Origin of the sequence: Variovorax sp. N23 (assembly GCF_025486315.1) — a bacterium.
GTDB lineage: Bacteria > Pseudomonadota > Gammaproteobacteria > Burkholderiales > Burkholderiaceae_C > Variovorax.
Genome location: NZ_JAOOPY010000018.1, coordinates 1 through 55,785 on the forward strand (window position 1 = coordinate 1; position 55,785 = coordinate 55,785).

Here is a 55,785-nt window from a genome sequence, read left to right on the forward strand (position 1 = left end):
ATCGGGCGTCCTTGGCCGGGTAGCTCCGGCAGTGTTCCTATCGTCCTGAGGTGTCAACGCTATTCAGGACGGGTCACTGCCTTCTCCTGCCTCCGGCGTTCGGCGCTGTCTCAGCCCTGGGCCTGCGCAGCCTTCGTGATCGCGCTCAGCGTGCCGCGCGTGGTGATCACTTCGGGGTCGAGGGGAATCTCGATCAGGGTGCCCGTGTCGGCTGCCAGCGCGCGCAGCAACGCGGCTTCGACTTGCTCGGTGGCCGTGACCTTCTCCGCGGCGTAGCCATAGGCACGCGCCAGCGCGCAGAAGTCCGGGTTTGCCAACGCGGTGCCGCTCACGTTCAGCGGGTACTCGCGCTCCTGGTGCATGCGGATGGTGCCGAACATGCCGTTGTTGAGCAGCACGACGATGCTCTTGCCGCCATGCTGCACGGCCGTCGCCAGTTCCTGCCCGTTCATCAGGAAATCACCGTCGCCCGCGATCGTGAAAGCCGTGCGGCCTGTCGTGAGATTGCACGCGATGCCCGCCGGCACGCCGTAGCCCATCGCGCCGCTGGTGGGCGCGAGCTGCGTCTTGTGGCCCTTCGCGAGGCCGTGGTAGCGGAAGAAGCGGTGCACCCAGCTCGCGAAGTTACCAGCCCCGTTGGTGATGGCCGCATCGGCGGGCAGGTGCTTCTGCAGCAGCATCACCACCGCGGCCATGTCGACGGCGCCGCGCGGCGCATCGACAGGCAACCCCGGCAAAGGCTGCGGCTCGAGGTTCGCGCGGTAGTCCGCATTCGCCGCGGCGGTCCACGCCTCCCACGGCAACTCGGGCGGCGCGCTGAGCACCTCGAGGCTGCGCGCCGCCGCGCTCATGCCGGCGTTGATCGCGAGATCGGCCTGGTACACGCGGTTGAGTTCTTCCGCACTGGCGTGGATGTGCACCAGCGTCTGCTTCGCTTTCGGCGCTTCGAGCAGCGTGTAGCCGTTGGTCGTCATCTCGCCCAGACGCGGGCCGATGGCGATGATCAGGTCGGCCGCCTTCACGCGCGCCGCGAGCTTCGGATTGATCGCGATGCCGACATCACCGGCGTAGAGCGGGTGGTGGTTGTCGAAGATGTCCTGGTAGCGGAAGGCGTTGCCGACCGGCAACCGCCAGTTCTCCGCGAAGCGTTGCAGCGCCTGCGCCGACTGCGGCGTCCAGCCGCCGCCGCCGGCGATCACGAAGGGCCGCTGCGCCTTCATCAGCAACTGACGCAAGGTGCGCAGCGCACCCGGGTCACTCCAGGGTTCGACGGCCTCGACCCGCGCCAGCGGCCGCGCACTCGTCATGCTGCGCAGCATGTCTTCGGGCAGCACCAGCACGACCGGCCCGGGCCGGCCGTTCATCGCGGTGGCGAAGGCGCGCGCGATGTATTCGGGGATGCGGTCGGCATCGTCGATGCGCTCCACGCGCTTGGCGAAGCCCTTGGTGCTGGGGCCGAAGAAGCTGCCGTAGTCGACCTCCTGGAACGCTTCGCGGTCGCGGAAGTCGCTGCCGACGTCGCCGACGAACAGGACCATCGGCGTCGAGTCCTGGAAGGCGTTGTGCACACCGATCGACGCATTGGTCGCGCCCGGTCCGCGCGTCACGAAGCAGATGCCCGGCCGGCCCGTGAGCTTGCCGTGCGCCTCGGCCATGAAGGCGGCACCGCCCTCCTGGCGGTTCACGATGAAGCGGATGCGGTCGCGATGCGCATGAAAGCCGTCGAGCACGGCCAGATAGCTTTCGCCCGGCACGCCGAAGGCGCATTCGACGCCCTGCGCGATGAGACATTCGACGATCAGGCGGCCCGCTTGTTGTGCGCTCATGGAAGGATGCGATGCGTGTTGAGAGGAAGCCGGATTATCGTGACGTGCCTGCCGCCCTCGCCGAAGGGCGCCTCCATAATTCCCGTCCCGGTTAGTCAGCACCAGAACCATGGCCTCCCCACCCTCGCCCCCGCGCCTGCGCGACGCCGACAAGTCGCAGCTCACCATCCTCGGCGCGGCCCTCGGCGAATTCGCGCAGTGCGGCTTCGCAGGCGCACGCGTCGACCGCATCGCCGAGCAGGCCGGCGTGAACAAGCGGCTCATCTACTACTACTTCGGCAACAAGGACGACCTGTTCCTCGCGGTGCTCGAACGCACCTATGCCGACATCCGCGCGGCCGAACAGGCGCTGCATCTCGACGCCATGGACCCGGTCGAAGCGGTGCGGCAACTCGTGTCCTTCACCTGGCACTACTACCTCGAGCACCCGGAATTCATCACGCTGCTCAACAGCGAGAACCTGCACCAGGCGGTGCATCTGAAGCAGTCCGCGCGTATCCAGGAAATGAACTCGCCGCTGGTGCAACTGCTGGCCGACGTGCTCGAACGCGGCCGGCGGCAAGGGCTGTTCCGCGACGGCGTCGACCCGATCCAGCTCTACATCTCGATCGCCTCGATCTGCTACTTCTACCTGTCGAACAACGCCACGCTGTCGGCCATCTTCGGGCGTGACCTGCGCAGCCCCAAGGCGCTGGCCACGCGCCTGTCGCACATGACGGAGCTCGTGCTCGGCTACGTGCTGCGCTGACGCGCACCGGCCCCGTGCTTTCCCTAGGTGTCGTTGACACCGCATCGGCCGCGCTCCAACAATTCACCAATTGGTGATTTAAGCGCGCAGTCGACGTGACGCGCGCGTCCCCCGGAGACAACGCTCGATGCTTCGCAGACTTCTGCTGCAACCGGCCCTGCGCCCGTTCTTTCTCATCGTCGTGCTCCTGGTGCTCTGGGACCTCGCCATCCGCCTGTTCAAGATTCCGGCCTACCTGATCCCGCCGCCGCTCGAGGTCGTGAAGCAGCTCATCGCCGAATGGCCGCGGCTGCTGAGCGAGAGCTGGAAGACCACGCTCGCCACGCTCGGTGGTTTCGGGCTCACGATCGTCATCGGCATTCCGATCGCGATGGTCATCGCCTACTCGCGCCTCGTCGAGTCGTATGTCTATCCGCTGCTGGTGTTCTCGCAGAGCATCCCGAAGGTCGCGATCGCGCCGCTGTTCGTCGTGTGGTTCGGCTTCGGCATCTTCCCGAAGGTGATCTCGGCCTTCCTGCTGGGCTTCTTCCCGGTGGTGGTCTCCACCGTGATGGGCTTCAAGTCGGTCGAGCCCGACATGCTCGACCTGGCCCGCTCGATGGGCGCGAGCCGCCTGCAGACCTTCTTCAAGATCAGCCTGCCGCAGGCGATGCCCGCCATCTTCAGCGGCCTGAAGGTGTCGGTCACGCTGGCCGTCGTCGGCGCGGTGGTGGGTGAGTTCGTCGGCTCCAACTCGGGTATCGGCTATGTGCTGCAGGTGGCCAACGGCAACTTCGACCTGCCGCTGATGTTCGCCGCGCTCGTCGTGCTGTCGAGCATCGGCGTGGTTCTGTTCGTCGCCGTCGACCTGGCCGAACGGCTGATGATTCCCTGGCACGCCTCGCAACGGCAGGTGCAGTAAGGCTCGCCCTTCTTCATTCCTACACACAGACAACCGGAGACAACACCATGAAGAGACTGCTCCCCACACTGATCGCCGCCGCCACCACCGCGGTGGTCATGGCCGTGGCACCGGCCCACGCGCAAACCAAGGCGCCCGAGAAGGTCACGCTGATGCTCAACTGGTACCTCTACAGCGAGCACGCCCCCTTCTTCCTGGGCAAGGAGCGCGGCTTCTATGCCGAGGAAGGCATCGACCTCGACATTCAGGAAGGCCGCGGCTCGGCGGTCACGGCGCAGGCCGTGGCGGCGAAGTCGGCGACCTTCGGCTACATCGACGTGACGACCATGATCAAGGCCGCCGCCAAGGGGGCGCCGCTGAAGTCGACGGGCGTGCTGTTCCAGGTGAGCCCGATGTCGGTGATGGGCTTCACCGAGAAGAACATTAGGACGCCCAAAGACATCATCGGCAAGACGGTGGCGACCACGCCGGGCGACTCGATGTCGCAGATGTGGCCGCTCTTCCTCAAGGTCAACGACATCAAGCCCGACCAGGTGAAGATCGTCTCGGGCGACGGGCAGACCAAGCTCAACGCCGTGATGAACGGCCAGGCCGATCTGCTGCTGGGCTACGTGATGGACCAGGCCATCAAGCTGCAGGACGCCACCGGCAAGCCGGTGACGCCGATCCGCTTCGCCGACTCGGGCGTCAACCAGATCAGCTCCGGGATCATCACCAACAAAAACCTGCTGACAGAGAACCCCGACCTGGTGAAGCGCTTCATGCGCGCGTCGACCAGGGCCGCGGAAGCCGCCGAGAAGAGCCCCGAGGCCGCGGTCGACGCGATGCTCAAGGCCAACCCCAAGGCCGGCGTGCGCGACACGCTCATCGTCGGCATGAAGCAGAGCGTGGCGCTGTACCACACCAAGGAAACCGCCAACCAGCGCCCGTTCCGCGTGAGCATGAAGAACGTGAACGACTCGCTCGACCTGCTGGTGCAGTACGGCGGCATGGACGCCGCCACGCGCGGCAAGCCCGAGGACTACGTGACCCTCGATTTCCTGCCCACGAACTGATCCTCGAGCCGCACACTGCCCATGTCCGACGATGTCCTGATCCAAGCCCGCGGTGTCACCAAGGTCTACGCCACCAAGGACGGCCCGGTCGAGTCGCTCAAGCCGCTCGTCTTCGCCATCCGCAGAGGCGAGTTCGTCTCGGTCGTGGGACCGTCGGGCTGCGGCAAGAGCACACTGCTGAAGATGGTGGCGGGCCTCTTGCCGATCACGGCCGGCGCGCTCACGCTGTCGGGCAAACCGATCCGGGGCGCACAGAAGGACGTGGGCATCGTGTTTCAGAGCGCGGTGCTGCTGGCCTGGCGCACGGTGCTCGACAACATCCTGCTGCAGGCCGAGATCCGCCACCTGCCAATGGCCGCGGCGCGCGCGCGGGCCGCCGAACTGATCGCGATGGCCGGGCTGACAGGCTTCGAGGGCAAGTACCCCTGGCAACTGTCCGGCGGCATGCAGCAGCGCGCATCGATCTGCCGCGCCCTGCTGCACGACCCGACCGTGCTGCTGATGGACGAGCCCTTCGGCGCGCTTGATGCGATGACGCGCGAGAAGATGAACCTCGAGCTGCGCCGCATCTGGGCGACATCGGGCAAGACGGTGATGCTCATCACCCACAGCATCCCCGAAGCGGTGTACCTGTCGGACCGCGTCATCGTGATGAGCGAGCGGCCCGGCACCATCGCTGCCGTCTACGACATCGCGCTGCCGCGCGAGCGCCCGCTGGACATCATGGGCTCCGCCGCCTTCGGCGAGTACGCCAAGACGATCCGCGCGCACTTCTTCTCGCAAGGCATCCTCGACCACTGAGCCTCAGGCGCGCGTCGCATGCGGTGGAGACAGAACCATGGCCCCTGCGGCGCCCCGCTTCCACGTCGACGACATCCGCTTCACCGAACGCGAGGTGCGGCTGCGACTCCCCTTCCGCTTCGGCGCGGTGACCGTCACCGCCTGCCCGCAGGTCTACGTGCGTGCGCGCATCCGCTTCGAGGACGGCCGCACCAGCGAAGGCTGCGCGGCGGAGATGATGATCCCCAAGTGGTTCGACAAGAACCCGGCACTGTCGAACGAACAGAACTTCGAGCAGCTGCGCCAGGCCTTGCGCAATGCGCGCGAGGCCTACACGACGCCCGCTGCGGCCCAGCGTGCATGGGACCATTTCGCCGAGCACTACGAGGACGTGCTCGCAATGGGCCTGCGCCAGGGCCTGGGGCCGCTGGTGGCCAGCTACGGCCCCGCACTGATCGACCGTGCCGTGCTCGACGCCGTGTGCCTGCACAGGGGCTGCGGCTTCGGCGACGCGACGGCCCACAACATCGCCGGCATCGATCTGGCACGCCATGACCTCGCGCCGGACCTGCATGTCTTCGACCTCGATGGCTTTCTGGCACAACAGCGTGGACGCACCTCGATCGCCGCGCGCCACACCGTCGGCCTGGCCGATGCCATCCGCGATGCGGACCTCGGCAATGCCGACCCGCACGACGGCTTGCCCGCCTCGCTCGAAGCCGCCATCGCACGCTACGGCCATCGCCACTTCAAGCTCAAGCTGTCGGGCGACACGCGCACCGACATCGACCGCCTGACGCGCATCGCCGAGGTGATCGACGCGCACGCAGTGCTGGTCACGCTCGACGGCAACGAGCAGTACGCGGACGTCGCGGCCTTCTCGCAGTTCCTCGATGCCTTCCTCGCCACGCCGCGCCTGAAGATGATGGCCACGAAGACGGTGTTCATCGAGCAGCCCATCCAGCGGGCGCATGCGCTGGACCGCGACGTGCGCGCCGCCGCGGCCCGCATCCCGCTGCTGGTCGACGAATCCGACGCCACGCTGGAGAGCTTCATGCAGGCCCGCGCGCTCGGCTACACCGGCGTGTCGAGCAAGAGCTGCAAGGGCTTCTACAAGTCGATCGTCAATGCGGCGCGCTGTGCGCAGGCCCGCGCGCAGGGCGGGTCGCTGTTCCTCTCGGGCGAAGACCTCACGATGCAGGCCGGTGTCGGGCTGCAGCAGGACCTGGCGCTCGTCGGCTGGCTCGGGCTCGACCATGTCGAGCGCAACGGCCACCACTACGTCGACGGCATGGCAGCGTTGCCGGTGGACGAGCAACGCGCATTCGCCGCGCTGCACCCGGCGCTGTACGCCGAGAGCGCTGGCGCGGTGCGCCTGCGCATCGTCAATGGGCAGATCGACCTGTCGTCGCTCGGCACAACGGGTTTCGCCACCGGCGAGCGCGGCGCAGGCATCCGCTGGGATGCCATGGGCGCGGCCTACTGAGCGCCACCCGGCCGAGCGCTCGACGCTCGGGAAATCCCTGATCCCGACCTTCCGCACGGCAATTGACCGTCGCACGCCACCGGCCGAGAATTGCCCTCAATTCACCAATTGGTGAATTACCAGGTTCACCGACGCCTGCACGGGTGCGCCCAGAAAACCAACGGAGACCTTCATGACCCCTTCCGCCCGCATCGCCGCGGCCGCCTCGCTGGCGTGCCTCGCGGCCCTGACGTCCCACAGCGCGCTCGCGCAGAACGGCTACCCCAGCAAACCGATCCGCGTGATCGTGCCCTTCGCGGCCGGCAGCACCACGGACATCATTGCCCGCGCCATCACCGACAAGATGGGCCAGAGCATGGGTCAGACGCTGGTGGTGGACAACCGCGGCGGCGCCAGCGGCACGATCGGCCAGCAGGCCGTGGCCACGGCCGCGCCGGACGGCTACACGGTCATGATCCACTCGTCCTCGCACACGGTGAGCCCGTCGACCTTCGCCAAGCTGCCCTTCGACACCGTGGGCGACTTCGCCGGCATCACGCCGATCTCCACGCTGCCGAACGCACTGGTGATCTCGCCGTCGAAGAACATCAGGACGCTGAAGGACCTGGTGGCCGCCGCCAAGGCCAAGCCGGGCACCATCAACTTCGCCTCCGCCGGCCAGGGCAGCGCGACGCACCTGAACGCCGAGAAGTTCAAGATGGCCGCCAACATCGATGCGACCAACATCCCGTTCAAGGGCTCGGCCGACGCCGTGACCGAGGTGCTGTCGGGCCGCGTCGACTACTACTTCTCGCCCATCGCGCCCGTCATTGGTCAGATCAGGGAAGGCCACCTGCTGGCGCTGGCCGTCGGATCACCCAAGCGCGCCGCCGCCCTGCCGGACGTGCCGACCACGGCCGAAGCCGGCGTGCCCGGGTCCGAATTCAACTTCTGGATCGGAATGATGGCGCCGGCCAAGACGCCGCGCGAGATCGTCACGCGGCTGCACGACGAGGTCGTGAAGGCCCTCGCCACGCCCGAGGTCAAGGAGCGCTTTCTGAAGCTCGGCGCCGACGCCTGGACCTTGCAGCCCGCGCAGTTCGACGCCTACATCAAGGAAGAGATCGGCAGCAACGCCAAGCTGGTGAAGGCCGCCGGCCTGTCGCCGCAATAACCCATCACCCACTCACTTCAGCACGCAGAGAAACCATGGCTACACAACGACTCGGACTCATCATGCACGGCGTCACCGGACGCATGGGCATGAACCAGCACTTGATCCGCTCCATCTGCGCCATCCGCGCGCAAGGCGGCGTCACGCTGTCGAACGGCGACTTGTGTCTGCCCGACCCGATCCTCATCGGCCGCAACGCCGAGAAGATGGAAGCGCTGGCCAAGAAGCACGGCATCGCGCGCTGGGGCACCGACCTCGACGCCGCACTCGCCAACCCCGACGACACGATCTTCTTCGACGCCGGCACCACGCAGATGCGCCCCACCCTGCTGGCCAAGGCGATCCGCGCCGGCAAGCACGTGTACTGCGAGAAGCCGATCGCGACGAACCTGAACGAAGCGGTGGAGATCGCGCGCCTGGCCGAAGAGGCCGAAAGGACAAGGGGCCTGAAGCACGGCGCCGTGCAGGACAAGCTCTTCCTGCCGGGCCTGCGCAAGCTCGACATGCTGCGCCGCGCCGGCTTCTTCGGCCGCATGCTGAGCGTGCGCCTGGAGTTCGGCTACTGGGTGTTCGAGGGCGACCTGCAACCGATCCAGCGCCCCAGCTGGAACTACCGCAAGGAAGACGGCGGCGGGATGATCCTGGACATGATGTGCCACTGGCGCTACGTACTCGACAACCTCTTCGGCGAAGTGAAGTCGGTGAGTTGCCTGGGCACCACGCACATCCCCAAGCGCTGGGACGAAGCGGGCAAGCCGTACGAAGCGACCGCCGACGACGCCGCCTACGCCACCTGCGAACTCACCGGCCACAACGGCGAGCCGGTGATCGCGCAGATCAACATGAGCTGGGTCACGCGCGTGCGGCGCGACGACCTCGTGACTTTCCACGTCGACGGCACCGACGGCTCGGCCGTCGCCGGCCTGTCGAGCTGCCGTGCGCAGTCGCGCGTGGCCACGCCGCGCCCGGTGTGGAACCCGGACGAGAAGCAGACGATGAACTTCTTCGACCAGTGGCAGGAGATCCCGGATTCGCAGGTCTACGACAACGGCTTCAAGATCCAGTGGGAAGCCTTCATCCGCCACGTGGTCGAGAACGCGCCGTACAAGTGGACGCTGCCCGAAGGCGCCAAGGGCGTGCAGTTGGTCGAGGCCGCGCTCGAATCCTGGAAGGAACGCCGCTGGATCGACGTGCCCGCGCTGAAGGTCTGAGGAACAGCGCCATGGCACTCACCCTCACCCTGCCGACCGCGAACCGGTCCCTCGCACCCTACACGTTGAAAGGCAGCGTGCCCGCGAAGCCAGCGGCCGGCGTCAAGTTCAACCGCATCGCCTACTCAGCCGCGCACGTCGTCGCCGACCCGCTCGTGGTGGTCGATCCGTGGCTGCAGGCCGCCGTCGACTGGGACACGACCATCGCGTACCGCCAGCACCTCTGGTCGCTCGGCCTGGGCGTGGCCGAGGCGATGGACACCGCGCAGCGCGGCATGGGCCTGGACTGGCCGACCTCGCTGGAGCTGATCCGCCGCTCGCTCGATGCCGCGAAAGACGTGCCCGGTGCGCGGGTCGCCTCGGGCTGCGGCACCGACCACCTGAACCTCGACGAGGTGAAGAGCGTCGACGACGTGATCCGCGGCTACGAGGAACAGATGGCCGCCATCGAGAAGCTGGGCGGCAAGCTGATCGTGATGGCGAGCCGTGCGCTGGCCCGCGTGGCCAAGAGCCCGGCTGATTACGAGCGCGTGTACGACCGCATCCTGTCGCAGGCGAAGCAGCCGGTCGTGCTGCATTGGCTCGGCGAGATGTTCGACCCGGCCCTGGCCGGCTATTGGGGCACGTCGAACGTCGATGCCGCCATGGACACGGCCGTCGGCATCATCGCGGCGCACCCGGACAAGGTCGACGGCATCAAGATCTCGCTGCTCGACAAGGACAAGGAGATCGCCATGCGGCGTCGCCTGCCATCGGGCGTGCGGATGTACACGGGCGACGACTTCAATTACGCCGAACTGATCGCTGGCGATGGTCATGGCAGCGAAGTCATGCACGGCCAGAGCGATGCGTTGCTGGGCATCTTCGACGCCATCGCACCGGCGGCCAGTTCGGCCCTCGGCGAACTCGCGCAGGGCAACGTCGACAAGTTCCACGCCATCCTCGGCCCCACGGTGCCGCTGTCGCGCCACATCTTCGCGGCGCCCACGCGCTTCTACAAGACCGGCGTGGTGTTCATGGCCTGGCTCAACGGCCACCAGACGCACTTCACGATGGTCGGTGGTCAGCAGAGCACGCGCTCGCTGCAGCATTTCGCCGAGCTGTTCCGCCTGGCCGATGCGGCCAGCGTGCTGGAGAAGCCGGAGCAGGCGGTGCAGCGCATGAAGACGTTGCTCGCCATCCACGGCGTGGAATGACGATGCGCGACTTCACGCAGAACCACGAGTGGCTGTCCATCAACACCGCGACCGTGCGCAAGCAGCGCGGCGTCGAGGTGCCGCTCGACCGCATCATCGACCAGTGCGCCGAACGCGGCATCCGTGCCATCAGCCCGTGGCGCGACCAGGTCGCTGCCGTCGGGTTGGACAAGGTCGCGGCGCAGCTGAGGGCGCACGGCATGGGCCTGTCGGGCTATTGCCGTGGCGGCTTCTTCCCTGCACCCGATGCGGCCGGCCTGAAGGCAGCGCTCGACGACAACCGCCGCGCCATCGACGAAGCGAAAACGTTGAACGCGCCCTGCCTAGTGCTCGTGGTGGGCGCCCTGCCCGGTGCGCTCGATGGCAAGGCGGCGTACACCGACATCGCGCGCGCCCGCAGCGAGGTGCGCGACGGCATCGCTGCATCACTCGACTACGCCCGCGAGGTCGGCATGCCGCTGGCCATCGAGCCACTGCACCCGATGCAGGCGGCCGACCGCGCGTGCATCAACACGCTGGAACACGCGCTCGATGTGTGCGACGAACTCGACCCCGGCCAGAGCGGCCTGCTCGGCGTGGCGCTCGACATCTATCACGTGTGGTGGGACCCGAAGCTGCAACAGCAGATCGCGCGTGCGGGCAAGGAGCGCTTGCTCGCGTACCACGTGTGCGACTGGCTCACGCCAACGCGCGACCTTCTCTCCGACCGCGGGATGATGGGTGACGGCATCGTCGAACTGAAGAAGATCCGCGGCTGGGTCGAGGCGGCGGGCTTCGACGGCTTCAGCGAGGTGGAGATCTTCTCGATGCTCGACTGGTGGAAGCGCGATGGCGGGGATGTGCTCGACATCTGCGTCGAACGCCATAAACGCGCCGTTTGATTCCTGCGGCGGGCTCAGGCCGGCGCGGTGCACTGCTTCGTTCGTGTCCCCCGGCCTGCGGCCTCCTCCTTGACCTCACTGCGCAGTACACCCCGCCGGCCTGAGCCGGGTCGGGGCTGTAGCTGATCACCCTTGAACAACACGGCATGTCCTGGGCCGAGGGCGGTGGGTGGCCCCTGCAGCGAAATCAAGGAGGAGCCGAAGGCGGGGGACATTCGCGGAAGGGGCCACCCGCCGTCCTCGGCCCCGCCCTGAAACAGGACGCTGCAAAATCCGGGAACATGCCCGACCCCACTCTCGACGACATGCGCCGCTACGCCGTCGCCCGCACCCTCTTCAAGCCCACCACGCTACCGCGCGCCATCCAGCGGCTGGGCTTCGTGCAGGCCGATCCGATCCGCGCCCCGGCGCGCGCGCAAGACCTGACGCTGCGGCATCGCGTGAAGGACTATCGTGCGGGCGACCTTGAGCGGCGCTACGCGAAGCTCGACATCGAGGAGGACTGCCTGGTCAACTACGGTTTCCTGCCGCGCGAGCACCTCGCACTCTTGCATCCGCGCGAAGCGAAGAAGAAGCCGTGGGATGCGGCCACACGTCGCAAGGCCGCCGACGTGCTGGCCTTCGTACGAGAGCGCGGCGAAGTGCATCCGCGAGAGGTCGAAGCACACTTTGCGCATGGCCGCATGACCAACTACTGGGGTGGATCCAGCAATGCCAGCACGCACCTGCTCGACGGCATGCACTACCGCGGCATGCTGCGCGTGGTGCGACGCGACAGCGGCACGCGGGTCTACGCGGCGGTGAGCCACTCGCCACCGATCGACGACAGCCCGACGGGCCGCGCCTTGCGTGCCGCGGCGCTGCTCGAACTGATCGTACGCAAGTACGCGCCGCTGCCCGCAAGCAGCCTGACCTATCTCGTACGCCTGCTCAACTACGGCGCCCCTCATCTGGCGACGCAGACCCAAGCCGCATTGCGCGAAGCCCGCGAGGCGCTCGGCAGTTGCCGCATCGATGGCACGACCTGGTACTGGCCCACGGACGAAAACCCGCGCTCGCGCCGCCACGCACCGGACGATGCAGTGCGTCTGCTGGCGCCCTTCGACCCGGTGGTGTGGGACCGTCGACGCTTCGAGCTGCTCTGGGGCTGGGCCTACAAGTTCGAGGCCTACACGCCGGCACCGAAGCGGCAGTTCGGCTACTACGCCTTGCCGATGCTCCAGCACGAACGCGTGCTCGGCTGGGCCAACGTGTCCGCACGCGCGGGATCGCTGCAACCGAGCTTCGGCTATCCCGGCAAGAAGCCCACGGGTGCGGCGTTTCGCGCGGCGCTCGACGACGAAATGCAGCGCATGACGCACTTTCTTGCAGGGCGCTGAACAGCCATCTCGGGGCGCTCAAGGGTTTTTCCGCGGGGGCGACAGCATGCGTTTCGCGGCGTGCCTAGAATCCTGATCGCCCCGGTGCAAGCCGGGGCATGCGTTCTCAGGGCGGGGTGAAATTCCCCACCGGCGGTGACGGCGACTCGTTCGCACAAGCCCGCGAGCGCCTGCGGTGCGTCATGCATTGCAGGGTCAGCAGACCCGGTTGGAATCCGGGGCCGACGGTCACAGTCCGGATGAAAGAGAGCGCGTCATCGTGAGCCCGGCTGCGCGCCTTCGTGCGACCGGACGCATGGTTGCGTGCGCCCTGATTCAGGAAACCTGCTTTCTAGAGGCACACCATGAGTCAGATCAACGACCTTCCCCTTTCGGCCATCTCGGCCACCGAGCCGCAGCGCGTCGCCTTCATCGAGGCGCAGTGGCATGCCGACATCGTCCACCAGGCGCGCCACGCCTTCCTCGCGGAGATGGAGCGCCAGGGCTTCGCGCGCGATCGCATCGACGTGATCGCCGTGCCCGGCGCCTTCGAGATCCCGCTGCACGCCAAGCGGCTCGCGCTGTCGGGCCGCTACGCCGCCATCGTCGGCTGCGCACTGGTGGTCGACGGCGGCATCTACCGCCACGAGTTCGTCGCCAACACGGTGGTGAGCACGCTGATGTCGCTGCAGCTCGAGACCAACGTGCCGATCCTCTCGGCCGTGCTGACGCCGCACCACTTCCACGAGCATGTGGAACACCGCAAGTACTTCCACGCGCACTTCGCGGTGAAGGGAACCGAGGCGGCCGATGCCTGCATCAAGACGCTCGAAGGCCTGCGCCAGGTCGACGCGCTGCTGGCCGGCTGAGCGCTTTCGCCCTGCGGCCGGGCAAGGCTTTCGATCGGGTCGCGTCATCGCGCCTCCCTAAGATCGGCGCGTGGACTCCCTGACGCAAATCGTGCTGGGCGGCACCGTCGCCGCAGCCATCGCCCCCGCACGGCATCGCCGGGCCGCCCTGCTCGCCGGTGCGGCGCTCGGCACGCTGCCGGACCTCGACACTTTTCTCATCCAGCCCTTCACCGACAACCCGGTGACGCTGATGACGGTGCACCGCAGCTTCAGCCATTCGCTGCTGGTGCTGCCCTTCGTCGGCTGGCTGATCTGGTGGCTCTTCAAGCGGCGCCGCGGCCGCGTGGCGGATTCGCCGACGCGCTGGTTCTGGGCGATGCAGGCGGCACTGCTCACGCATCCGCTGCTCGATGCCTTCACGGTCTACGGCACCCAGCTGTGGTGGCCGCTGCTGGTGCGGCCGGTGTCATGGTCCACCGTCTTCATCATCGATCCGGGCTACACGCTGTGGCTGCTGCTGGCCTGCGGCTTCGCGTGGTGGGCCGCGGCGCGCGCGTCGGCGCAACGGGCGCTGGTGGGCGGGCTGCTGCTCAGCAGCGCCTACCTCGGCTGGTCGCTGGTGGCGAAGCACATGGTCGAGCGCGACGCCGCGCGCGCACTGGCAGCCATGGGCCTGGCCGATGCACCGCGGCTCTCGACGCCGATGCCGCTCAACACGCTGCTCTGGCGCGTCATCGTGATGACGCCCGACGGCTACCTCGAGGGCCAGCGCTCGCTCGTGGCCGACACCGGCACGATGACCTTCGCGCGTTTCGATTCCGACGTGGCGGCGCGGGCCGCCGCACGCGACGTGCCGGCCGTGCAGCGGCTGCAGTGGTTCAACGGCGGCTTCATGCGCGCGCAGACCACGCCCGAAGGCACGCTGGTGCTGTCGGACCTGCGCATGGGCGTGGCACCGAACTACAGCTTCGAGTTCGAGGTGGCACGCCGGGCCGATGGCGCCTGGCAGGCGGTGCCGCCGAAGCAGCGCGACTGGAAAGTTCCCACGGGCGACTTCGGCGCGCTCTGGCAGCGCATCTGGCGCGCGCCACCGGCCCTCTGACGGGTTCAGCGCTGCAACAGCGTCGGCACCGACGACGCCAGCAGCATCACGCCCGACACCGTCAGCAAGCCCAGCACGATCTGCCGAAAGGCCGCGTCGCTGATGCCGACGTAGAGCCGCGCACCGAGCAGCACCGGCACCAGCACGCAGCCGGCGACGATGGCCAGCATCGGCAGCATCGCCAGACCCACGTTGCCCGCGCCCAGGTGCAGGGCGAAGGCCACGGTCAGCATGGCGAGGTTGAAGTTCTGGATGACGGCGCGCTGCGCGTCCTTGTCCATGCGGCGCAGCGTGCACCACAGCGTGGGGATGGCGCCGGCGAAGCCGCCCACGCCGCTGCAGAGGCCACCGGCGAGACCCGCCACCGCATCGGCCGCGCGACCGCCGACGGTGACGCGCGGCAGGTTGCGCGCCATCAGCATGGCCGGGCACCAGACCACCAGCAGGGCACCGAGGCAGGCCTTGAACACCGCGACATCGAGCCGCGGCAGCAGCCAGACGCCGAGCGGCACACCGGCCAGTCCGCCGACGACGAAGGGCAGCAGCAGCCGCTTGTCGAAGCTTCGCTTCTGCGAAAAAGCGGCGATGAGCTGACCGGTCAGCGCGCCGAAGGTGGCCAGCACGGCGGCGAGCCTCGGCTCGACCGTCCAGGCCCAGATCGAGATCGCGACCAGCCCGAACGCAAAGCCCGACAGCCCCTGCACGAAGCCGGCCACGGCCGCGCCGAGCGCGACCAGCAGGTAGAGCGCGAGCGGCTCCAAGCGCCGCTCAGGCCGACGCAGGCACGAGGGCCTCGCGCCGCACGCGGCGCACGTTGAAGGCGCTGGCGATCAGCACGCCCTGCACCAGCGCCAGGCCGACGATCACCGCCGTGTAGCGGCCGTTGTCCATCAGGCGCCCGAAGACCAGCGGCGCCACCGCCTGCCCGATGTCGAGCCCGGCGTAGACCACGCCGTAGACGCGGCCGGTGGCGTTGGGCGGCGTCGACTTCTTCACCAGCAGGTCGCGCGACGGGCCGGCGATGCCCGAGGCGAAGCCCATGGCACCGAACAGCACCGGCACCAGCACCGGCGCGAAGTCGGCGAAGGCCAGCACCAGCGCGAGCGAGGCGGCGATGCCGAAACCGGCGCCCACGATGCGCTCGCAGCGCGACGGGTCCGAAGCGAGAAAGCCACCGACCACCATGCCGGCCGCGCTGGCCACCATGTAGACCGTGAGGCACACCGCCACCAGCGCCAACGGCACCGCGTGCAGATGGCCGGCCGCGGCCGGCGCGAAGGTCTGCACCACGCTGATGACCATCGCGTAGAAAAAGAAGAAGCCGAAGCACATCCACACCGCCGGGATGCGCAGGAAGTCGAACTGGCCCGCGGCCGGTGCATGCGCGGCCTGGCCGGTGGCCTTCTGCACCGTCTTCACGTCAAGCGAGAGCACGCCGCGGTACAGCCACAGCACCACCAGCACCGCCAGCGCGAGCGCACCGGCCGCGGCGAGCGCCACGCGCCATGACGTCGCCAGCGCGATCGGCACCACGAAGGCTGGCGCCAGCGCCCAGCCCAGGCTGCCGGTGATGCCGTGCACGCTGTAGGCATGGCCCAGCCGCGTGGGCGCCACCTTGCGGTTGAAGAGCGTGTAGTCGACCGGGTGGAACACGCCGTTGCCCACGCCGCCGACCACCGCGCTGGCCAGCAGCATCCAGTAGCTCTGCGCCGTCGCATAGCCGAAACCGGCCAGACCGAGCATGCCGAGCCCGACGAACAGCACCGGCCGCGGCCCCAGCTTGTCGACGATGAAGCCCGAGGCCGCCTGCACCAGACACGAGACGACGAAGAACACGGTGAGCACCGCGCCCAGCTCGGTGTAGCTGACGTTGAACGCGTCCTTCAGCCAGGGGAACAGCGGCGCCAGGATGAGCTGGCTGAAGTGGCTGATCGCATGGGCCAGGCCGACCAGGCCGATGAGCTGTGCGTCGGTGCGCAGCGTGTTCTCGGGGGGCGAACGGGAAGCGGAAGCGTGGGACATGGCTGTGAACGAAGGGAGCGGGCTTCGATCGTAGGCCGCACGGACGCGGCAGAATGGCGATACATGGACAAGATTTGTCGAAACCATGACAGTTGCTGAACCGAAGACCGATTCCCCCCGCCCCCGGCCCCTGAACCCTCCGCCGGCCAACACGGTGGTGGAACCGCTGACGCCGCATCTCTATGCCCCCGACGCGGTGCGTCCGCTGCGCGCCAAGGAACATTTCCTGCAGGCCGACACCTTCGTCGAGCTGCACGTCCACCCCTGGCCGCAACTCACCTTCTCGACCCGCGGCGTGATCCGGCTGAGCACGCAGGACGGCAGCTACATCGTGCCGCCCTCGCGCGCGCTGTGGGTGCCGGCGGACGTGCCGCACAGCATCACGCTGATCGAGGACGCCGAACTGCGCACCGTGTATGTCCACAGCTGGCTGGCGCCGCCCTGGGAACGCTGCGAGGTGCTGGAGATCAGCCCGCTGATGCGTGCGCTGATGCTGGCGCTCGACACCACGCCCGACGGCCGGCCGCCCGCCGACCCGCAGGCGCCGCACCGCGAACGCATGATCGCGCCGCTGCTGATCGACGAGATCGAGCGCGCCACGCAGATCCGCATCGACGTGCCGCTGCCCGCCGACAAGCGCCTGCGCCAGCTGTGCGAGACGCTGCTGCGCAACCCGGCCGACCGCGCCACACTGGCCGAACGCGCCAACGCCATCGGCGCCAGCGAGCGCACCGTGGCACGCCTCTTCCGCGACCAGCTCGGCATGAACTGGCAGCAGTGGCGCCAGCAGGCCGTGATGGCCCACGCCCTGCCCCTGCTCGCGCGCGGCATGGCCGTGAGCCAGGTCGCGACCGCCAGCGGCTACGCCACCGACAGCGCCTTCTGCGCGATGTTCAAGGCCGCCACCGGCCGCTCGCCCACCGCGTTCCAGCACAAGAAGGCCAGATAATCCCGCGGTGCATCTCGAACTCTTCTGCGTGCCGGCATCATGGCAATGACCCGCGACCGGCTTCTGCGCTGGTTTCCCTTCCTGGCCTGGCCGCGCCCCGACCGTGCCCTGCTCGTCAACGAGGCTTCGGCCGGCATCACCGTCGCGCTGATGGTCATTCCCCAGGGCGTCGCCTATGCCGCGCTCGCGGGCATGCCGCTGGTCACCGGCGTGTATGCGGCGCTGTTCCCGGCGCTCATCGCGGTGCTGTTCAGTTCGTCGGCACGCCTGTCGGTGGGGCCGACCGCCCTCACCAGCCTGCTGGTCGGCGCGTCGCTGGCACCGCTGGCCGTTCCGGGCAGCCATGAATGGGTGGCGCTCGCGGTCTGGCTCACGCTGCTGACGGGGTTGATGCAGTTCCTGCTGGGCGTGGCGCGCTTCGGCTGGCTGCTGCGGCTGGTCAATTCGCCGGTGCTGATGGGCTTCACGCAAGGCGCGGCCGTGCTCATCACGCTGTCGCAATTGCCCGCGCTGCTGGGCTTCACCGGGCGCAGCTACGCGCAGTTGCTGCAGGGCCCGCCGCCCGACTTCCTGGCGATCGCCTTCGGCCTGGGCGGCATGGCGATGCTGTGGTTCGGCAAGCGCCTCGCGCCGCGCTTCCCGACCACCATGGCGCTGGTCGCCGTGAGCGCGGCGCTGAGCGTCGCCGTGGGCTATGCGCTCAAGGGCGGTGCCGTGATCGGCGCACTGCCGTCGGGCCTGCCCTCGTTCTACTGGCCCGGCGGCCTGGGCGCCGCCGAGTTCGGCAGCCTGCTGCTGCCGGCCTTCCTCATCACGCTGGTGAGCTTTCTCGAGACCGCGTCGAGCGCCAAGGTCGACAACGCGCGCGCCGGCAAGCTCTGGAACGAGAACCAGGACCTGATCGGCCAGGGGCTCGGCAAGATCGCCTCCGGCCTCACCGGCTCGTTCCCCACCAGTTCCTCGTTCTCGCGCTCGGCCATCACGCTGTATGCCGGGGCGAAGACGCAGTGGTCCACGCTGTTCAGCGTGCTCGTCGTGGCGGCCGCGCTGCTGTGGGCGATGCCGCTGCTGTTCCATGTGCCGCAGGCCGTGCTCGCGTCGGTGGTGGTCACCGCCACGCTGGGGCTGCTCAAGCCCAGGGCCTTCGTCGCGCTGTGGCGCATCTCACCGATCGAGGCCGCCATCGCGGGCGCGACCTTCGTGCTGACCATCGCGACCGCACCGTCGATCTACTGGGGCGTGCTCGGCGGCCTGCTCGCGGCGCTGGCGCACTACATGTACCGGCACCTGCACCCGCGCATCATCGAAGTGGGGCTGCACGCCGACGGCAGCCTGCGGGACCGGCACCTGTGGCACCTGCCGCCCCTGGCGCCGAACCTCTACGCCTTGCGGATGGATGCCGAGCTCGACTTCGCGTCGGCCAGCACGCTGGAACACGCCATCACCGTGGCGCTGGCCGAGCGGCCCGGGCTCACGGACGTGTGCCTGTTCGCCCACCCGATCAACCGGGTCGACCTGACCGGCGCCGAAGTCTTCGGCAACATCCGGCGGCTGCTCGAATCGCAGGGCGTGCGCCTGCATCTGTCGGGCCTCAAGCTGCCGGCCCAGCATGTGCTGGAGCGCGCCGGACTGCTCAAGCCAGGTGCGCTGTTCTTCAGCTACCGCACCGACGCGGAAGCCCTCGCCGCGCTCTCGCAAGGCCCGCGCACCGTACACGCCGCGGCCTGACCCGACCTCGGCCACCCGGGGCTCACCGGCGTGTCAATGGTTCCCGAGGTACAGCTGGGCCATGCGCTCGTCGCCCAGCAGCCCTTGCGCCGGCCCCTGCAGCACGCAGCGCCCCTGGTCGAGGATGTAGCCCTGCTGGCTGATCTGCAGCGCCTGGCGCGCGCGCTGCTCGACCATGAGCACGGCCACGCCCGCGGCCGGCAGCTTGCGCACCATGTCGAACACCTTGCCCACCAGCGACGGCGCCAGCGCGGCCGTGGGCTCGTCGAGCACCATGATGCGCGGCGAGGGCATCAGCGCGCGGGCGAAGGCCAGTTGCTGGCGCTCGCCGCCCGAGAGCTCGCTGGCCGGCTGAGGCAGGCGTTCCACCAGCGCGGGGAAGTCGACCAGCACCTCGTCCATGCGGCGCCTGACGTGCGGCACGCCGCGCACCACCAGCAGGTTCTCGCGCACGGTGAGCGACGGGAACACGTTGGCCACCTGCGGCACGTAGGCCAGGCCGGCGTCGAAGCGGTCTTCGGCCGACAGCTTCGCGATGTCGCGGCCGCCCAGATGGAGCGTGCCCGACACGCGCGGCAGCAGGCCCAGCAACGCCTTCACCAGCGTCGACTTGCCGGCGCCGTTGGTGCCGGCGATGGTGACGATCTCGCCCGGCGCGACGGCCAGGTCGATGCCATGGATGATGTCCACGTCCGAATAGCCGCCGCGCAGCTGCGCGATCTGCAGCAGGTTGTCCGCGCCACTCATACGACCCCTCCCATGTAAGCCTCTTGCACGCGCGGGTCGTCCAGCACGGTGCGCGGATCGCCCTCGGCGAGGATGCGTCCGCGGTCCATCACGATCATCCGGTTCGACAGCGCCTTGAGCGCCTGCAGGTGGTGCTCGATCACGACGAAGGCGATGCCGCGCGCATGCAGTTCGCGCACGCGCTCGCAGATCTCCTCGATGAGCACCGGGTTCACGCCGGCGAAGGGCTCGTCCAGCAGGATGCAGCGCGGGTCGAGCATGAGCACGCGGCCCAGTTCGACCAGCTTCTTCTGCCCGCCCGACAGCCCGCCCGCCTTCACGTCGCGCACCCGCGCCAGGTTCAGGAACTGCAGGACACCGTCGGCCTTGTCGGCCAGCTGCGCTTCGTGCGCACGCAGGCTGCGCGTCTGGAAGAAGGCATTGACCAGGCGCTCGCCCTGCGGGTTGGCCGCAGCCGCCAGCAGGTTCTCGTGCACCGTGAGGCTCTTGAACTCGCGCGGGATCTGGAAGGTGCGCACCAGGCCCATGCGCGCGCGCCGGTAGGGTGGCGTCCGGGTGATGTCCTGCCCGTCGAAGGTGATGCGCCCCGCATCGGCCGGCTGCTGGCCGGCGATGGCCGCGAACAGCGTGCTCTTGCCCGCGCCGTTGGTGCCGGCGATGCCCAGGATCTCGTTGGCGGCCAGTTGCAGCGACACGCCGTCGACCGCTTTGAACCCGCCGAATTGCCGTGTCACGGCTTCCACGTTCAGCATCATTTCGCCTTGCCTCCGAACAGGCCATTCGGCCGGTACAGCGTGACCAGGATCAGCGCCAGGCCCACCGCCGCGAGGCGCAGGCTGGCCATGCCCACTTCGGACACGCCCGGCACCCAGTCCTTGGCGAAGCGCGAGCCTTCGAGGAACACCATCAGCAGCAGCGAGCCGAACACGGCGCCGCGCACCGTGCCCGTGCCGCCCATCACCAGGCCCATCCACACATAGAAGGTGATGAGCGGGATGAACTGCTCGGGCGTGATGAAGGTGATGAAGTGGGCATAGAAGGCACCCGCCACACCGGCCAGCGCCGCGCCCAGCATGAACACCTGCACCTTGAACCAGGCCGGGTCCTTGCCGAGCGCCGCCAGGGCCGCTTCGTCGTCGCCGATGGCCTTGAGCAGCCGACCGAAGGGGCTGCGCGCGAGGCGCACCGTGCCCCAGGACACCACGGCGACCAGCACCAGCAGCGTCGTGAAGATCGCCATGTCGGAGGCCGCGCCCCACGCAGCGAACAGCTTGGGCAGCCCGGGCAGGCCCTGCACGCCGTGCGTGAGCCAGCCTTCCTGCTGGATCGAGATGCGCACGGCTTCGGAGAAGCCCAGGGTGACGATGGCCAGGTAGTCGTCGCGCAGACGCAGCGACAGCAGGCCGATCGGCAGTGCGAGCAGGCCCGACAGCACGCCCGCCGCCACGAAGCACAGCGGCAGCGGCACGCCCTGCAGCGACAGCAGGCCCGAGGTGTAGGCGCCCACCGCGAAGAAGGCGACGACGCCGAAGTTCACCAGCCGGGTGAGACCGAACTGCAGGTTCAGGCCCAGCGTCAGCAGGCAGTAGATGAGCGCGATGATGCCGATGGCGCAGAGATAAGCAATCATGAAGTCGACTCCTCGCTCAACGCACCAGCTGCACGCGGCCCATGATGCCGGCCGGGCGCAACAGCAGCACCAGCGCGAGCACCGCGAACGACAGCACCAGCTTGTACGACGGCCCCAGCAACGGCACCGACAACTCCTGCGCCACGCACAGCAGCAACGCACCCAGCACCGCGCCCACCGGACTGCCGATGCCGCCCAGCACCATGGCGGCGAACGCGGGGATCAGGCTCTCCCAGCCCATCTCGGGGCTGACGATGGACTTCATCCCGAGCAGCACGCCGCCCACCGCGGACAGCGCACCGACCAGCAGCCACAGGCTCAGCATCAGACCGTTCGCGCGGATGCCGCTGGCCCGCGCCAGGTCGGCACTGTCGGCCACGGCGCGCAACTGGCGCCCGAAGCTGGTGCGGTAGATCAGCACGAACACCACCAGCAGGCAGGCCGCGGCGATGCCGGCGATGACCAGGTCGGTCGGCAGCACGCGAACGCCGCCGAAATTCCAGGCGCGCATCAGCGGCAGGTCGAAGGTGCGCTGGTCGTGCCCGGCGAAGAAGGAGATCAGGCTGCGCAGCAGGAAGCCCAGGCCGATGGCCGCGAGCATCGACGACACCATCGGCCGCCCGGCCAGCTTGCGAAAGATCAGCGCGTACGAGCCCGCCGACACCACCGCGGTGGCCGCCATGCTGGCCAGCGCGGCGGCCCACAAGGGCCAGCCGCCCAGCATCTGCACCGCCACGGCGGCGTAGGCCCCCGTGGTCATGAAGTCGCCCGCGGCCGCATTGGGAAAGCGGTTGACGCCCATCACCAGGGTCATGGCCAGGGCGGGCAGCGCCACCACGAGGCCCTCGATCAGTCCATTGATCAACAGGTTGGCGAAAGCGATCCAGTTCATTGCGTCATCAGGTCGTGATCGACACCACGTCGCGGCGCACCAGCTGGCCCTTTTCGATGATGTACACACCGAAGTCGGGCGTCGCGTCGCCGGCCTTGTCGAAGTCCAGCTTGCTCGATGCGCCTTCGTAGTTGACCTTGGCCTTCTTGGCGAGCTGGGCCTTGCCTTCGGCGAAGGTGAACACGGCGGTGCCGGGAGCGTTGGACACGTCGCGGATCTTGCCGTTGATCTGCTCGACCGTGGCGCGCGGACCGGCGGCTTCCATGGCCAGGCCGAGCGAGATCACCATGTCGTAGGCCATCGCGGCGTAGATGTTGGTCGATGCCGCCTTGCCGCTGGCCTTGGTGAAGGCCGCGTCGAAGTGCGCGTACGACGCGCTCTTCTCGTTGGACACGGTGTCCACCGAGATGATGCCCTCGCACACCTCGGCGCCCAGCGCCTTCACGAGGTCGGGGTTGGCGGCCCAGCCGGGGATGACCCACTTGTTGTCGCCGCCGGCCTGGTACCACTCGCGCAGCAGGATGGTGGTGTCGGGCAGGTACGAGCCCATCACGATCACGTCGGGCTTGGCCGCGAGGATCTTCTGCAGCTCGCTGCGGTAGCTGGGGCGGGCCGGTTCGTAGGTGACGTTCTCCACCACCTGGCCGCCACGCTTCGTCCACGCGCGGGTGAAGCCTTCGACGTTGCCCAGACCCGAGGCGTTGTTGAACGCCATCGTGGCCGGGCGCTTGAAGCCGCGCTTGGTGCAGATCTCGGCAAAGGCCGCGCCGAAGCGGTCGTTGGTGGCCTGGAAGCGCCACACCAGGTCCTTGGTGTCCAGCGTGGAGATGGCCGGCGCGCCGGAGACGTTCATCTCAATGATGCCGGCCGCGTCGGTCAGCGGCATCACGGCCAGCGTCACACCCGAGGCCCAGGTGCCCAGCAACGCCTGCACCTTGTTCACCTCGATGAGCTTCTTGGCCGCGAGCACGGCGGCGTCGGGCTTGGTCTGGTCGTCTTCGGTGAAGAGCTCCAGCTTGCGGCCACCGGCGCCGCCGGCCGCGTTGATCTCGTCCACGGCCAGGCGGATCGCCTGCTGCATGCCCGGGCCGTAGGGGCTGCCGGCGCCGGTGATGGGCGTGAGCGAACCGATGCGGAACACGTCCCCTTGCTGGCTGAAGCCGATGGTGGGCAGGCATTGCAGTGCGGCAGCGGCGCCGCCGAGCTTGACGAAGTTTCTACGTTGCATGGTTGTCTTCCGGAGGACAGGAGGGAGGGTTGGAGTCAGAGGGTGTTCTTGAAAATCGCGCCGTCCTTGACGATCGCGCGGATGCGCTCGCCCTGGTTCAGCAGGCAGCCGATGTCGGTGAGCGGGTTGCCGTCGACCAGCAGCAGGTCGGCGATGGCGCCGACCGTGACTTCGCCGAGCTGGCCCTGCTGGCCCAGGATCTCGGCGCCGATCAGCGTCGCCTGCTGCAGCACCGGGCCGTTGCCCAGCACGTCGGCGCGCAGGCGCAGCTCGTCGGACTGCAGGCCGTGCGTCTCGGCCAGCAGGTCGCTGCCCAGGCCCATCTTCACGCCGGCCTTGGCCAGGATCTCGATGGCGGCACGCCCCTGCCCGCGCACGGAGTCGATCTTGGCGATCGACGCCGCCGGCAGCCCGTAGCGCTCGCCTTCGTTGGCCAGACCTTCGTAGGTGATCAACGTGGGCACCATGAAGGCACCCATCTCGGCCATCAGCTCGGCCGTGGACGCATCGACCAGGTTGCCGTGCTCGATGGTGCGCACGCCGCAGCGCACGGCGCGGGCGATGGCGCGCGGCGTGTAGGCGTGGGCCATCACGTAGGTGTTGGCGTTGGACGCTTCTTCGACCACCGCGCGCAGCTCGGCCTCGGAATAGCCGAGGTTGCCGATCGGGTCGTTGGGCGACGCCACGCCGCCCGAGGCCATCACCTTGATCTGCGTCGCGCCCTTGAGGATTTCCTCGCGCACCGCGATGCGGCAGGCGTCGACACCGTCGACCACCCGGCCGATGTTGCCCAGCTTGTAGGCGCACGAGCACACGTCGAGGTCGTCGTTGCGCTGGCGGAAGTCGGCATGGCCGCCGGTCTGCGACAGCGCCTTGCCCGACGGGAAGATGCGCGGGCCCGGTACGAGCCCGGTGCGCACGGCCTCGGCCAGCGACCAGTCGGCCCCGCCCGCGTCGCGCACGGAGGTGAAGCCGCGCTCCAGCATGGCCTTCATGATGGGCAGCGAGCGCAGCATCACGAACACGTTGGGCATCTTGGCGACCGTGCCCAGGTTGAAGGACGAGGCCACCGTGTGCACGTGGCAATCGATCAGGCCGGGCATCAGCGTCATGCCCTTGGCATCGATCACCGGGGTGCCGGCAGGCGCCTGCACGTCGGCACCGACGGCGGCGATGCGGCCGTCCTGCACGAGCACCGACAGGCCGCTGCGCAAGGTGAGCGCATGCACATCCAGCACATGGCTGTTCTCGATCAACAAAGAAGTCATGAAAGGTTCAGGGATTCGGGAGGGCTTCGGATTACTCATGGCCGACAGGCAGCAGACCTTCGGCAGGGGTTGCATTTATCGGGCCAGACCGCATAAACCACAACACCTAAAATCTCACCCGCCCATGACTCCCACTCATACCCTCGCATGCGCCGCCTGTGCCCGACCATCTCGGAACTGAACGCCTTCCACTCTGCCGCCAAGCACCAGGCGTTCACCATGGCCGCCAAGGAGCTGTGCGTGACGCAGAGCGCCATCAGCCGCCACATCGCGGGGCTGGAGAACTACCTGGGCCAGAAGCTGTTCATCCGGAAGGCATCGGGCCTGGAGTTGACCGATGCCGGCGCCACCTACCTGAACGCCACGCGGCCGGCCATGGCCGCCCTCGAATCGGCCACCGCGCAGCTCATGTCCCACGGTGGCGACGGCGGCACGCTGAACCTGTCGGTGCCGCCCACCTTCGCGGCGCAATGGCTCTTTCCGCGGCTCGGGCATTTCAAGCGCACGCTGCCGCAGGTGTCGCTGAACTTCGTGCGCTACCAGCACGCGCACGACTTCGCGGTATCGCACGAGTTCGATGCCGCCATCCAGTACGGCTACGGCAACTGGCCCAGCGCCAATGCGCGCTACCTGGTCGGCAAGGAAACCAGCATCGTCTGCAGCGCCCAATTGCGCGATGCGCTGCCCCTGCGCACCGCCGACGACCTGCAGCGCGCCACGCTGCTGCAGCACATCGAGGTGCCGCTGGCCTGGCACGACTGGATGGAAGCGAATGGCTGCGACACCAGCGGCAGCCGCTTCGGGCCGGGCTTCAACCTGTACTCGCTCATCATCCGCGCCGCGGTGTCGGGCTTCGGCGTCGGCATCGTGCCGACCTGCCTGGTGGAAGACGAGATCCAGGCCGGCACGCTGGTGGAGCCGCTGGGCCGGCGCTTCGAGAGCCCGCTGGGCTACTACCTGTGTGCACCCACGACCCGCACCAACCTGTCGGTGTACCGGCTGGTCGGCGGCTGGCTGGAACACTGCTGCAACCACGCGCCCGAGACCGGCACCGCGCAGCCGCAGTCGTGCATCTTCTGCGGCCCGCAGACAGCGCTCGGCGCCTGATCAGTCCTTGACGCGGCCGCGCAGGCTCTTGATCTCCGCCCGCTGGCTCTTGCCTTCGAGGCGCCGCTGCTTGGAACCGTAGGTCGGCTTGGTGGCCCGTCGCACCCGCGGCGGCGTGGCCACGCTGTCGACCAGCGCCTGCAGCCGCGCCAGCGCGTCGCTGCGGTTCATCTCCTGCGTGCGGTGCTGCTGGGCCTTGAGCACCAGCACGCCTTCCTGCGTGATGCGGCTGTCGCGCAGGGCCAGCAGGCGCTCCTTCACGTCCGGCGGCAGCGAGCTGGCCAGGATGTCGTAGCGCAGGTGCACCGCGCTCGACACCTTGTTCACGTTCTGGCCGCCCGCGCCCTGCGCGCGGATGGCGCTCATCTCGACCTCGTCGGGGTCGATCTCCAGGGGGCGGCGGCTCGGGATCATGCGGCCATTGTCCGGGAAGCGCGGCCCCGGCGCCCACCGACGGAATGCTCGACCAAACGTTACCGGCGCGGCGGGGGTCGCGGTGTAGACTGCCGGGTTTTTTGAAGCTCGCGTATGGTGCAAGTCCCCCGGCGTACTGCCTTCGCCGATTCGGCGCTGGTTCGCCTGCTCGCGCGCTGGAACGAGGCCGAGGTGCGCCCCCCTACGGCCTCGACGGCCGAACGCCTGAGCCAGTGGCTGGCGTGGACCGACGCGATCGCCCTGTCGACGGTGCTGAACGCGCCGGCTGCACGCGCCAAGGCCGCCGGCACGCCCGACGACGAGTGCGCCCGGGTGCGCGACGGCCTGGCCCGGACGATCCGCGAGGACAGCCTCTATGCGAGCGTGGACGAGACCGCCGTGGGAACGATCGACTTCGCGCCCTACCGCCTGCGCTATCTGGCGCGGCAGCAGGCGATGGAGGCCGGCGTCGGCCCGCTGCGCGCCAAGCTCCGTGGCGCACTGGCGGCGCGCTCCGCGGAGATGGCCAAGCTCGCCACGGTCGACGCCGTGATGGAGCAGGCGCTGGAAGCGCGCGAGCACAGCCTGCTGGCGACCGTGCCCGCGCTGCTCGAGAAGCGCTTCAAGCGCCTGCGCCAGGCAGCAACGCCAGCGCCAGACGCATCGGAGACCGACGCCGCGCCGCTGGCCTGGCTGCCGGTCTTTCACCAGGACATCCGCGATCTGCTGCTCGCGGAACTGGACTTTCGATTTCAACCGGTCGACGGGCTGCTCGAAGCCCTGCGATCGCACTAGGTGTTCATGAACAGATTCCTTCAGCCCCTCGTCTTCGCCGCCGGCCTCGCGGCCATCTGCTGGGTCGGCGTCGGCTACATCGGCCACCATCCGCTGGCGCTGGCCGTCACGCTGCTGATCGCCGCCTTCTACGGCGTCGGCGCGCTCGAATTGCGCCGCTACCACCGCGCCACCCTCGGCCTGAACGACGCGCTGCTGGGCCTGAACGAAGCACCCGAGCGCCTCGGCCCATGGCTCGACCGGCTCGACGCCTCGCTGCAGAACGCGGTGCGCCTGCGCATCGAGGGCGAACGTGTCGGCCTGCCCGGCCCGTCGCTCACGCCCTATCTGGCCGGCCTGCTGGTGTTGCTGGGCATGCTCGGCACCTTCCTGGGCATGGTGGTCACGCTCAACGGCACCGGCGCCGCGCTGCAGGGCGCGACCGACCTGCCCTCGATCCGCGATTCGCTCGCCGCGCCTGTCAAGGGCCTGGGCCTGGCTTTCGGCACCTCGGTGGCCGGCGTGGCCGCCTCGGCGATGCTCGGCCTGCTGTCGGCCCTGTGCCGCCGCGCACGCCTGCAGGCGGGGCAGTTGCTCGACACGCGCATCGCGACCACGCTGCGCCCCTTCTCGCTGGCGCACCAGCGCGAAGCCTCGTTCCAGCTGCTCGAACGCCAAGCCCAGGGCATGCCCGAACTGGTGGCGCAACTGAGCGCCATGACCGCCGCGATGGAACGCCAGAGCGAAGCGCTGAGCGAACGGCTGCTCGCCGGGCAGGACCGCTTCCACACCGAAGCCGGCGGCGCCTACGCCGGCCTGGCCGCCTCGGTCGACCGCGCGCTGAAAGACAGCCTGGTCGAAAGCGCCCGCCTGGCCGGCGCCACCATCCGCCCGGTGGTCGAGGAAGCGATGGCCGGCATCGCGCGCGAGACCACCGCGCTGCACGGCGCCGTGGCGCAGACGGTGCAGCAGCAGCTCGACGGCGTGTCGGCCTGTTTCGACGCGGCCACCGGCGAGGTGACCGGCACCTGGCAGGCGGCACTGACCGATCACCGCCAGACCAACGCGGCGATGGCCGCCGACCTGCGCCGGACGCTCGATGGCTTCAGCGAGGCTTTTGCTGAACGCGCGGCCGCGCTGGTCGACGGCGTCTCGATGCGCCTCGACGACACCGTCGGCACTGTGTCGACCCATTGGAGCGGCGCGCTCGCGCAGCACGAGCGCACCAGCGCGCAGCTGGCCGCCGACACGCAGCAGGCGCTGACGCGCGCCGCCGACAGCTTCGTGCAGCAGGCGGCCGGCCTGCTGCAAAGCGTCGACCAGGCGCATGCCGGACTGCAGACCGAGATCGCCTCGCGCGACGCACAGCGGCTGGCCGCGTGGACCCAGGCGCTGGAGGCCATGGCTGCCGCGCTGCGCCAGGAATGGCAGCAGGCCGGCGAACACACGGTGCGCGAACAACGGCAGCTCGGCGAGACGCTGACGCTGGCGGTGCGCGAGATGTCCGAGCGCACCGAGGCCCAGGCCACGCACACCATCACGGAAGTTACCGGCCTGCTGCAGGCTGCATCCGAAGCGCCACGCGCCGCCGCCGAAGTGGTGGCCGAGCTGCGCACCCGCCTGTCGGACAGCATGGCGCGCGACAACACGATGCTGGAGGAGCGCGCCCGCATCCTCGACACGCTGGGCACCCTGCTCGACGCGGTCAACCACGCGTCCACCGAACAGCGCGCCGCCATCGACACGCTGGTCGCGTCGTCGGCCGACCTGCTGGAACGCGTCGGCAGCCGCTTCACCGACCAGATCGGCGAACAGGCCGACAAGCTCGCCACCGTGGGCGCGCAGATCACCGGCAGCGCGGTCGAAGTGGCCAGCCTGGGCGAGGCCTTTGGCTTCGCCGTGGAGCGCTTCGGCGCGTCGAACGACAAGCTGGTGGCGCACCTGCAGCGCATCGAAGGCGCGCTGGGCAAGTCCATCACACGCAGCGACGAGCAGCTGGCCTACTACGTGGCGCAGGCGCGCGAGGTGATCGACCTGAGCATCATGTCGCAGAAGCAGATCGTCGAAGACCTGCAGCAGATCGCCGCACGGCAGACGGCGGGCAGCGACGCATGATGCGCGACGACATCGACGAGGCCGACGGCGCGAGCGTGGCGCAGACGGTGCCCGTCTGGGCCGTCTTCGGCGACCTGATGGCCGGGATGGTCGGCGCCTTCGTGCTGATCCTCGTCTATGCCATCGGCATGCAGCTCGACCTGGCCAGCAAGCTCGAAGCCGAGGTGCAGCAGCGGCAGGTCGAGGCGAAGCGGCGCCAGGCGCTGGAAGAAGCCCTGGCCGGCCCGCTCGCGGCCGGCCGCGTGACCATCGCCAACGGGCGCATCGGCATCAGCGGCAGCGTGCTGTTCGCCTTCAACTCCGCCGACCTGCAGCCCGAAGGCCGTCAGGTGCTCAAGAGCCTCGCTGCCCCGCTGGCCCGCTACCTGCGGGAACGCAATGAGATCCTGATGGTGAGCGGCTTCACCGACGACCGGCAGATGCGCGGCAACGCCCGCCTCTTCGCCGACAACTGGGAGCTGTCGGCGCAGCGCGCCTTGACAGTGACCCGCGCGCTGATCGAGGAAGGCATGCCCGCCTCATCGGTGTTCGCCGCGGCCTTCGGCTCGGAGCAGGCGGTGGCGTCGAACGCCGATGCCGAAGGGCGCGCGAAGAACCGCCGGGTCGAGATGGCGCCGACGCCGAAGCCGTCGAACGACATCGTCGCGAAGCCCCGTGGCTGACAGCGCGTCCACGGTCACCGAAACGATCGACGCCTGGCGCGCGCGCGGCGCGGATCGGCTCGACCCGGTGCGCTTGCGTTTCATCGAAGCGCTGGCGCAGCGTGCGACGGCGCACGAGGGCGAGGCGCGACGCCTGCTCGACGAGCGGCTGACGCATCTGCTGGCCGTGTACGAGGCTGATCTGGCGAAGACCGCCGAGGCGAAGAAAAAGACGCCGCCTGCGACGCCCGCGGCGAGCGGGCTGGCGGAACTGCTGGCGCACGTCGCCGAACGGACGGGCGCCGCCGAAGGCAACGCACCGTCAGGCGCCTCGGACCTCAAGTCGCTGCGCTACTTCCGCAGCACCTGGTCGCGCCTGAGCGCCGACCGCCGACTGAACCAGTCGCAGGCCAAGGTGCCGGAGAACGCCGGGCCGCTCAACTCGCAGCACCTGGTGCACCGCGCGATCACGCTGATGCGCGACGCGTCACCCGACTACCTCAACCGCCTGATGTCGTACATCGACACGCTGTCGTGGATCGAGCAGGCGAATGCGAGCGCACCGCCGCCCGCAGCGGCCCGGCCCGAGGGCCGCAAGACCGCGCGCAGCAAGGGCGCCTGAGCGCGCGTCGCGGCGCGCTCAGACCCGCTCGAAGATCGCGGCGATGCCCTGCCCGCCGCCGATGCACATCGTCACCAGCGCGTAGCGCCCACCCGTGCGGTGCAGTTCGGCGATCGCCTTCGTCGTGATGATCGCGCCGGTCGCACCCACCGGGTGGCCCAGCGAAATGCCCGAGCCGTTGGGGTTCACCTTGGCCGGGTCGAAGCCCAGTTCCTGGATCACCGCGCAGGCCTGCGCCGCGAAGGCCTCGTTCGACTCGATCACGTCGAGGTCGCCCACCTTGAGCCCGGTGCGCTCCAGCACCTTGCGCGTGGCCGGCACCGGGCCGATGCCCATGTACGCCGGCTCGACGCCCGCGTGCGCATAGCCCACCAGGCGTGCCATCGGCTTGAGGCCCAGCGCCTTCACGCGGTCGCCGTTCGCCAGCACCACGGCGCCGGCGCCGTCGTTGATGCCCGAGGCGTTGCCGGCGGTGACCAGGCCGTCCTTCTTGAAGGCCGGCTTCATCTTCGACAGCGATTCGACCGTGGTGTCGGCGCGCACGTGTTCGTCGGTGTCGAACAGCACGATGCCCTTGCGCGTCTTCACCTCGACCGCAACGATCTGTTCCTTGAAGCGGCCGGCCGCGATGGCGGCGGCGGCACGCTGCTGGCTCACGACAGCGAGTTCATCCTGCATCTCGCGCGAGATCTTGTAGCGCGCCGCCACGTTCTCGGCGGTGATGCCCATGTGCATCTTCTCCCACGGGTCGTGCAGGATGCCGAGCATGTAGTCGACCAGCACCGCGTCGCCCATGCGCATGCCGTAGCGCGCCGAGGTGTCGAAGTAGGGGCCGCGGCTCATCGATTCGGAGCCGCCGCCGATGGCGATGTCGCAGTCGCCCAGCGCGATGGCCTGCGCCGCCGACACGATGGCCTGCAGGCCGGAGCCGCACAGGCGGTTGACGTTGAAGGCCGGCGTCTCGATCGGGCAGCCCGCGTCGATGGCGGCCACACGGCTGAGGTAGGCGTCCTTCACGTCGGTGGGGATCACGTTGCCCATCACCACATGGCCGACGGCGTCGGGCGCGACGCCGCTGCGCGCGAGGGCGGCCTTGACCGCGGTGGTGGCCAGTTGGGTGTTGGGCACGTCCTTCAGCGCGCCGCCGAAAGTGCCGATGGCGGTGCGGGCGGTGCCAACGACGAAGATGTCCTGGATGCTCATGGTTCTCTCCTCAAAGTGGAAAACGGGAAGGCCTAACGGCCGGTGAAGGCGGGCGTCTTCTTCGCGAAGAAGGCGTCGATGCCAAGGCGGAAATCATCGGTCACGGCGCACGCGCGGAAGGCCGCCGATTCGGCGTCGAGCTGGCCGGGCAGATCGCGCTCGAACGACGTGCGCATCAGCCGGCGCAACCGGCCGAGCGCCACCGTCGGCCCCTGGGCGAGGCGCTGCGCGAAAGCCATCGACTCGCGCTCGAGCTCGGCGGCCGGCAGCACGCGGTTGACCAGGCCCATGCGCTCGGCGGTGGCGGCATCGAACATCTCGCCCAGCATCGCGATTTCGAGCGCGCGGCGCAAGCCCACCAGCCGCGGCAGCGCCCACGAGGCGCCGACGTCGCAGCTGGTGCCGATGTTCACGTAGGCCAGGTTGAAGCGCGTGCCCTCGGCCGCCAGCACGAAGTCGGCCTGCAGCATCAGGCTGAGGCCGGCGCCGGCCGCCACGCCGTGCACCTGCGCGACGAGCGGCGCGTCCATGCCGGCGAGCACCGTCAGCGCCTCGTGCAGCGGACCGATCAGGTCGGCCGCGCCCTGCAGCGGGTCGGCCTGCAACACGGCCAGGTCGCCGCCGGCCATGAAGCCCTTGCCGGCGCCGCTGAGCAGCACGGCGCGCACGCTCTTATCCGCGGCGAGTTCGCGCGCAGTGGCCAGGAAGGCCCTCGCCATCGGTACATCGATGGCGTTCAGCGCACCGGGCCGGTTGAAGCGCAGCGTGGCGACGTCGCCATCGCGGCCGACGAGGAGCGAGGGCTCGGAGGGGGTCATGCTTTTCCTTTCTTGCGAGGCGCCTTGGTCACCTTGGCCGAGGCGGCCTTCTTCCTGCGCGTCGCCACGGGACGCTGCAGCACGCCGTTGAGCAGCAGGTCGATGCCCTGGTCGGCGATCTCTTCGGGCGAAAGATGGCCGTCGCTGCGGTACCAGCGGCCGACCCAGCTCAGCGCGCCGGCGAGCATGAAGGCCGCCATCTTCGGGTCGCACGGCGCGAGCGAACCTTCGGCCACGCCGTCGGCGATGAGGCGGCGGAACTGCAGGTCGATGCCGGCCTTGAGCCGGCGCAGCTCGGTCTTCAGCGGCTCGGGCAGCGGGTCCTCCCCGATGCGGATCACGCACATGCCGAAGTCCTGCGTGACCACACCGGTGTAGATGCGCATGCAGGCCTTGAGCTGCTCGATGGCGCTGCCGCCGGCGGCGCGAACCGCCTCGATGCCGTCGTGCATCAGGTCGAGCGCGGTGCGCACGCATTCGAGCAGGATCTGGTCCTTGCTCTCGACGTAGTAGTAGAGCGTGGGCTTGCTCACGTTGAGCCGCTCGGCGATGTCGTCGAGCGAGGTGGCGTGGAAGCCGCGTTCGTTGAAGAGCTGCGCCGCGGTCTGCAGCACCGCGTTGCGCTTGACCTCGCGCTGCTGCGCGCGGGTGCTGGCCGGCTCCCACGGCGATGCGGGGGCGGCGGTGCGAAGGGCGGAAGTGGCCATGGCGAGCAAGGTGGGCACGGGAAAGTCCGGATGCCGCGGCCTGCGGCGAACGGTGACATTACCGGCGAGTAGGAATTCTACGGACAAGTAGATTTTCCTGCTGGTCACGCAAACCCTAGCCCTCTTTCACGCACGCAAGCGCCAAGCTCCGCCACCATGTCCGCACCGTCCGCCGGCCCCGCCCCCACCTCTGCATCGCCGGTGCTGCAGGTCGAGGCGTTGACGCTGGCCTTCGGCGGCGTGAAGGCGCTCACCGGCGTGGGCTTCGGCGTGCAGCCTGGGTCCATCACCGCGGTGATCGGCCCCAACGGCGCGGGCAAGACCTCTCTCTTCAACACCATCTCCGGCTTCTACCGCCCTGCCGCCGGTCGCGTGGTGTTCGAGGGCGGCGACATCACCCGCATGCCGCCGCCGCAACGCGCCAGGCTGGGCCTGGCGCGCAGCTTCCAGAACATCGCGCTTTTCCGCGGCATGACGGTGCTCGACAACATCAAGCTGGGCCGCCATGCGCACCTGAAGACCAACGTCTTCGATGCCCTGCTGTACGTCGGCCGCGCGCGCCGCGAAGAGGCCGAATTGCGCCGAGACGTGGAGGAACGCATCATCGACTTCCTCGAGATCGACCACATCCGCCACGCCCCGGTCGCCGCCCTGCCCTACGGGCTGCAGAAGCGCGTCGAGATGGCGCGCGCGCTCGCCATGCAGCCCAAGGTGCTGATGCTCGACGAGCCGGTCGCGGGCATGAACCGCGAAGAGACCGAGGACATGGCGCGCTTCATCCTCGACGTGCGCGACGAATGGGGCGTGACGGTGCTGATGGTCGAGCACGACATGGGCATGGTGATGGACCTGTCGGACCATGTCGTGGTGCTGAACTTCGGCCAGGTCATCGCGCAGGGCGCGCCGACGCAGGTGCAGGCCGACCCCGAGGTCATCCGTGCCTATCTCGGCGCCGGTGACGTGGGCGACCTGCGCCGCAAGCTGCGCGGTGACCCCGTGGCGAGCGAGGCCGCATGATCGACTGGCCCTACCTCTTCGAGATCAGCCTGACCGGCGTCGCCAGCGGTGGTCTCTACGCCTTGGCCGCACTGGCCTTCGTGCTGGTCTACAAGGCGACGCGCGTGGTGAACATCGCCATCGGCGAGATGCTGATGGTCGGCGCCTACCTGTTCTTCACCTTTGCAGCCAGCTTCGCGCTGCCGATCTGGATGGCGGTGATCGGCGCAGTCATCGGCACCGGGCTGCTGGGCGCCATCGTCGAGCGCACGATGATCCGGCCGCTGCTGGGCGAACCGCCGATCTCGGTGTTCATGGTGACGGTGGGGCTCGCGTCGATCCTGGTTGGTCTGGTGGAGATCATCTGGACCGCCGACCAGCGGCGCCTGCCCGAGTTCCTGCCCAAGGCGCCGATCATGGTCGGCGACGCGTTCCTCGCGCCCAAGGTGTTCTACGGCGCGCTGATCGCCGCGGTGCTGATCGGCGCGGTGCTGCTGGTGTTCCGCTTCTGGCGCGGCGGCGTGGCCCTGCGCGCCACGGCGTCGGACCAGGCGGCCGCGTACTCCATGGGCATCAACGTGCCGCGCGTGTTTTCGCTGGCATGGGTCGCGTCCGCGATGATCGCCTCGGTCGCCGGCATCATGGTCGGCGCCATCGGCGGCATCTCGTCGTCGATGGGCGTGTTCGGGCTGTCGGTGCTGGTGGTAGTGATCGTCGGCGGGCTCGACAGCGTGCTGGGCGCACTTGTCGGCGGGATCTTCATCGGGTTGATCGAGGCGCTGGCCGGTGCGTTCCTGGGCGGCGAGTACAAGCTGCTGGCGACCTTCATCGTGCTGGTGCTGGTCTTGATGGTGCGGCCCTATGGGTTGTTCGGCACGCATGAGATCGAGAGGCTGTGAGATGACACGCCTTCAACCTCATTCGGGGAGCGATCACGCCGACGGGGTACCTTGCTCCGCGAATGTCCCCCGCCCTTCGGGCTCCTCCTTTATTTCGCTGCGCAAGGCACCCCATCGACGTGATCGGGACGCGCAGGTAGTGCTCGACGGTTGCCCACCTCGAACGTGTCCACGTGTGCAGGGTATCGGGTGCTCCCCGCAGCGAAATAAAGGAGGAGCCGAAGGCGGGGGACATTCGCGGAGGGGAGTACCCGGTGGCCTGCACACGCGTCACGGACTAGAACGTGAACAGAGAGGCACCCCATGCGTATAGGCACCCTCAAAGAAAGCTACACCGCCGACGCCGCGCTGTTCGACTCGCGCACCCAGAAGGTCTGGCTCGCCATCGGCGCCGCGTTGCTGCTGCTCTTCCCCTTCATCGCCAGCGACTACTGGCTCTACCTCGCCTGCCTCGTCGCCATCAACGTGGCGAGCGCGACGGGCCTCAACATCCTCACCGGCTACACCGGCCTGGTCAGCCTCGGCCAGGCCGCCTTCATGGGCCTCGGCGCATACACGGTGGCGATCCTGGAGACGCGCCTCGGCACCCCCTTCCTGCTGAACCTGCTGACCGGCGGTGTGGTCGCGATGCTGGGTGGCCTGGTGGTCGGCATTCCGTCATTGCGCGTGAAAGGCCTGTACCTGGCCATCGCCACCATCGCCGCGTCGTTCATCACGCACTTCCTCTTCGCCAACCTCAAGCTCACCGGCGGCACCAGCGGCCTCTCGCTGCCGCCCGCGACCTTGTTCGGCATGGCGCTCGATACGTCGTTCCGCCTCTACTGGCTGATCGTGCCCGTCATGATCCTGATGGTGCTGGGCGCGGCCAACCTGTTCCGCACCCGCGTGGGCCGCGCCTTCATCGCGATCCGTGACCGCGACATCTCAGCCGAGGTGCTGGGCATCCCGCTGCTGCGCTACAAGCTGCTGTCCTTCGGCCTCTCGTCCTTCTACGCCGGCGTGGCGGGTGGGCTGTGGGCCTACTTCTTCCGTGTGGTCACGCCGGAGAGCTTTCCGCTGCTGATGTCGATCTTCTTCCTCGCCGCAATCATCGTCGGCGGCATGGGCTCGATCCTCGGCGGCATTTTCGGTGCGGTGTTCATGACCATGGTGCCCGAGCTGCTCAAGCTCATCGTTGACGTCCTGCCGGGCGGCACCGAGATGACGGTGTTCCTGTCACCGGTGCGCACCGTCGTCTTTGGCCTTCTCATTGTCGGATTTCTGGTGTTCGAGCCGCACGGGCTCGCAGAAGTGTGGCGGCGCACGCGCCGCTTCTTTCATCTATGGCCGTTCAGAAACTAGACCAGGAGACAAGCATGAAGAAGACACCCAGGCTCTCGCCCCAACGCCGCGCCCTGCTGCTTGCAGCGGGGCTGGCCTTGGCCGCGCCCTTCGCCCATTCGCAGGCCAACGAAGACATCGTCATCGGCGGCTCGATCCCGATGACCGGCGTATTCGCCTTCGCGGGCATCGGCATCAACGCCGGCATGGCCGACTACGTGAAGATCGTGAACGACGCCGGCGGCATCAAGGGCCGCAAGCTTCGCTACGTGCCGGAGGACACCGGCTACAAGGTCGACGTGTCGGTCGCGGCCTTCAAGAAGATCACGAGCCAGAACAAGGTCAACCTCTACTACGGCGACTCGACCGGCTTCTCGAAGACGATCAACCCCGAACTCGACCGCAACGGCCAGATCCTGATGGCCGGCGCGTCCTTCGCGACGGAGCTCAACGACCCGGCCAAGTACCCGAACCAGTTCCTGGTCGGCCCCGACTACACCGAGCAGATCGGCATCCTGCTGCGCCACATCGCGAAGGAAAAGCCGGGCGCCAAGGTGGCCTTCGTGTACTCCGACTCCGAGTTCGGCCGCGACCCGATCGAGGCCAGCGAAGCCGCCGCCAAGAAGCTCGGCCTGTCGGTGCCGATCAAGCTGATGACGCCGCCGGGCAGCGTCGACGTGTCGACCGAGGTCATCAAGCTGCGACGTGCCGCGCCCGACTACACGATCTTCCACGGCTACGTGCTGGCACCGATTCCGGAGTTCGTGCAGCAGGGCAAGCAGATGGGCATGACCAGTAAATGGATGGGCACGTTCTGGACCATGGACAGCTCGACCGTGATGAAGATGGGCGAAGGCGCCGACGGCTTCATGGGCGTGATGCCCTACCGCTACTACTACGACACCTCGGCCAAGTCGCCGATGCTCGAGAAGATCCGCGCGATGCGCCCCGAGTACCAGAGCACGGCCTACACGCAGGGATTCCTCACCGCGATGCTCTTCACCGAGGCCGCCAAACGGACGCTCGATGCCGGCAAGCCGCTGGACGGCAAGAACCTGAAGGCTGCGCTCAACACCATCAAGGATTTCGACACCGGCGGCCTGATCGGCACGCCGATCACCATCAGCGGCAACTCGATCCCGGTGGGCCGCGTCTACAAGGCCGACATGAAGGCGCAGAAGATGGTGCCCGCGTCCGACTGGATCAACCTGAGCAAGTAGGCCGATGGAAGCAGGCGCGGTCATGGCGGGCGAGATCGTCCTCGGTGTGAACAACATCGAAGTCGTCTACAACAAGGTGGTGCAGGTGCTGCGCGGCCTGTCGCTGGCCGTGCCGCGCGGCGAGATCGTCGCGCTGCTGGGCAGCAACGGCGCGGGCAAGTCGACCACGCTGAAGGCGATCTCGGGCCTGCTCGCGCTGGAAGACGGCGAGGTCGAGGCCGGCCGCATCGAGTTCAACGGGCGCAGCACGGCCGACCGGCTGCCGCAGCAGCTGGTGCGCGACGGGCTCAGCCATGTGATGGAAGGCCGCCGCGTTTTCGAGGACCTGACGATCGAGGAGAACCTGGTCGCCGCGACCTACGCGCTGACCGGCCGCAAGGATGCCAGGCCCGACTTCGACGCGGTGTACAGCTACTTCCCCCGCCTGCACGAGCGCCGCAAGGGCCTGGCCGGCTATCTCTCCGGTGGCGAGCAGCAGATGCTGGCCATCGGCCGCGCGCTGGTCGCGCAGCCGCAACTCATCCTGCTCGACGAACCCTCGCTGGGCCTCTCGCCCAAGCTGGTCGAGGACATCTTCACCATCATCGCGCGCATCAATGCGGAGCGCGGCGTGTCGATGCTGCTGGTGGAACAGAACGCGACCGTCGCGCTGGCCGTGGCGCATCGCGGCTACATCATGGAGAACGGCAAGATCGTGATCGACGGCAGCGCGGAGCGGCTCGCGTCGGACCCCGACGTGCGGGAGTTCTACCTGGGCGTGGGCGGCAGCGGCGAGGCGCGCAGCTTCAAGGCCATCAAGCACTACAAGCGGCGCAAGCGGTGGCTGTCATGAACGTCACCCTCCCCGATCTCACCCTGCCGCAGATGCTGCGCGAGCAGGCGCGGCGCACGCCCGCCAAGGTCGCGATCCGGCAAAAGGACTTCGGCATCTGGAAGCCGCTGAGCTGGCAGGCCTATGCCGATCGCGCGATGCACGTCGGGCTCGGCCTGCGCGCGATCGGGCTCGCGGCCGGCGGCCATGTCGGCGTGCTGTCGGAGAACCGCACCGAGTGGGTCCTGGCGCAGATGGGCACCGGCCTGGTCGGTGGCGTGACCGTCGGCGTCTACCCGACCAGCCCGGCGAGCGAAGTCGCGTACGTGGTCGGCCATGCTGACATCGAAGTGATCGTGTGCGAAGACCAGGAGCAAACCGACAAGGTGATCGAGTCGCTCGACGGGCTGCCGCGCCTGCGCCGCATCGTCGTGATCGAGACCAAGGGCCTGCGCAACCTGGCGCCGGCGCATCGCGACAAGGTGACGACCTTCGCCGAGGTCGAGCGGCTCGGTGCCGCGTCGGCCGTGCAAGGCGGCGGTGCGCTGGTCGACGCGGCGCTCGCCGCGCAGACGCTCGACGACATCGGGCTGATGATCTACACCTCGGGGTCGACCGGCAAGCCCAAGGGCGCGATGCTGTCGTACCGCAACATCCGCGGCGTGGTGCCGGGCATCGTCGACCGGCTCGGCCTCGACGCCGACACCACGCACCTGTCGTACCTGCCGCTGTGCCACGTGGCCGAGCAGATGCTGACGGCCTTCGTACCGGTGTACCTCGGCTCGCAGGTGAATTTCGGCGAATCGATCCGCACCGTGCAGGAAGACCTGCGCGAGGTCGCGCCCAGCATCTTCCTCGGTGTGCCGCGCATCTGGGAGAAGCTGCACGCGTCGATCAGCATCAAGCTGCAGGAGACCGGCCGCCTGCAGCGCGCGCTGTTCGACGGCGCCTGGAAGCGCTGCGAGACACTTGCCGCCCGGCCGCGCGCGGAATGGTCACTGACCGACCGCATCGCGCACGCTGCGAGCTACTGGCTGGTGCTGCGCGCGCTGCAGAACTTCATCGGCCTGCGCCGCGTGAAGGTCGCGCTGACCGGCGCGGCGCCGATTCCGCCGGACGTGGTGCGCTTCTTTCGCACGCTGGGCGTGCCGCTGGTCGAGGTGTACGGCTTGACCGAATCGAGCGGCATGGTCACCGGCCACCGGCCCGTCGATGTGGTGGTCGGCACCGTCGGCCCGCCGACGCTGGGCGTGGAACATCGCGTGGCCGACAACGGCGAGCTGCTGCTGCGCGGCGACATGGTCTTCGCCGGCTACTACAAGAACGACGAGGCCACGACGCAATCGATCCGCGACGGCTGGCTGCACACCGGCGACGTGGTGCGGCAGGAGCCGAACGGCCACCTGCGCATCGTCGACCGGCTCAAGGACATCATGATCACCGCCGGCGGCAAGAACCTCACGCCCTCGGAGATCGAGAACACCATGAAGGGCAGCCCCTACATCAAGGAATGCGTGATCGTGGCCGAGGGCCGCAAGTTCGTCGGCGCGCTGATCCAGATCGACTACGAGACGGTCGGCAAGTGGGCCGAGGCGCAGCGCATTCCCTTCACGAACTTCCGCTCGCTCACCGAGCATGCCGACGTGCTGAAGCTGATCGGCGACGAGGTGGTGCGAGGCAACGGCAGGCTGGCGCAGGTGTCGCACATCCGCCGCTTCCACCTGCTCGCCAAGGAACTGGACCACGACGACGGCGACGTCACCGCGACCATGAAGGTGCGGCGCTCGGCCATCTACAGGAGCTACGCGGCCGAGATCGAGCGGCTCTACGTCGGCTGATCAGGCCGGCCGCGGGGCTCAGTCGCCGCGCGTGGCGGGGCGGGCCCGGACGTCGGTCACCTCCCCCACGTCGCCCAGGGCGACCGGGCTGCGCGCGGATTCGCCGCGGGCACGGGCACTGACCACGTCGGCCGCGGTCGGCTCGTCCGGGCGCTGCGCCGCGCGGAAGCGGTCGAAACCGCTGCGCGGATTGAAGCGCATGACCCACGGCGTGACCGGCTGGCCGGTGAGGCGCGCCCAGCCGTAGCGCAGGCCCCAGAAGGCCGCCAGCAGCAGCACCGCCACGGCCAGGCTGGCCGCGAAAACCAGCCCCAGGCAGAAGAGGATGAAGCGGAGGATGAAATTCATCATCGGCATTAGGCCAGAGCCTCGGCCGATGGTTCCCCACCCTTCGTGAACGAGAACTGGCCCGGCGACTGGATCGGGTCGGTCTCGACCCGGATCGTGTCCTTCGGCCCGAAGCTGCCGTCGAGCAGCAGCTTGCTCAGCGGGTTCTCGATGCGCTGCTGGATCGCCCGCTTGAGCGGCCGCGCACCGAACACCGGGTCGAAGCCGACCTTGGCGATCTCCGCCAACGCTGCCGGCGACACGTCCAGATACAGATCCATCTTCGCAAGCCGCGCCTGCAGCACCTTCAACTGGATCGCCGCGATCGACTCGATGTTCTTCGCGTCGAGCGCGTGGAACACCACCGTCTCGTCGATGCGGTTGAGGAACTCGGGGCGGAAGTAGTTCTTCAGCTCGTCCCACACCGCGTCCTTGATGTCCTGGCTCGGCTTGCCCACCATCGCCTGGATGATCGGCGAGCCGATGTTGCTGGTCATGACGATCACCGTGTTCTTGAAGTTCACGGTGCGGCCCTGGCCATCGGTCAGGCGGCCGTCGTCGAGCACCTGCAGCAGGATGTTGAACACGTCCGGGTGTGCCTTCTCGACCTCGTCGAGCAGCAGCACGCTGTAGGGCTTGCGGCGCACGGCTTCGGTCAGGTAGCCGCCTTCCTCGTAGCCCACGTAGCCGGGCGGCGCGCCGATCAGGCGAGCGACGGAGTGCTTCTCCATGAACTCGCTCATGTCGACGCGGATCAGGTGGTCTTCGCTGTCGAACAGGAAGCCGGCCAACGCCTTGCACAGCTCGGTCTTGCCCACGCCGGTCGGGCCGAGGAACAGGAAGGAGCCGGTCGGGCGGTTCGGGTCGCTCAAACCCGAGCGTGAGCGGCGGATCGCATTCGCGACCGCACCGATGGCCTCGTCCTGGCCGACCACGCGCTCGTGCAGCTTGTCTTCCATCACGAGCAGCTTGTCGCGTTCGCCCTGCATCAGCTTGGCGACCGGGATGCCGGTGGCGCGCGCCACCACCTCGGCGATCTCTTCGGCGCCGACCTGCGTACGCAGCAGCGTGGGGGCGCTGGACTTGACCTTGTTGGTCTCGCTCTCCTGCGCTTCCTTCAGGCGCTTCTCCAGCGCCGGCAGTTGGCCGTACTGCAGCTCGGCAACCTTGTTGAAATCGCCCTTGCGCTTCCACTCCTCGATCTGGAACTTGATCTTGTCGATGTCTTCGCGCACGGTCGCGCTGCCCTGGGCCTGGGCCTTTTCGGCCTGCCAGATCTCGTCGTAGTCGGCGATCTCCTTCTGCAGCTTGGCGATCTCGTCCTCGATCAGGCCGAAGCGCTTGACCGACGCTTCGTCCTTCTCGCGGCGCACGGCCTCGCGCTCGATCTGCAGCTGGATCAGGCGGCGGTCGAGCCGGTCCATCACCTCGGGCTTGGAGTCCATCTCGATCTTGATCTTGGCCGCGGCCTCGTCGATCAGGTCGATCGCCTTGTCGGGCAGGAAGCGGTCGGTGATGTAGCGGTCGCTCAACTCGGCCGCGGCGACGATCGCCGGGTCGGTGATGTCGACGCCATGGTGCACCTCGTACTTCTCCTGCAGGCCGCGCAGGATGGCGATGGTCGCCTCCACGCTGGGCTCGCCCACGAGGATCTTCTGGAAGCGGCGCTCCAGCGCGGCGTCCTTCTCGATGTACTTGCGGTATTCGTCGAGCGTGGTCGCGCCGACGCAGTGCAGCTCGCCGCGCGCGAGGGCCGGCTTGAGCATGTTGCCCGCGTCCATGGCGCCCTCGGCCTTGCCGGCGCCGACCATGGTGTGGAGCTCGTCGATGAAGACGATGGTCTGGCCCTCGTCCTTGGCGAGTTCGTTCAGCACGCTCTTGAGGCGCTCCTCGAACTCGCCGCGGAACTTGGCACCCGCGAGCAGCGCGGCCATGTCGAGCGAGAGCACGCGCTTGCCCTTGAGCGAATCGGGCACCTCGCCCGCGACGATGCGCTGCGCCAGCCCTTCGACGATGGCGGTCTTGCCCACGCCGGGTTCACCGATGAGCACGGGGTTGTTCTTGGTGCGGCGCTGCAGCACCTGGATGGCGCGGCGGATTTCCTCGTCGCGGCCGATCACCGGATCGAGCTTGCCCAGGCGCGCGCGCTCGGTCAGGTCCATGCAGTACTTCTTGAGTGCCTCGCGCTGGCCCTCGGCGTCGGCGCTGTTCACGCCCTGCCCGCCGCGCACCGCGTCGATGGCGGCTTCGAGCGACTTGCGCGTCATGCCGTTGGCGCGCGCGAGGTTGCCGACATCGGCCTTGGAATCAGCCACGGCCAGCAGGTACAGCTCGCCCGCGATGAACTGGTCATTGCGCTTGATGGCTTCCTTCTCGGTCGCCTGCAGCAGCTTGTTGAGCTCGTTGCCGACCTGCACGGCCTCCCCGCCCTGCACCTGCGGCAGTTTCTTGATCGCGGCTTCGGCCGCCTGCGTGAGGCCCGGCACGTTGACGCCGGCGCGCTCGAGCAGCGCGCGCGGACCCTCGTCCTGGCGCAGCATGGCCGCGAGCAGGTGGACCGGCTCGATGTAGGCGTTGTCGTTGCCCAGCGCGAGCGATTGCGCATCGCCCAGGGCTTCCTGGAACTTGGTGGTGAGTTTGTCTTGGCGCATGGTGTGTGATTCCTGCATTCAAAATAGGACTGTTCGCGCACCGTTCAAGAGCACGAACAAAATCAGGCACGGCTATTGCAGCCGTCGCCCACTTACCTCATTGGATTGGAGTCGATCATGGTTCTTTCAACGCAGCGTGTTCAACCGGCCCGCCGGGCGCTGACGCTCGGCCTCTTTGTAGCGGCCCTGGGCCTGTCGGGCTTTGCGCAAGCGCAAGGCAACGGCACGCCGATCCGGCTGCTGGTGGGCTTCCCCGCCGGTGCCGGCAGCGACGCCATCGCACGCGCACTCGGCGAAAAGCTCAAGGACGAACTGGGCGCTCCCGTGGTGGTCGAGAACCGCGCCGGTGCCGGCGGCCAGATCGCCGCCCAGGCCCTGAAGGCCGCGCCGGCCGACGGCCACACGCTGTTCCTGACGCACGACCACAGCATCTCCATCCTGCCGCAGGTCGTCAAGAACCCGGGCTTCAACCCCGCTGCCGACTTCGTGCCCGTGGCCGGCTTCGCCACCTTCGCCAACGTGCTGGCCGTGTCCGGCGGCACGCCGGCCAAGACCATGGACGACTACGTGAAGTGGGTGCAAACCCAGCGCGGCGGCAAGGAAACCATTGGTGTGCCGGCCCCCGGCTCGATCCCCGAGTTCCTGGTCAAGCTGATCGGCGAGAAGTACAAGCTCGACCTGCAGGCCGCCCCCTACCGCGGCAGCGCCCCGATGACGGCCGACATGCTGGGCAACCAGATCACCGCCGGCATCGCCTCGGTGCCCGACTTCATCGAGAACCACAAGGCCGGCAAGGTGCACATCGTGGCCGTCATCGGCGCCAAGCGCCAGCCGCTGCTGCCGCAGATCCCGACCTTCACCGAGCTGGGCTTCGCGAACCTGGACGACTACCCCTATTACGGCGTGTTCGCGCCGGTGGGCACGCCCCAGCCGATGATCGACAAGTTCGGCACCGCGCTGCAGAAGGTGCTGGCCATGCCCGACGTGAAGAAGAAGCTGACCGACATGGGCCTGAACGTCGCGTACGAATCGCAAGGCCAGTTCGCCGGCCGCGTGCGCACCTACACCAGCGCCTGGGAAAAGATCATCCAAGCCAGCGGATTCAAGCCCCAGTAGACGCTTCAGGCGTTCGGGGCATCGATGCCCCAGCGCGCCAGGGCCGCGTCGTCCGCGACGCGTGCATCGACCCAACGGGCGCCTTCGGGCGTCCGTTCCTTTTTCCAGAACGGCGCCTGCGTCTTGAGGTAGTCCATCAGGAACTCGCAGGCCTGGAAACTCTGGCCCCGGTGCGCCGAGACCACGGCGACCATCATGATCTGGTCGAGCGGCTGCAGCAGGCCGACGCGGTGCACCACGCGCGCGCCGAGGATGTCGAAGCGGCGGTGCGCCTCGTCGATCATGGCCTCGATGGCCTTCTCGGTCATCCCCGGGTAATGCTCGAGCTCCATCGAGGTGATGGTGCTGCTGCCGTCTTTCGCCGCCGGGCCGCCCCAAGGCGAAAGCACCCCCTCGGGGGGCAGCGAGGACACGTCAGTGCCGAGCGTGGGGGCACTATTTCTGTCGCGCACGGTGCCGATGAAGCTGCAGACGGCACCCACGCGCGTGTCGCCGGCGCGCAGCGCGGCGATCTCGTGCTGCAGGTCGAAGTCGTCGGTCTGGATGGCAACGCGGGGGCTGGTCATCGTCGAATTGTGGCATCGCGATAGACTCCGGTCATGCCCTCCTGCACTTCGCATTCCCTCTCGCCTTCAACCGAAGGCCGGGGCTGCGTGCGCCGGAACGGCAAAGCCAAAAAACCACAGCTCGTCTGACCGGAGCTGCGGTTCCGTCGTCGGATGAGCGACGGAACCGGTAAGGCTCAGGCTGTAGCCCGTGGCGCACGCGCATCCGACGGTGGTTCTTCCATCGGTCGCTTCCGCAAGGAGCATGCGTGTCCCGCCTTTCCACCCCTTCCCCGCAGCAACCCGACTTCTCGGGCCTCTGGATTCCTTTGATCACACCGTTTCGTGATCACGCTGTCGACTACCCGGCCCTCGATGCATTGGTGCGCCATCTCGCGCCCACCGGCATTGTCGGCTTTGTCGTGTGCGGCTCGACCGGCGAGGCGGCCGCCCTCGAAGAAGCGGAGCAGCTGGCGGTGCTGGCCACCGTAGCCGACGCGGCTCCGGATGTGCCGCGGATCATGGGCATTTCCGGCAGCCACCTTGAGAAGACCCTGGCCTGGGTACGGCGCTTGACTGCCGAACCGCTGGCGGGGCTGCTGGTGCCGGCGCCCAGCTACATCCGCCCCACGCAGGAAGGACTACTGCTCTGGTTCCGTGCCATCGCCGAAGCGAGCTCCCTGCCGATCCTGATCTACGACATCCCCTATCGCACGGGCGCGACGATGTCGACGGAGACCTTGCTCGCATTGGCCGCTCATCCGAAGATTCGCGCCGTGAAGGACTGCGGCGGCGATCCGTCTAAGACGCACGCACTGATCGTTGACCGCCGTCTGCAGGTTCTCGCGGGTGAAGACGCGCAGATCTTCGCGACACTGGCCGAGGGCGGCGCAGGTGCCATCGCAGCCAGCGCACATCTGCACACAGCGCACTTCGTGCGACTGCTGCACCTGCTCACCGAAGGTCGGTTCGCCGATGCCCGCGAAATCTGGCGCTCGCTGCGCCCACTGATTGCGCTTTGCTTTGCAGAGCCCAACCCCGCACCCGTGAAGGCAATGCTGGCACGCGGCGGCGCGCTGCACGATGAACTTCGCGCTCCCATGACGCCCGCCAGCGTGGCGCTGCGCGAACGTCTGCGCGTCGCCGTCGAATTGCTGGATTAGCCGCCGGTCACGGGCGGGAAAAAAGCCACCTCGCTGCCGTCGCGCAGCGCCGTCGACTCCGGGCGCATGACCTGGTCCATCGCCATGCGCACCGCCTTGCCGCGCGCCAGTGCGCCGGTATGCGGGCCGCCGCGGGCGATGAGTTCGTCGCGCAGTTCGGCTAGGGTGGCGGCTTTCGTGTCGACGCTTTCGCCGTTGCCGAGGGCCTCGCGCACGGAGGCGAAATAGCGGATGTCGATCTTCATCGCGTCAAGCCAGCAGGGAGGCGAAGGAAATGAACTGCACGGTATCGCCCTTCCGGAAGGACTGCCCCGCCGGCGTGTCGATCACGCCGTCGCCCCAGACGGCCGAGGTGAGCACGCCGGAACTCTGGTTGGGGAACAGGTCGAGCCCGCCTGCGGCGTTGCGGCGCGCGCGCAGGAACTCGCGGCGGCGGTCGGCGCGCGGCCAGTCGAAGTCGGCGCGCATCGCGACCGGCTCCGGCGCGACCCGCGTGGCGCCCTGCAGCGTCAGCAGAAAGGGCCGCACCAGCAGCAGGAAGGTGAGGAAGCTCGACACCGGGTTGCCGGGTAGCCCGGTCACATGCGCGTTGCCGATGCGGCCGTAGGCGAAGGGCTTGCCGGGCTTCATCGAGAGCGACCACAGCTGCAGTTCGCCCAGCGCCTCGACGGCCGCCTTGATGTGGTCTTCCTCGCCGACCGACACGCCGCCGGTGGTGACGATCAGGTCGTGGTGCTCGGCCGCGGTGCGCAGCGCGTCGATGGTGGCGTCGCGCCGGTCCGGCACGATGCCCAGGTCGCTCACGTCGCAGCCCAGGCGCGTGAGCAGGGCGCGCATGAAGAAGCGGTTGGAGTTGTAGATCGCGCCGGGCTTCATGGCCTCGGGCGCGACCTCGCCCGGCATGACCAATTCGTCGCCGGTCGACAGCAGCACGACGCGCGGTCGGCGCGCGACCTGAAGGCGGTCGAAGCCGACGCTGGCGGCCAGGCCGAGCGCCGCAGGCGTCAGGCGCTCGCCGCGCGCCAGCACGACGTCGCCGGCGGCCACGTCCTCGCCGGCACGGCGGATCCACTGGCCGGCGGCCGGCACCATGTCGATGCGCACCCGACCGAGCGAGCCGTCTTCGGGCAGTGCGCCGGTGTCTTCCTGCATGACCACCGCGTCGGCGCCTTCGGGAATCTGCGCGCCGGTGAAGATGCGCGCCGCGGTGCCGGCCGCCAATGGCGTGCCGACGCTGCCCGCCGGAATGCGCTGCGCGACCGTCAGCACCGCCCCGGCCGTGGCGCAATCGGCCGCGCGCACGGCGTAGCCGTCCATCGAGCTGTTGTCGCGCGGCGGCACGGTGAGGCCGGACTCCACGTCCTGCGCCAGCACGCGGCCATCGGCTTCGAAGGTCGACACGCTTTCGTTGTCCAGCCGCGGCTCGGCCTTGGCGAGCAGGCTCGCCAAGGCCTCGTCCAGGGGCATCAGCGGAGGGCGTTCAGAGGGTCGGGACATGGTCGTCGGCTCGGTATTCGAAACGATGGGCATTGTCGAGCAGCCACTGGCCGAGCGCATCGACGTCGTCGATATCGAACACCGGGATCAGGGTCGGCCGCGGCAAGTCGTTCGGGGTGTCGGTGGCCAGCGCGACGATGAAGGGGTCGTCGCCGTACTGCGCCGGCCGAGGCGGCTCGCCGGCAGCGGGCTCGCGCCAGATCTCGACCTTGTGCAGGTCGCTGTGCTTGAAGCCTTCCACCAGCACCCAGTCGACGCCGTCGTAGAGCTCGGCGATGAGGTGGTGCACCGACAGCTGGGCCGGCTGCTCGAACTCGCGCAGCAGCGCCAGCCGACGGTCGGACGCCACCACCACCTCGAAGGCACCCGCCTCCCGGTGGCGGTAGGTGTCCTTGCCGGGGTGGTCGATGTCGAACTTGTGGTGCGCATGCTTGACCACCGACACGCGCTGGCCCTGCAGGCGGAGCACGGGGATCAATCGCTCGACCAGGGTGGTCTTGCCTGCGCCGGAATAGCCGGCAAAGCCGATGACGTTCATGCGATGGTCGGCGAGGTCATTCGTCGCAGTGCTGCGCGATGTAGGCCTTGACGGCTTCCGCGTCGGCCGGGAGCTTGACGACGCGCTTGGGCAGCGCCTCGATGCCCTCGAAGCGGGCGGGCCGGTCGGGCTCATGGCCCAGCGCCTCGACGATGGTCGCCGCGAACTTGATCGGCAGCGCGGTCTCGAGCACGACCATCGGCACGCCTGGCACGATGTGCTCGCGCGCCGCCTTCAGGCCATCGGCCGTGTGCGTGTCGATGAGCACGGCGAAGCGCTTGTCGGTGTCGCGGATGGTGGCCAGGCGGTCGGCGTGCGTGCTGCGGCTGCTGACGAAGCCGAAGCGCGCCGCGGCCTGCGCGAAGACCGGATCGGCGCTCAGGTCGAAGCGGCCGCTGCGGCCGAGTTCGTCCTGGAACAGCGCGCGGGTGCGGGCGCCGTCGCGGCCGAGCAGGTCGAACACGAAGCGCTCGAAGTTGCTGGCCTTGCTGATGTCCATCGACGGGCTCGATGTCTCGTGCGTGTCGGCCGCAGCCCGCACACGGTAGACGCCGGTACGGAAAAATTCGTCGAGCACGTCGTTCTCGTTGGTGGCCACCACCAGCGTGCGGATCGGCAGGCCCATCATGCGGGCCACGTGGCCGGCGCAGACGTTGCCGAAGTTGCCCGAGGGCACGGTGAAGCTGACCTGCTTGTCGTCCTTGCCTTTCGTCGCTGGGCCGCCCCGAGACGAAAGAGCCCCCTCGGGGGGCAGCGAGGACACGCCAGTGCCGAGCGTGGGGGCCGGTGTCGCTTGAAAATATCCGGCGAAGTAATAGACGACCTGCGCCAGCAGGCGCGCCCAGTTGATCGAGTTGACCGTGCCGATGCGGTACTTGCGCTTGAAGCCGAGGTCGTTCGACACGGCCTTCACGATGTCCTGGCAGTCGTCGAACACACCGGCGATCGCAATGTTGTGGATGTTGGCGTCCTGCAGGCTGAACATCTGCGCCTGCTGGAAAGGGCTCATGCGGCCGTCCGGCGAGGTCATGAAGACGCGCACGCCCTTCTTGCCGCGCATCGCATACTCCGCCGCGCTGCCGGTATCGCCACTGGTCGCGCCCAGGATGTTGAGTTCTTCGCCGCGGCGGCCCAGTTCGTACTCGAACAGGTTGCCGAGCAATTGCATCGCCATGTCCTTGAAGGCCAGCGTCGGGCCGTTCGACAGGCCCTCGAGGTACACGCCGTCTTCCAGTTCGCGCAGCGGCACGATCTCGTCGCTGCCGAAGACCTCGGCCGTGTAGGTCTTCGCGCACATCGCCTTCAGGTCGGCGGGCGGGATGTCGTCGATGTAGAGCGAGAGGATCTCGAAGGCCAGTTCGGCGTAGGGCAGCGTGCGCCACTTCGCGAGCATGGCGGCATCGACCTGCGGATAGTGCTCGGGCAGGTACAGGCCGCCATCGGGCGCGAGGCCCTCGAGCAGGATGTCGCAGAAGCGGCGGCGGTCGGGGTGGCCGCGGGTGGACAGGTAGCGCATCAGGACAGCTCTTCCTTACGGATGCGAACGATCGGGGCCAGCACCGTCGGGAGCGCCTGGAGCTGCGCCATCGCGTCGTCGAGCGTGCCCTCGCGCGTGTCGTGCGTGAGGATGATGAGGTCGGTCTGCGGGATGCCACGCGTCCCATCCGGTCCGGTGCCTTCACCGCCGATTTCGTCGGCCTCGCGCTGCAGCACGGCGTCGATGCTGATGCCGGCGCCGGCCAGCAGGCCGGTGACCTTGGCCAACACGCCGGCCTCGTCGGCCACGCGCAGGCGCAGGTAGTAGCTGGTGACCACCTCGCGCATCGGCACCACCTTCAGCCCGTCGCTCATGGCGTTGGGGTGGAAGGCCAGGTGCGGCACGCGGTGCGCCGCATCGGCGGTGTGCAGGCGCGTGATATCGACCAGGTCGGCAATGACGGCGCTGGCCGTCGGCTCGCTGCCGGCGCCCTTGCCGTAGTAGAGCGTGGTGCCCACGGCATCGCCGTGCACGACGACCGCGTTCATCGCGCCTTCGACATTGGCCAGCAGTCGCTTCGATGGCACGAGGGCGGGGTGCACGCGCAGCTCGATGCCGCCCTTCGCACGCTTCGTGACACCCAGTAGCTTGATCCGGTAGCCGAGCTGTTCGGCGTACTTGATGTCCTGCGCCGCGAGCTTCGTGATGCCCTCGACATGCGCCTTGTCGAACTGCACCGGGATGCCGAAGGCGATGGCGCTCATCAGCGTGACCTTGTGGGCGGCGTCGACACCTTCGATGTCGAAGGTCGGGTCGGCTTCGGCATAGCCCAGGCGCTGCGCCTCCTTGAGCACGGTGGCGAAGTCGAGCCCCTTGTCGCGCATCTCGGACAGGATGAAGTTGGTGGTGCCGTTGATGATGCCGGCGATCCACTGGATGCTGTTGGCCGTGAGGCCTTCGCGCAGCGCCTTGATGATCGGAATGCCGCCGGCCACGGCCGCCTCGAACGCGACCATCACGCCCTTCTGCTGGGCCGCCGCGAAGATCTCGGTGCCGTGCACCGCGAGCAGCGCCTTGTTGGCAGTCACGACGTGCTTGCCGGCCGCGATGGCTTCCAGCACCAACTGCTTTGCGATGCCGTAGCCGCCGATCAGCTCGACGACGATGTCGATGTCGGGGTTGGCGATGACGGCGCGCGCATCGGCCACCACCTGCACGCCCTCGCCCACGGCGGCTTGGGCCCGCGCGGTGTCGAGGTCGGCGACCATCGTGATCTCGATGCCGCGGCCGGCACGGCGCTTGATTTCTTCCTGGTTGCGGCGCAGGACGTTGAAGGTGCCGCTGCCGACGGTGCCGATGCCGAGCAGGCCTACTTGGATGGGTTTCATTCTTTGGAGAGTCAGGTCAGGAAAGCGTCGCGCCCGGATGGACACAGCGTCAGGCGTTGCGGTTGCGGTAGCGCTCGAGGAACTTCGCGATGCGGCCGATGGCCTCGCGCAGGTCGTCTTCATGCGGGAGGAACACGATGCGGAAGTGCTGGTGGTCCGGGAAGTTAAAGCCCGAGCCCTGCACCAGCATCACCCGCGTTTCGCGCAGCACCTGCATGAAGAATTCGCGGTCATCCGCGATGGGATACATCACCGGGTCGAGCTTCGGGAACATATAGAGCGCAGCCTCGGGCTTCACGCAGCTCACGCCGGGGATCGCGGTGATGAGTTCGTAGGCCAGGTCGCGCTGGCGGCGCAGCCGGCCGCCGGGCTTGACCAGGTCGTTGATGCTCTGGTAGCCGCCGAGTGCGGTCTGGATCGCCCACTGGCCCGGCACGTTGGAGCCGAGCTTCAGGTTGGCCAGCATGTTCAGGCCTTCGATGTAGTCGGCAGCGTCGGCCTTGGGGCCCGACACGATCATCCAGCCGGCGCGGTAGCCGCACGAACGGTACGCCTTCGACAGCGAGTTGAAGGTGAGCGTGAGCACGTCGGTCGACAGGCTCGCCATGGCCGTGTGCTTCGCATCCTCGTAGAGCACCTTGTCGTAGACCTCGTCGACCAGCAGCACGAGGTTGTGTTCCCGCGCGATCGCGACGATGCCGCGCAGCAGATCGTCGGGGTACAGCACGCCCGTCGGGTTGTTCGGGTTGATCACGACGATGCCGCGCGTGCGCGGCGTGATCTTGGCGCGGATGTCGGCCAGGCTCGGCAGCCAGTGGTTGTCTTCGTCGCAGAGGTAGTGCACCGGCCTGCCGCCGGACAGCGACACCGCCGCAGTCCACAGCGGGTAGTCGGGCATCGGCACGAGCAGCTCGTCGCCATCGTCGAGCAACGCGTTGGTCGCCATCACGATCAGCTCGCTCGCGCCGTTGCCCAGGTAGATGTCGTCGAGCGTCACGCCCTCGACGCCCTGCTGCTGCGTGTAGTGCATCACCGCCTTGCGCGCAGCGAAGATGCCCTTGCTGTCGGAATAGCCCGCCGAGTCCGGCAGGTTGCGGATCATGTCCTGCTGGATTTCCTCGGGCGCATCGAAGCCGAACGGCGCCATGTTGCCGATGTTCAGCTTGATGATCTTCTGGCCGTCCTCTTCCATCTGGCGGGCGGCATCGACGATGGGCCCGCGCACGTCGTAGAGCACGTTGGCCAGCTTGGCCGATTTCTTGAGCTGCTTCAAAGTCCCTCCAGGGGGCGCCTACATAGGGGAAAACCTATAATTTGACCACAGTTCCCTTCCAGCGCCGATGAAGCTCCAGCCCGACAAATCCAACGTCCAGACCCTCACCGCGCACGGTCCGGGGTGGGTGGCGATCAATCACGAGCGTGTCGAGCAGAGCGTCGTGCTGGGCTCGCGTGGCGAGCGCTTCGTCTGGAACTGCGCGAGCTTCGACGAACTCGGCCCCGAGCACTTCGCGCAACTGGCGGAAATCGGGGCCGAAACCGTGATCTTCGGCAGCGGCACCCGCATCCGGTTTCCGCAGCCCGCGTGGCTACGTCCGCTCATCGCGCAGCGCACCGGACTGGAAACGATGGACACCGCCGCGGCCTGCCGTACCTACAACATCCTCGCGGGCGAAGGCCGGCACGTCCTGGCGGCGCTGCTCGTCGAGCGTGCGAACGCTGGCGAATAGAGGCTATTTCGCGTTAAAATAGCGGGTTGCGAACCGGCGATCCGCCCTCAGTGAGCAACGACCAATCCTCCAACGCTCCGGCTTGCAGCCGCAAGCGATTGGAACCCAACGGAGAAAACAAGTTTCATGGCGATCGTTGTCAACAAACCCATCCCCGAATTCGAGTCCACCGCCACCGGCGGTCTCAAGGTCTCGAACACCTCGCACCTCGGGCACGTTCTGGTGATGTATTTCTATCCGAAGGACAACACGCCAGGCTGCACCACCGAGGCGATGCAGTTTCGCGATCGTTACAAGGATTTCGTGAAGGCCGGCGCCACCGTCTTCGGCGTGTCCCGCGACAACATGAAGTCGCACGACGAATTCAAGGCCAAGCTCGAGCTTCCCTTCGAGCTCATCGCAGACACCGAAGAAAAGATGTGCCATATGTTCGGCGTGGTCAAGAACAAGATCATGTACGGCAAGAAGGTCAAGGGCATCGAGCGCAGCACCTTCCTGATCGGTGCCGACGGCGTGCTGAAGGCCGAATGGCGCGGCCTCAAGGTGCCCGGCCATGTCGACGACGTGCTCAAGGCCGTCAAGACCCTCAAGAAGGAAGCCTGATCAGAGGCCCTGCGCCGTGCGGTTTCGCACAGGCCTGTTGGCGGCGCGCCACGCGCGCCGTACGCGACACGCACGATGTGCATAATGAACGCATGCCGTTGAGCTCCACGACCGCATCCATCGAACAAAGCCGCCCGGGTCTTCAGGCGGCTTTTTCGTTTTCCGGCCCCTACTTTTTGTGAGCACACCGCCCCATGCCATTGCCCCCCGCCCCCACGAAGCGTGCAGCCCTTCTTTCGCCGGACGCGCTCGACGCGCCGGCACACACGTCGGCCAAGGCACCGCGACGCGGTGGCCGGGCGGCCGACGATGCACAGCGCGACGGTCATCGGGCGCTCGAACTGTTCGATGAACGTGACCGACCTTCTGCCGGCGCGGGAAACCCGGCCGCGCCGGAAGCCATGCAGCAAATCGAGACCAAGCCACGCCCTGCGCCGAAGCCGGAGCCGACGCCCCAGCCCGTCCGTGCAGAACGCGCATCGGCGCCCACACCGACCGCCCCGCCTGCGGTGCGGCCACGCGCCGACCGCGGCACCCAGGAAACGACACGGCCTCGCCGCACCAAATCGAGTGGCCCGTCCAAGCTGTTCGTGCTTGACACCAACGTGCTGCTGCACGACCCGATGTGCCTGTTCCGCTTCGAGGAACACGACATCTTCCTGCCGATGATCGTGCTGGAAGAGCTGGACGGCCACAAGAAGGGCACGACCGAGGTGGCCCGCAACGGCCGGCAGACCAGCCGCACACTCGATGCGCTGGCCGGCGCCAAGGACGCCGACATCGGCCAGGGCCTCAAGCTCGACACGACGGGCCACCGCGAGGCGGGTGGCAAGCTGTTCTTCCAGACCGCCCCGCTCGACTACACGCTGCCGACCAGCCTGCCACAAGGCAAGGCCGACAACCAGATCCTGGGTGTGGTGCAGGCCCTGCGCGACCTCTACGCCAAAGACCGCCCGGGCATTCCGAAGCAGGAGGTGGTGCTGGTGTCGAAGGACATCAACATGCGCGTCAAGGCGCGTGCCCTGGGATTGGCCACCGACGACTACCAGAACGACAAGACGCTCGAAGACGGCGACCTGCTGTACGCGGGCTCGTACGCGTTGCCGGCCGACTTCTGGACGCGCCAGAGCAAGACGGTCGAGAGCTGGCAGAGCGGCAGCAGCACCTTCTACCGCATCAGCGGTCCGATCGTGCCGAACCTGTACATCAACCAGTTCGTGTACTTCGAGGCGCCCGGCGAGCCGAGCATGTATGCCCGCGTCACCGAGATCCGAGACAAGACAGCGGTGCTCAAGACGCTGAAGGACTACGCATCGGCCAAGAACGCGGTGTGGGGCGTGAACACGCGCAACCGCGAGCAGAACTTCGCGATGAACCTGCTGATGGACCCGGAGATCGACTTCGTCACGCTGACCGGCACCGCCGGCACCGGCAAGACCCTGATGGCGCTGGCCTCCGGCCTCACGCAGGTGCTCGACGACCGGCGCTACACCGAGATCATCATGACCCGCGCGACGGTGAGCGTCGGCGAGGACATCGGCTTCCTGCCCGGCACCGAGGAAGAGAAGATGGGCCCATGGATGGGCGCGCTGGACGACAACCTCGAATTCCTGGCCAAGGGCGACGGCGGCGGTGCCGGCGAGTGGGGCCGGGCGGCCACCAACGAGTTGATCCGCAGCCGCATCAAGATCAAGAGCATGAACTTCATGCGCGGGCGCACATTCCTGAACAAGTACGTGATCATCGACGAGGCACAGAATCTGACGCCCAAGCAGATGAAGACGCTGATCACCCGTGCGGGCCCCGGCACCAAGATCATCTGCATGGGCAACCTGGCGCAAATCGACACGCCCTACCTCACCGAAGGCTCGTCGGGCCTGACCTTCGCGGTCGACAAGTTCAAGGGCTGGCCGCACAGCGGGCACATCACACTGGCGCGCGGCGAACGTTCGCGGCTGGCGGACTTTGCGAGCGAAGTGCTCTGAGGCAGGGGCGCACCTGGCTCCAGAGAGCCCGCGCAGCCTGCAGGCCGCGCGGGCTTTTTTTCGTCGGTCTCGAAAGGCTCCTGACAAGACGCTGTCAGGAGCCGGTGTGCACCATCGCGGCTCCTTCAACAGAAACGAAAGCGAGTCGATCATGCAAAACGCCCTCAGCTGGTTCGAGATCCCCGTCAGCGACCTGGACCGCGCGCAGACCTTCTACCAAACCGTGCTCGGCCAGCAATTGCAGCGCCAAGACTTCGGCGGTGCACCGCTG

At 68.1% G+C, this 55,785-nt stretch carries 53 protein-coding genes and 1 riboswitch (1 of these 54 only partly in view); of the genes, 31 read left to right on the top strand and 22 right to left on the bottom strand.

Features of this window, described 5'->3' with window-relative positions; translation table 11 throughout:
* Nucleotides 1-110 precede the first annotated feature (110 nt).
* Complete coding sequence (locus tag N8A90_RS21950) at nt 111-1,826, bottom strand: thiamine pyrophosphate-binding protein (protein WP_262077332.1); 1,716 nt, start codon at nt 1,824-1,826, stop codon at nt 111-113.
* Between the two features lie 109 nt (nt 1,827-1,935).
* On the opposite strand from N8A90_RS21950, the gene N8A90_RS21955 reads away from it, so the two are divergent.
* From N8A90_RS21955 to N8A90_RS22010, 12 genes are all read left to right on the top strand, one after another.
* Nucleotides 1,936-2,574: a TetR/AcrR family transcriptional regulator gene (locus N8A90_RS21955; protein WP_262077333.1), complete on the top strand. Its 639-nt coding sequence runs from the start codon at nt 1,936-1,938 to the stop codon at nt 2,572-2,574.
* 127 nt (nt 2,575-2,701) lie between these two features.
* The gene (locus N8A90_RS21960; protein ID WP_262077334.1) at nt 2,702-3,475 is read left to right on the top strand and encodes an ABC transporter permease; all 774 of its coding nucleotides are present in this window, start codon (nt 2,702-2,704) and stop codon (nt 3,473-3,475) included.
* 47 nt (nt 3,476-3,522) lie between these two features.
* Nucleotides 3,523-4,530 (top strand): ABC transporter substrate-binding protein, encoded by a 1,008-nt coding sequence (locus tag N8A90_RS21965; protein ID WP_262077335.1) that lies wholly within the window; start codon nt 3,523-3,525, stop codon nt 4,528-4,530.
* A 21-nt stretch (nt 4,531-4,551) separates the two neighbouring features.
* Nucleotides 4,552-5,331 carry an ABC transporter ATP-binding protein gene (locus N8A90_RS21970; RefSeq protein ID WP_262077336.1) on the top strand — a complete coding sequence of 260 codons (780 nt, stop codon included), beginning with the start codon at nt 4,552-4,554 and terminating at the stop codon, nt 5,329-5,331.
* 37 nt (nt 5,332-5,368) lie between these two features.
* A complete protein-coding gene (locus N8A90_RS21975; protein ID WP_262077337.1) occupies nt 5,369-6,796 on the top strand; it encodes an enolase C-terminal domain-like protein in 1,428 nt (475 codons plus the stop codon).
* 172 nt (nt 6,797-6,968) lie between these two features.
* The gene (locus N8A90_RS21980) at nt 6,969-7,949 is read left to right on the top strand and encodes a tripartite tricarboxylate transporter substrate binding protein (protein WP_262077338.1); all 981 of its coding nucleotides are present in this window, start codon (nt 6,969-6,971) and stop codon (nt 7,947-7,949) included.
* A gap of 35 nt (nt 7,950-7,984) precedes the next feature.
* Entirely contained in the window at nt 7,985-9,160 is a 1,176-nt protein-coding gene (locus tag N8A90_RS21985) for a Gfo/Idh/MocA family protein (RefSeq protein WP_262077339.1), read from the top strand.
* Between the two features lie 11 nt (nt 9,161-9,171).
* Nucleotides 9,172-10,356, top strand: coding sequence for a dihydrodipicolinate synthase family protein (locus tag N8A90_RS21990; protein ID WP_262077340.1), 1,185 nt, complete (start codon nt 9,172-9,174; stop codon nt 10,354-10,356).
* Between the two features lie 2 nt (nt 10,357-10,358).
* On the top strand, nt 10,359-11,237 hold the full coding sequence (locus N8A90_RS21995; RefSeq protein WP_262077341.1) for a sugar phosphate isomerase/epimerase family protein: 879 nt from the start codon (nt 10,359-10,361) through the stop codon (nt 11,235-11,237).
* A 281-nt stretch (nt 11,238-11,518) separates the two neighbouring features.
* A complete protein-coding gene (locus tag N8A90_RS22000; RefSeq protein ID WP_262077342.1) occupies nt 11,519-12,616 on the top strand; it encodes a DNA glycosylase AlkZ-like family protein in 1,098 nt (365 codons plus the stop codon).
* 98 nt (nt 12,617-12,714) lie between these two features.
* A riboswitch (FMN riboswitch) is annotated at nt 12,715-12,871 on the top strand.
* Nucleotides 12,872-12,960: 89 nt separating this feature from the next.
* Nucleotides 12,961-13,464: a 6,7-dimethyl-8-ribityllumazine synthase gene (locus N8A90_RS22005; protein WP_262077343.1), complete on the top strand. Its 504-nt coding sequence runs from the start codon at nt 12,961-12,963 to the stop codon at nt 13,462-13,464.
* Between the two features lie 70 nt (nt 13,465-13,534).
* On the top strand, nt 13,535-14,548 hold the full coding sequence (locus N8A90_RS22010; RefSeq protein ID WP_262077345.1) for a metal-dependent hydrolase: 1,014 nt from the start codon (nt 13,535-13,537) through the stop codon (nt 14,546-14,548).
* 5 nt (nt 14,549-14,553) lie between these two features.
* On the opposite strand, the gene N8A90_RS22015 is transcribed toward N8A90_RS22010, so the two are convergent.
* Nucleotides 14,554-15,309: a sulfite exporter TauE/SafE family protein gene (locus N8A90_RS22015; RefSeq protein WP_262077347.1), complete on the bottom strand. Its 756-nt coding sequence runs from the start codon at nt 15,307-15,309 to the stop codon at nt 14,554-14,556.
* Between the two features lie 7 nt (nt 15,310-15,316).
* Entirely contained in the window at nt 15,317-16,570 is a 1,254-nt protein-coding gene (locus N8A90_RS22020; RefSeq protein WP_262077349.1) for an MFS transporter, read from the bottom strand.
* 85 nt (nt 16,571-16,655) lie between these two features.
* Here N8A90_RS22020 and N8A90_RS22025 point away from each other — a divergent pair, with 85 nt between their 5' ends.
* Together N8A90_RS22025 and N8A90_RS22030 are read left to right on the top strand one after the other, a co-directional pair.
* A complete protein-coding gene (locus N8A90_RS22025) occupies nt 16,656-17,519 on the top strand; it encodes an AraC family transcriptional regulator (protein WP_262077351.1) in 864 nt (287 codons plus the stop codon).
* Between the two features lie 39 nt (nt 17,520-17,558).
* Entirely contained in the window at nt 17,559-19,247 is a 1,689-nt protein-coding gene (locus N8A90_RS22030) for a SulP family inorganic anion transporter (RefSeq protein ID WP_262077352.1), read from the top strand.
* 33 nt (nt 19,248-19,280) lie between these two features.
* Here the strand turns inward: N8A90_RS22030 and N8A90_RS22035 are convergent, their stop codons facing one another.
* From N8A90_RS22035 to N8A90_RS22060, 6 genes are read right to left on the bottom strand one after another with little or no spacing between them, the layout of a single operon-like run.
* Nucleotides 19,281-19,994 carry an ABC transporter ATP-binding protein gene (locus tag N8A90_RS22035; RefSeq protein ID WP_262077353.1) on the bottom strand — a complete coding sequence of 238 codons (714 nt, stop codon included), beginning with the start codon at nt 19,992-19,994 and terminating at the stop codon, nt 19,281-19,283.
* The gene (locus N8A90_RS22040; RefSeq protein WP_262077354.1) at nt 19,991-20,749 is read right to left on the bottom strand and encodes an ABC transporter ATP-binding protein; all 759 of its coding nucleotides are present in this window, start codon (nt 20,747-20,749) and stop codon (nt 19,991-19,993) included. Before N8A90_RS22040 ends, N8A90_RS22035 begins: the two co-directional genes overlap by 4 nt.
* On the bottom strand, nt 20,746-21,624 hold the full coding sequence (locus N8A90_RS22045; RefSeq protein WP_262077355.1) for a branched-chain amino acid ABC transporter permease: 879 nt from the start codon (nt 21,622-21,624) through the stop codon (nt 20,746-20,748). The genes N8A90_RS22040 and N8A90_RS22045 overlap by 4 nt, the downstream gene beginning before the upstream one ends.
* Before the next feature lie 16 nt (nt 21,625-21,640).
* Nucleotides 21,641-22,516, bottom strand: a complete 876-nt coding sequence (locus tag N8A90_RS22050) for a branched-chain amino acid ABC transporter permease (RefSeq protein ID WP_262077357.1) — start codon at nt 22,514-22,516, stop codon at nt 21,641-21,643.
* 7 nt (nt 22,517-22,523) lie between these two features.
* Nucleotides 22,524-23,744, bottom strand: a complete 1,221-nt coding sequence (locus tag N8A90_RS22055; protein WP_262077359.1) for an ABC transporter substrate-binding protein — start codon at nt 23,742-23,744, stop codon at nt 22,524-22,526.
* A 35-nt stretch (nt 23,745-23,779) separates the two neighbouring features.
* Nucleotides 23,780-25,012 (bottom strand): metal-dependent hydrolase family protein, encoded by a 1,233-nt coding sequence (locus N8A90_RS22060; protein WP_262077361.1) that lies wholly within the window; start codon nt 25,010-25,012, stop codon nt 23,780-23,782.
* A gap of 147 nt (nt 25,013-25,159) precedes the next feature.
* Here N8A90_RS22060 and N8A90_RS22065 point away from each other — a divergent pair, with 147 nt between their 5' ends.
* Nucleotides 25,160-26,119 carry a LysR substrate-binding domain-containing protein gene (locus N8A90_RS22065; protein ID WP_262077363.1) on the top strand — a complete coding sequence of 320 codons (960 nt, stop codon included), beginning with the start codon at nt 25,160-25,162 and terminating at the stop codon, nt 26,117-26,119.
* Here N8A90_RS22065 and arfB read toward each other — a convergent pair whose 3' ends face one another.
* Nucleotides 26,120-26,533, bottom strand: a complete 414-nt coding sequence (gene arfB / locus N8A90_RS22070; RefSeq protein ID WP_262077365.1) for an alternative ribosome rescue aminoacyl-tRNA hydrolase ArfB — start codon at nt 26,531-26,533, stop codon at nt 26,120-26,122.
* 114 nt (nt 26,534-26,647) lie between these two features.
* Here arfB and N8A90_RS22075 point away from each other — a divergent pair, with 114 nt between their 5' ends.
* The 4 genes from N8A90_RS22075 to N8A90_RS22090 are packed head-to-tail and all read left to right on the top strand — an operon-like array spanning nt 26,648 to nt 30,685.
* Entirely contained in the window at nt 26,648-27,328 is a 681-nt protein-coding gene (locus N8A90_RS22075; RefSeq protein ID WP_262077367.1) for a DUF3348 domain-containing protein, read from the top strand.
* 6 nt (nt 27,329-27,334) lie between these two features.
* Nucleotides 27,335-29,422 carry a DUF802 domain-containing protein gene (locus N8A90_RS22080; RefSeq protein ID WP_262077369.1) on the top strand — a complete coding sequence of 696 codons (2,088 nt, stop codon included), beginning with the start codon at nt 27,335-27,337 and terminating at the stop codon, nt 29,420-29,422.
* Complete coding sequence (locus N8A90_RS22085; RefSeq protein ID WP_262077452.1) at nt 29,422-30,084, top strand: OmpA family protein; 663 nt, start codon at nt 29,422-29,424, stop codon at nt 30,082-30,084. The genes N8A90_RS22080 and N8A90_RS22085 overlap by 1 nt, the downstream gene beginning before the upstream one ends.
* On the top strand, nt 30,077-30,685 hold the full coding sequence (locus tag N8A90_RS22090) for a DUF2894 domain-containing protein (protein ID WP_262077371.1): 609 nt from the start codon (nt 30,077-30,079) through the stop codon (nt 30,683-30,685). The genes N8A90_RS22085 and N8A90_RS22090 overlap by 8 nt, the downstream gene beginning before the upstream one ends.
* 18 nt (nt 30,686-30,703) lie before the next feature.
* Here N8A90_RS22090 and N8A90_RS22095 read toward each other — a convergent pair whose 3' ends face one another.
* The 3 genes from N8A90_RS22095 to N8A90_RS22105 are packed head-to-tail and all read right to left on the bottom strand — an operon-like array spanning nt 30,704 to nt 33,413.
* The gene (locus N8A90_RS22095; RefSeq protein ID WP_262077374.1) at nt 30,704-31,888 is read right to left on the bottom strand and encodes an acetyl-CoA C-acyltransferase family protein; all 1,185 of its coding nucleotides are present in this window, start codon (nt 31,886-31,888) and stop codon (nt 30,704-30,706) included.
* Between the two features lie 32 nt (nt 31,889-31,920).
* Nucleotides 31,921-32,706, bottom strand: a complete 786-nt coding sequence (locus tag N8A90_RS22100; RefSeq protein WP_262077375.1) for an enoyl-CoA hydratase/isomerase family protein — start codon at nt 32,704-32,706, stop codon at nt 31,921-31,923.
* Nucleotides 32,703-33,413: a TetR/AcrR family transcriptional regulator gene (locus N8A90_RS22105; protein ID WP_262077453.1), complete on the bottom strand. Its 711-nt coding sequence runs from the start codon at nt 33,411-33,413 to the stop codon at nt 32,703-32,705. The genes N8A90_RS22100 and N8A90_RS22105 overlap by 4 nt, the downstream gene beginning before the upstream one ends.
* Before the next feature lie 156 nt (nt 33,414-33,569).
* On the opposite strand from N8A90_RS22105, the gene N8A90_RS22110 reads away from it, so the two are divergent.
* The 6 genes from N8A90_RS22110 (at nt 33,570) to N8A90_RS22135 (ending at nt 40,497) form a co-directional block, all read left to right on the top strand.
* Entirely contained in the window at nt 33,570-34,430 is an 861-nt protein-coding gene (locus N8A90_RS22110; RefSeq protein ID WP_262077376.1) for an ABC transporter ATP-binding protein, read from the top strand.
* A complete protein-coding gene (locus N8A90_RS22115; RefSeq protein ID WP_262077377.1) occupies nt 34,427-35,308 on the top strand; it encodes a branched-chain amino acid ABC transporter permease in 882 nt (293 codons plus the stop codon). The genes N8A90_RS22110 and N8A90_RS22115 overlap by 4 nt, the downstream gene beginning before the upstream one ends.
* 303 nt (nt 35,309-35,611) lie before the next feature.
* The gene (locus N8A90_RS22120; RefSeq protein ID WP_262077378.1) at nt 35,612-36,649 is read left to right on the top strand and encodes a branched-chain amino acid ABC transporter permease; all 1,038 of its coding nucleotides are present in this window, start codon (nt 35,612-35,614) and stop codon (nt 36,647-36,649) included.
* Between the two features lie 14 nt (nt 36,650-36,663).
* Nucleotides 36,664-37,848, top strand: coding sequence for an ABC transporter substrate-binding protein (locus N8A90_RS22125; protein ID WP_262077379.1), 1,185 nt, complete (start codon nt 36,664-36,666; stop codon nt 37,846-37,848).
* A gap of 4 nt (nt 37,849-37,852) precedes the next feature.
* Entirely contained in the window at nt 37,853-38,680 is an 828-nt protein-coding gene (locus N8A90_RS22130) for an ABC transporter ATP-binding protein (protein ID WP_262077380.1), read from the top strand.
* Nucleotides 38,677-40,497: an AMP-dependent synthetase/ligase gene (locus tag N8A90_RS22135; RefSeq protein WP_262077381.1), complete on the top strand. Its 1,821-nt coding sequence runs from the start codon at nt 38,677-38,679 to the stop codon at nt 40,495-40,497. Before N8A90_RS22130 ends, N8A90_RS22135 begins: the two co-directional genes overlap by 4 nt.
* A gap of 18 nt (nt 40,498-40,515) precedes the next feature.
* Here N8A90_RS22135 and N8A90_RS22140 read toward each other — a convergent pair whose 3' ends face one another.
* Together N8A90_RS22140 and clpB are read right to left on the bottom strand one after the other, a co-directional pair.
* A complete protein-coding gene (locus tag N8A90_RS22140) occupies nt 40,516-40,845 on the bottom strand; it encodes a hypothetical protein (protein ID WP_262077382.1) in 330 nt (109 codons plus the stop codon).
* Between the two features lie 8 nt (nt 40,846-40,853).
* The gene (gene clpB / locus N8A90_RS22145; RefSeq protein WP_262077384.1) at nt 40,854-43,475 is read right to left on the bottom strand and encodes an ATP-dependent chaperone ClpB; all 2,622 of its coding nucleotides are present in this window, start codon (nt 43,473-43,475) and stop codon (nt 40,854-40,856) included.
* Nucleotides 43,476-43,592: 117 nt separating this feature from the next.
* On the opposite strand from clpB, the gene N8A90_RS22150 reads away from it, so the two are divergent.
* On the top strand, nt 43,593-44,591 hold the full coding sequence (locus N8A90_RS22150) for a Bug family tripartite tricarboxylate transporter substrate binding protein (protein ID WP_262077385.1): 999 nt from the start codon (nt 43,593-43,595) through the stop codon (nt 44,589-44,591).
* Nucleotides 44,592-44,596: 5 nt separating this feature from the next.
* Here N8A90_RS22150 and N8A90_RS22155 read toward each other — a convergent pair whose 3' ends face one another.
* Nucleotides 44,597-45,157, bottom strand: coding sequence for a molybdenum cofactor biosynthesis protein MoaE (locus tag N8A90_RS22155; RefSeq protein ID WP_262077386.1), 561 nt, complete (start codon nt 45,155-45,157; stop codon nt 44,597-44,599).
* Nucleotides 45,158-45,405: 248 nt separating this feature from the next.
* Between N8A90_RS22155 and dapA the strand changes: the two genes are divergently transcribed.
* Complete coding sequence (gene dapA, locus N8A90_RS22160; RefSeq protein ID WP_262077387.1) at nt 45,406-46,299, top strand: 4-hydroxy-tetrahydrodipicolinate synthase; 894 nt, start codon at nt 45,406-45,408, stop codon at nt 46,297-46,299.
* On the opposite strand, the gene moaD is transcribed toward dapA, so the two are convergent.
* Genes moaD through N8A90_RS22190 form a run of 6 tightly spaced genes read right to left on the bottom strand, consistent with a single transcriptional unit; the run spans nt 46,296 to nt 52,472 of the window.
* Nucleotides 46,296-46,544, bottom strand: coding sequence for a molybdopterin converting factor subunit 1 (gene moaD / locus N8A90_RS22165; RefSeq protein ID WP_262077389.1), 249 nt, complete (start codon nt 46,542-46,544; stop codon nt 46,296-46,298). The two genes, dapA and moaD, sit on opposite strands and share 4 nt — an antisense overlap.
* A gap of 4 nt (nt 46,545-46,548) precedes the next feature.
* Nucleotides 46,549-47,796 carry a gephyrin-like molybdotransferase Glp gene (gene glp / locus N8A90_RS22170; protein ID WP_262077390.1) on the bottom strand — a complete coding sequence of 416 codons (1,248 nt, stop codon included), beginning with the start codon at nt 47,794-47,796 and terminating at the stop codon, nt 46,549-46,551.
* Nucleotides 47,780-48,334 carry a molybdopterin-guanine dinucleotide biosynthesis protein B gene (gene mobB / locus N8A90_RS22175; RefSeq protein WP_262077391.1) on the bottom strand — a complete coding sequence of 185 codons (555 nt, stop codon included), beginning with the start codon at nt 48,332-48,334 and terminating at the stop codon, nt 47,780-47,782. The genes glp and mobB overlap by 17 nt, the downstream gene beginning before the upstream one ends.
* A gap of 16 nt (nt 48,335-48,350) precedes the next feature.
* The gene (locus N8A90_RS22180; protein ID WP_262077392.1) at nt 48,351-49,850 is read right to left on the bottom strand and encodes a threonine synthase; all 1,500 of its coding nucleotides are present in this window, start codon (nt 49,848-49,850) and stop codon (nt 48,351-48,353) included.
* Nucleotides 49,850-51,199, bottom strand: coding sequence for a homoserine dehydrogenase (locus N8A90_RS22185; protein WP_262077393.1), 1,350 nt, complete (start codon nt 51,197-51,199; stop codon nt 49,850-49,852). The genes N8A90_RS22180 and N8A90_RS22185 overlap by 1 nt, the downstream gene beginning before the upstream one ends.
* A 49-nt stretch (nt 51,200-51,248) precedes the next feature.
* Entirely contained in the window at nt 51,249-52,472 is a 1,224-nt protein-coding gene (locus N8A90_RS22190) for a pyridoxal phosphate-dependent aminotransferase (RefSeq protein WP_262077395.1), read from the bottom strand.
* Nucleotides 52,473-52,539: 67 nt separating this feature from the next.
* Between N8A90_RS22190 and N8A90_RS22195 the strand changes: the two genes are divergently transcribed.
* The 4 genes from N8A90_RS22195 to N8A90_RS22210 all read left to right on the top strand — a co-directional run.
* Entirely contained in the window at nt 52,540-52,926 is a 387-nt protein-coding gene (locus tag N8A90_RS22195) for an Mth938-like domain-containing protein (protein ID WP_262077396.1), read from the top strand.
* Nucleotides 52,927-53,052: 126 nt separating this feature from the next.
* Nucleotides 53,053-53,529, top strand: a complete 477-nt coding sequence (locus N8A90_RS22200; RefSeq protein WP_262077397.1) for a peroxiredoxin — start codon at nt 53,053-53,055, stop codon at nt 53,527-53,529.
* A 194-nt stretch (nt 53,530-53,723) separates the two neighbouring features.
* A complete protein-coding gene (locus tag N8A90_RS22205; protein WP_262077398.1) occupies nt 53,724-55,514 on the top strand; it encodes a PhoH family protein in 1,791 nt (596 codons plus the stop codon).
* Between the two features lie 151 nt (nt 55,515-55,665).
* Nucleotides 55,666-55,785, top strand: the beginning of a protein-coding gene (locus N8A90_RS22210; protein WP_262077399.1) for a VOC family protein. The gene runs 249 nt beyond the window's last position; the window shows 120 of its 369 coding nt (coding positions 1-120); it begins with the start codon at nt 55,666-55,668; the stop codon falls past the right edge of the window.

Coding starts and splice junctions, on each gene's coding strand:
- N8A90_RS21950 (WP_262077332.1), bottom strand. CDS start 1,826: ATGAGCGCACAACAAGCGGGCCGCCTGATCGTCGAATGTCTCATCGCG.
- N8A90_RS21955 (WP_262077333.1), top strand. CDS start 1,936: ATGGCCTCCCCACCCTCGCCCCCGCGCCTGCGCGACGCCGACAAGTCG.
- N8A90_RS21960 (WP_262077334.1), top strand. CDS start 2,702: ATGCTTCGCAGACTTCTGCTGCAACCGGCCCTGCGCCCGTTCTTTCTC.
- N8A90_RS21965 (WP_262077335.1), top strand. CDS start 3,523: ATGAAGAGACTGCTCCCCACACTGATCGCCGCCGCCACCACCGCGGTG.
- N8A90_RS21970 (WP_262077336.1), top strand. CDS start 4,552: ATGTCCGACGATGTCCTGATCCAAGCCCGCGGTGTCACCAAGGTCTAC.
- N8A90_RS21975 (WP_262077337.1), top strand. CDS start 5,369: ATGGCCCCTGCGGCGCCCCGCTTCCACGTCGACGACATCCGCTTCACC.
- N8A90_RS21980 (WP_262077338.1), top strand. CDS start 6,969: ATGACCCCTTCCGCCCGCATCGCCGCGGCCGCCTCGCTGGCGTGCCTC.
- N8A90_RS21985 (WP_262077339.1), top strand. CDS start 7,985: ATGGCTACACAACGACTCGGACTCATCATGCACGGCGTCACCGGACGC.
- N8A90_RS21990 (WP_262077340.1), top strand. CDS start 9,172: ATGGCACTCACCCTCACCCTGCCGACCGCGAACCGGTCCCTCGCACCC.
- N8A90_RS21995 (WP_262077341.1), top strand. CDS start 10,359: ATGCGCGACTTCACGCAGAACCACGAGTGGCTGTCCATCAACACCGCG.
- N8A90_RS22000 (WP_262077342.1), top strand. CDS start 11,519: ATGCCCGACCCCACTCTCGACGACATGCGCCGCTACGCCGTCGCCCGC.
- N8A90_RS22005 (WP_262077343.1), top strand. CDS start 12,961: ATGAGTCAGATCAACGACCTTCCCCTTTCGGCCATCTCGGCCACCGAG.
- N8A90_RS22020 (WP_262077349.1), bottom strand. CDS start 16,570: ATGTCCCACGCTTCCGCTTCCCGTTCGCCCCCCGAGAACACGCTGCGC.
- N8A90_RS22025 (WP_262077351.1), top strand. CDS start 16,656: ATGACAGTTGCTGAACCGAAGACCGATTCCCCCCGCCCCCGGCCCCTG.
- N8A90_RS22030 (WP_262077352.1), top strand. CDS start 17,559: ATGGCAATGACCCGCGACCGGCTTCTGCGCTGGTTTCCCTTCCTGGCC.
- N8A90_RS22035 (WP_262077353.1), bottom strand. CDS start 19,994: ATGAGTGGCGCGGACAACCTGCTGCAGATCGCGCAGCTGCGCGGCGGC.
- N8A90_RS22040 (WP_262077354.1), bottom strand. CDS start 20,749: ATGATGCTGAACGTGGAAGCCGTGACACGGCAATTCGGCGGGTTCAAA.
- N8A90_RS22045 (WP_262077355.1), bottom strand. CDS start 21,624: ATGATTGCTTATCTCTGCGCCATCGGCATCATCGCGCTCATCTACTGC.
- N8A90_RS22050 (WP_262077357.1), bottom strand. CDS start 22,516: ATGAACTGGATCGCTTTCGCCAACCTGTTGATCAATGGACTGATCGAG.
- N8A90_RS22055 (WP_262077359.1), bottom strand. CDS start 23,744: ATGCAACGTAGAAACTTCGTCAAGCTCGGCGGCGCCGCTGCCGCACTG.
- N8A90_RS22060 (WP_262077361.1), bottom strand. CDS start 25,012: ATGACTTCTTTGTTGATCGAGAACAGCCATGTGCTGGATGTGCATGCG.
- N8A90_RS22065 (WP_262077363.1), top strand. CDS start 25,160: ATGCGCCGCCTGTGCCCGACCATCTCGGAACTGAACGCCTTCCACTCT.
- arfB (WP_262077365.1), bottom strand. CDS start 26,533: ATGATCCCGAGCCGCCGCCCCCTGGAGATCGACCCCGACGAGGTCGAG.
- N8A90_RS22075 (WP_262077367.1), top strand. CDS start 26,648: ATGGTGCAAGTCCCCCGGCGTACTGCCTTCGCCGATTCGGCGCTGGTT.
- N8A90_RS22080 (WP_262077369.1), top strand. CDS start 27,335: ATGAACAGATTCCTTCAGCCCCTCGTCTTCGCCGCCGGCCTCGCGGCC.
- N8A90_RS22085 (WP_262077452.1), top strand. CDS start 29,422: ATGCGCGACGACATCGACGAGGCCGACGGCGCGAGCGTGGCGCAGACG.
- N8A90_RS22095 (WP_262077374.1), bottom strand. CDS start 31,888: ATGAGCATCCAGGACATCTTCGTCGTTGGCACCGCCCGCACCGCCATC.
- N8A90_RS22100 (WP_262077375.1), bottom strand. CDS start 32,706: ATGACCCCCTCCGAGCCCTCGCTCCTCGTCGGCCGCGATGGCGACGTC.
- N8A90_RS22105 (WP_262077453.1), bottom strand. CDS start 33,413: ATGGCCACTTCCGCCCTTCGCACCGCCGCCCCCGCATCGCCGTGGGAG.
- N8A90_RS22110 (WP_262077376.1), top strand. CDS start 33,570: ATGTCCGCACCGTCCGCCGGCCCCGCCCCCACCTCTGCATCGCCGGTG.
- N8A90_RS22115 (WP_262077377.1), top strand. CDS start 34,427: ATGATCGACTGGCCCTACCTCTTCGAGATCAGCCTGACCGGCGTCGCC.
- N8A90_RS22120 (WP_262077378.1), top strand. CDS start 35,612: ATGCGTATAGGCACCCTCAAAGAAAGCTACACCGCCGACGCCGCGCTG.
- N8A90_RS22125 (WP_262077379.1), top strand. CDS start 36,664: ATGAAGAAGACACCCAGGCTCTCGCCCCAACGCCGCGCCCTGCTGCTT.
- N8A90_RS22130 (WP_262077380.1), top strand. CDS start 37,853: ATGGAAGCAGGCGCGGTCATGGCGGGCGAGATCGTCCTCGGTGTGAAC.
- N8A90_RS22135 (WP_262077381.1), top strand. CDS start 38,677: ATGAACGTCACCCTCCCCGATCTCACCCTGCCGCAGATGCTGCGCGAG.
- N8A90_RS22140 (WP_262077382.1), bottom strand. CDS start 40,845: ATGAATTTCATCCTCCGCTTCATCCTCTTCTGCCTGGGGCTGGTTTTC.
- clpB (WP_262077384.1), bottom strand. CDS start 43,475: ATGCGCCAAGACAAACTCACCACCAAGTTCCAGGAAGCCCTGGGCGAT.
- N8A90_RS22150 (WP_262077385.1), top strand. CDS start 43,593: ATGGTTCTTTCAACGCAGCGTGTTCAACCGGCCCGCCGGGCGCTGACG.
- N8A90_RS22155 (WP_262077386.1), bottom strand. CDS start 45,157: ATGACCAGCCCCCGCGTTGCCATCCAGACCGACGACTTCGACCTGCAG.
- moaD (WP_262077389.1), bottom strand. CDS start 46,544: ATGAAGATCGACATCCGCTATTTCGCCTCCGTGCGCGAGGCCCTCGGC.
- glp (WP_262077390.1), bottom strand. CDS start 47,796: ATGTCCCGACCCTCTGAACGCCCTCCGCTGATGCCCCTGGACGAGGCC.
- mobB (WP_262077391.1), bottom strand. CDS start 48,334: ATGAACGTCATCGGCTTTGCCGGCTATTCCGGCGCAGGCAAGACCACC.
- N8A90_RS22180 (WP_262077392.1), bottom strand. CDS start 49,850: ATGCGCTACCTGTCCACCCGCGGCCACCCCGACCGCCGCCGCTTCTGC.
- N8A90_RS22185 (WP_262077393.1), bottom strand. CDS start 51,199: ATGAAACCCATCCAAGTAGGCCTGCTCGGCATCGGCACCGTCGGCAGC.
- N8A90_RS22195 (WP_262077396.1), top strand. CDS start 52,540: ATGAAGCTCCAGCCCGACAAATCCAACGTCCAGACCCTCACCGCGCAC.
- N8A90_RS22200 (WP_262077397.1), top strand. CDS start 53,053: ATGGCGATCGTTGTCAACAAACCCATCCCCGAATTCGAGTCCACCGCC.
- N8A90_RS22205 (WP_262077398.1), top strand. CDS start 53,724: ATGCCATTGCCCCCCGCCCCCACGAAGCGTGCAGCCCTTCTTTCGCCG.